We start from the raw sequence: 57,478 nt of genomic DNA, 5'->3' as shown, positions 1-57,478 counted from the left end.
TGGAGAAGGCCGTCGCCGGACGCGACTCCATCCTCGGCGAGCCCGTCGTCCTCGACGACTTCCTGCCGGGCGTACGCGAGTACTACACCGTCGACGGCGACTTCGCGACCGTGCCGATGACCCTCTCGACGATGCTGCTGTACGCCAACACCACCCTGCTGCGCCGGGCCGGCGTCGCCGCCGCGCCCCGCACCTGGCAGGAGACGACCGCCGCATGCGAGGCCGTCGCCCGCCTCGACGACGGACCCGCCCACGCCATCGCCTGGCCCGTCGACGGCAAGTTCCTCCAGCACGCCGTCGCCCAGCAGGGCGCGCTGCTCACCGACGCGGGCAACGGGCGGCACGGCCGGGCGACCCGCCTCGACCTGACCTCCGACGCGGTGAAGGCGTACGTCCGCTGGTGGCGCGACCTGCACCGGGCCGGCCACTACCGCAAGAGCGACGGCCTGGAGGACTGGGCCGGCACCTTCCAGGCCCTCGCCGGCCAGGAGGTGGCCCTGCGCTTCAGCTCCTCCTTCGACGCCAACTACATGGTGAAGGCGGCGGCCGCCGCGGGCTTCGACCTGGAGGTCGGCGTACTGCCCCGCAACGGTGACCTGCCCTGCGCCGGCAACTGGATCGGCGGCGACTCGCTGTGGCTCGCCGACGGCCTCGACGAGGCCGTCCGGGACGGCGCGCTCGCCTTCATGATGTACCTCAACAGCCCGCGCGCCGCCGCCGCCTGGCACCGCGCCAGCGGCTCCGCCCCCGCCACGTACGGCTGCATCGCCCTCCTGGAGGAGGAGGGCTGGTTCGACGAGCACCCGCACCACCGCGCCACCGGCGAACAGCTGGAGCTGCGCGCCGGGCCGCCCGAGGCGCACGGCGCCGTCCTCGGCGCCTTCCACGCCGTCCAGATGGCCTTCATGGAGGCGATGGAGGACGTCCTCGCCCACGACGCCGACATCGACGCCCGCCTCGCCGAAGCCGCCGCCGTGGCACAGGGCCACCTCGACGACTACAACGCGTACGCCCTGGGCACGGGCCCGAAGACCCCCGACTGCCTCACGGTCCGCATCTGACCGCCCGGGCCCCGCGCCGCTACGCCGCCGCCAGCAGGTCCGGCGTGGTGCGCGGGGCCCGCGCCGCGTACAGCGCGTCGACGCAGGCCGAGGCGAGGGCGTCCAGGCTGGACACCGTGGCGTCCGCCGGCAGCAGCGCCGCCGAGTAGGCGAGGGGAAGCTCCGTGCAGGCCGTGACCACCGGCAGGGCCGCCTCGCGCCACAGCGGCCCCAGAGCCGAGGCCAGTACCTGCCCCGCCTCGTCCGTCCGGCCCGCCTTGACGAGCACGGCCGCACGGTGGATCGGCCCCTGGGCGGCGGCCCCCGGCACCACCAGCCGGTAGCCGAGCTCGGCCGCCCGCCGCTGGTACAGGCCGCTGGCCACGGTGCCCGCCGTGGCGGCCAGCCAGCCGCCCTCCGGGCTCCTCGCCATCGCGGCCCGCAGCGTCGCGTCGACGATGTGGACCAGGGGCACCGGGAGCTCGGACCGGAACCGGTCCAGGTACACGTGCGCCGTGTTGCACGGCACGGCCAGCAGGTCCGCGCCCCAGCGCGTCAGCGTGGCCAGGCCCTCGCGGAGCGCGGGCAGCGGCGACGGGCCGCCCTCCGTCAGCGCCGCGGACCGGTCGGGGACCGACGGGTCCGACAGCATCACGATCCGCGGATGGTGCTGGTCGTCGGCCGCCGGCACCCGCGCGGCCAGCAGCCGCAGGAACTCCGCGGTCGCCGCCGGCCCCATCCCGCCGAGGACGCCGAGCGTCCGGACCGGGACCGGCGCGGCAGCCGTCACGGCGACGTCGTGAGCCGACGGGCCACCCGCTCCGGTATCGCGGCGGCCAGCAGCCGCCCGCGCACACCGGGCGGGCACCACCAGTCCAGATGGAGCACCCCCGCGCGCACCACGCCGTGCACGCTCACGCCGTCCCGGCCGGTGTCGGGCAGCACGGTGAAGTCCGCCTCGTCGGCCGCCACCCGCGTGAACGGCGAACCGTCCGGAAGCAGCGCGTCCAGGTCTCCGAAGTGCTGGTAGCGGATCAGCGGCGCGTCGCCCGAGGCGGGCGCCTGCGCCAGGGTCCAGCGGCCGATGCCCGCCGGGCCGTCCCCGGCGGTGTGGTCGAGGACCTCGACGTCCGGCGCGTCACCCAGGTCGGTGAGGACCGCCGCCAGCACCCCGGCCACCCGGGTCGCGCTCGCCGGAGCGCCGCAGGCCACGGTCAGCCGCACCGGATCCCCCCCGTCCTTCGACGCGGGCGCGGCCGGTGCGACCGGGCCGGGCGCGACGGCCGCGGCCCGCTCCAGGAAGGAGTCCGCCACGGCGAGTTCCGCCTCGCCGCCGCCCGCCCACAGGGCGGACAGGTCGCGCAGCAGCACCCGCCAGGAACGGGTGTCGGCGACCAGCTCGTGGACGACCAGCAGCAGCCGGGCCGGCAGCTCGCCCCGGTCGACCAGCGCGACCTGCAGCAGCGGCCCGCCGGCGAGGTCGAGCCGGGAACGCAGCCGGTCCACGGCGGTGGCCACCAGCTCCGCCTCGGCGGCCGCGTCCCGTCCGGACACGTCCAGGCGCAGCACCGGGACGGCGCCCGCAGGACCGCCGTCGTACTGCTCCCACGTCTCGCCGCGCCGTACGAACCGCAGCCGCAGCGCCTCGTGGTGCAGCAGCAGCCGCAGCGTCGCCCGGCGCGTCAGGGCGCTGTCCGCCGGTTCCGGGGTCTGCAGGAGCAGCACCCTGGCTTGGCGGTCCGGCGCCTCCGTCCCGCGCCCGAGCGCCTCGCGCTGGGCGGGCGTCAGCGGTGCCCGCCGCGCGGCCGGGCCGGCCGGGGACGGGGCCGGGGGAGAGGTCCGCTCGGCCACCGGCGCCCCGGCCGGAGGCCGGGCGACGCCCTCCTCCGGCAGCGGGTAGCCGATCTGCAGCAGCATCTTGCGCACCCGCGGCGTCGCCGCCGGCGGGCGCAGCTCCTCGTCCGCCTCCGCCCGGTCCAGATGGCCCAGGCGCACCTCCCAGCGGGTGGGGGCCTCGTAGTTGTGGAAGCCCCGCTCACGGGAGTGCACCAGCACCCCCGCGTCGTTGATCATGCAGTTGGAGCTGCAGAACCCGGTGTCGCCGGGCTGCGCCCACAGGTCGGAGCGCTCCCGCAGCAGCGCGCGGATGCCGTCCTTGGTGACGTCGCTGTAGCGGTAGAAGTCGACGACCTCCACCGAGTCGACCACCTCCGCGGAGACGGCCCCGCCCGACTGGTGGTAGACCTGCCGGCCCTCCCGCAGCCGCGGCTCGATCTCGGCCGGGTCGAAGATGCCCTGGCGGTGGAACCAGGTCAGCCGCTCGTCCATGATCTGACCGCGCGACAGACCGGTGACGATGGTCGGGATGTCCAGGTCGTGGGCGTGCTGGGTGCTCAGGTCGAGCAGCGAGCGGAAGCAGCCGTTGCACACGCTCTTGTGCTGCTGGAGGCTGCGCAGGAACACCGCGTTCTGGTCGGCGTGGGTGGCGGTGACGTGCTCGATCCCCAGCTCGGAGGTGATCGTCTCCACGTTCCGCAGCGCGGTCTTGGAGATGAACCCGTTGTCGAAGGTGAAGGTCCGCACCCGCAGGCCGAGGTCGATCAGCCGGTACAGCACGTAACTGCTGTCCTTGCCGCCGCTGTAGAGCAGCAGGCAGTCGTAGGCGGAGCCGCGGGCCTCCGCCCGGCCCCGGACGAGCTCGACGAACCGGTCGACGTCCCCGAACCAGGCGTCGATCTCGGTGCCGTGCTCCGCGTACCGGGTGCACAGGTCGCAGACCCCGTCGGAGTCGAAGACGAGGCCGGGGTAGCGGCTGCTGATGCCGCAGCGGACGCAGGCCCGCTCGGCGGCCGGGAGACCGGCGGCGGCGGTGGTCGGCTGGGCGAGGTGCGTGGTCATCGGCGGTCCCTAGATGGCGAAGAGGTCGTCGAGCGGGGCGTCGGCCGCGAGCAGCTCCTGCTCGACCGCGGCGGCCAGGGTCGCGACGGTCGGCGACAGGAGGAAGTCCCGCAGCGGCACCGCGACCTGGAAGGCGCTGTTCACCCGGCCGAGCAGCTCGACGACGAGCAGCGACGTGCCGCCCGACGCGAAGAAGTCGTCGTCCCGGCCTACGCCGGTCACGGGCAGCGTCGCCAGCCACAGCTCGGCGACGGTCCGCTCGGTCGCGGTGCGCGGCGGCTCGCCGTCCGCGCCCCCGGCGGCGCGCCGGACGGGCGCGGGCAGGGCCTTGCGGTCGGTCTTGCCGCTGAGCGTGCGGGGCAGTTCGGCCAGCGGCACGAACAGGGCCGGCACCGCGCCGTCCGGCAGCCGCTCGCGCAGGTGGGCGCGGAGCCGCTGCTCGAATCCCTCGGGCAGGGTCTCCCCGGCCGGTTCGCGCAGCTCCAGGTAGGCGCACAGGTAGGCGGCGCCGTCCTCGTCGCCGGTGACCACGGCCGCGTCGGCGACGTCCGGGTGCGCGCGCAGCACGCTCTCGACGCCCTCCAGCTCGACCCGTACGCCACCGATCTTGACCTGGTGGTCCTTGCGGCCCAGGAACTCCAGGCTGCCGTCGTCCAGCAGGCGGCCGAAGTCGCCGGTGCGGTAGACGAGGTCCGCCGGGTCGCCGGTGACCGGGTGGGGCACGAAGACCCGCGCGGTCTCCTCGGGACGCCGGTGGTAGCCGAGCGTGCGGTCGGGGGTGCGCAGGTGGATCTCGCCGACCGCGCCGGGCTCCGCGAGCCCGCCCCGCTCGTCGACGAGCAGCACCTCGGCGCCCGGAACAGCCCGGCCCACGGGGATCGACGGGCGGTCCAGGTCGGCGCGGGTGACCTCGTGGAAGGTCTTGGTCATCGTCGTCTCCGACGGCCCGTACAGGTTCAGCAGCCGGATCCGGTCGCCGTAGTGCCCGAACAGCCGCTCGGCGTCCGCCGGCGCGAGCCGCTCCCCGGAGAGCGCCACCCAGCGCAGCGCGGAGAGCGTGTGGTCCCCGGAGATCGCGGCCGAGACCAGGCCCCGGAACAGCGAGGGCACGGTGTGGATCAGGGCGACGCGCTCCTCGTCCGCCCAGCGGGCCAGCGCCGCGGGGTCGAGCAGCGTCTCCCTCGGCGGAACGACGAGGGTGCCGCCGCAGGTCAGCGGGAGGAACAGGTCGCGCAGCACGGCGTCGAAGGAGGGCGAGACCAGCTGGCCGACGCGCAGCCCCGGTCCGGCGCCGAGCAGCTCGCTCTCCCACCGGATGTACGGGGCGATCGAGCCGAGCCGGCCGACGATGCCCTTGGGCCGGCCCGTGGTGCCCGACGTGAAGAAGACGTACGCCGGGTCGTCCGCGCCCGCCCGGTGCGCCTCGACCGCCCCGGCTTCGCCGGAGGGACCGACCGCGACGGTACGGGCGGCGGGTGCCGCCTCGGCGAGCGCCTGGAGCGCCACCGGGTCGGCCGGGTCGCCGACCACGGCCCAGCGCGGGTCGAGGTCGAGCAGCATCGCGCGCAGCCGGGCCGGCGCCGCGGCCAGGTCGACCGGCACGAACACCCCGCCCATGCGCAGGACGCCGAGGACGGCGGCGGCCAGATCGCGGCGGTCCCCGACCAGGACGGGCACGAAGTCGCCGGCGCCCGCGCCCGCGGCCCGCAGCTCCGCGGCCACGTGCGCGGCGCGCGCGTCCAGTTCGGAGTAGCTGAGGCGGCCGTCGGCCGTCTCGACGGCCACGTGGTCCGGGAAGCGCTCGATCGCCCTCCCCACCAGGTCGTGGATGGCCTCGAACGTCATCGTGATTCCTTTCTCTGTCCCGGAAGGTCCCGTCCGGCCGACGTCCGGCCCGTCACGGGTGGTCCGGCAGGGAGAAGGTGTCCAGGAGGATGCCGAAGGTCAGAACGGTGAGCAGCAGGTCGTCGCCGTAGTGCGGATGGATCTCGAAACCGTCGCGGGTGTAGCGGGCACGGAGCCGCTCCACCGCCGCCGGGTCGAAGTAGCCCTGCCGCCTGATCCGCGCGGGCGAGAGCATGTCGTTGATCCACTCGACGCCGGCGCGCAGCAGCGCCGGGCTGCCGGGCGCGCGGAAGCCGAACTTCTCGCGGTCCACGATCTCCGGCGGCACCAGGCCCTGGGCGGCCTGCTTCACCACGTACTTCTCGCCGCCCCGCGGATGCACCTTGAGGTGGGCCGGAACCCGGGTGGCGAACTCCACCACCGCGCGGTCCAGGAACGGATAGCGGGCCTCCACGGAGTGGGCCATCGCCATCCGGTCGCCGTGGTCGGAGAGCAGGTGGTCGGAGAGCCGCAGCCGGAAGTCCAGGTACGAGCGCTGCGCCAGCGGATCGCGGCCGGCCAGCCGGTCGTGGTCCACGGGCGCCTCGCGCAGGCAGTCCACCTCGGCGAACGCCTCGCGCACCGACGCCGAGTACAGGGCGAGCTTGGCCTCGCGCCAGGCGTGGTACGGGCGCTCGTAGAACAGCCCGGCGTCCCCCCACAGCCGGCGCCGGACGTCGTCCTCCAGCGCGTCGGCGAGCGGGTCGCCCGAGCGGGCGGCGCCGCGGCCGAGCCGGTCGAAGCGGTAGCCGACGTAGCCGCCGAAGAGTTCGTCGGCGCCCTCACCGGTGAGGACCACCGTGGTGCCGGCCTCGCGGACCTGCCGGGCCAGCGCGAGGGAGCAGGTGTTGTAGGTCTCCTTCACCGGCGTCTCGGCGTGCAGCACCATCCGTTCCAGCCCCCCGACGATGTCGTCGGTGGTGAACGGGATCTCGTGGTGGCGCGAGCCGGCCTTCTGCGCCATGAGGCGCTGGTAGCCGGACTCGTCGATGTCGGCCTCGGGGAAGGTGACGGAGAACGAGTCGGCGGGCGGCGCGAGTTCGCCGACGAGCCCGGCGATCAGCGAGGAGTCGAGCCCCCCGCTGAGGTAGAAGCCGACCGGCACGTCGGCGCTCAGCCGCAGCCGCACCGACTCGGTCAGCAGCTCCCGCAGCCGCTCGGGGTAGTAGGCGTCCGGGTGCTCCTGGGGCTCGCCGGCCGGCGGCAGGTCGAGGTCCCAGTACCGCACTTCGCGCACGTCGCCGTCCTCGACGAGGAGGTAGTGACCGGGACGCACGGCGCTGACGCCCTGGAACAGGGTGCGGGGGCTGACCAGGCCGGGAAAGGTCAGGACCTGGTCGAGGCCGGTGAGGTCCACCGCCCGGCCGACGCCCGGATGGGCCAGGACGGCCTTGGCCTCGGAGCCGAAGACGAACTGGTCGGGCGTCGTCGCGTAGTGCAGGGGCAGGATGCCGACGTGGTCGCGGGCGAGGAACAGACGGCGCCGCGCGCGGTCGTACAGCGCGAAGGCGAACTGGCCGTTGAGCCGGTGCAGCAGCGCCGTGCCCTCCTCCTCGTAGAGGTGGACGAGGACCTCGACGTCGCAGTCGGACGCGAAGCGGTGGCCCTTGGCGACGAGTTCGGCGCGCAGTTCGCGGTGGTTGAAGATCTCGCCGTTGCACACCATGACGACGGAGCCGTCCTCGCTGGACATCGGCTGCGCACCGCCGGCGAGGTCGTTGATGCTCAGGCGCCGGAAGCCGAGACCGACCCCCTCCCGGAGGTACGTGCCGACCGAGTCGGGTCCCCGGTGCAGCAGGGTCGCCGTCATACGGTCCAGCACCCGGGCGTCGACCCCCGCGCCGCCCTGCAGGACCATGGCACCTGCGATGCCGCACATGTGACGGATCCTCCTTCGTCGGGCCTGGGCGCCCCACGAAACCAGCGGCCGGGCCGGGGCCACAAGCGAATCCGGGCCACGCCCGGTCCTTGAGCAATCTGGAAGAACGCCAGGCCACGGGGGAAGCGCACGGGGGGAGAAGACATCCCGAGCGGCCCTCGGCCACGCTGGTGGCGGCCCCTCGGCGGCCCGGCCCGAGGCCTCGGGCGGCCGCCCCTTCCACGGAGGAGAGACGTGACCGAGCCGGACAGCCCCGCCTTCGCGGCGGCCACCATCACCGCGGACGACCCCCGCTACCCGAGCATGGTGCTCGGCACCAACCACCGGTTCGTCGGAAAGCCGGACTACGTGCGGGTGGTGACCACGACCGAGCAGGTGGTGGCCGCGGTGGCCGAGGCCGTGGCGGCCGGCAAGCGGATCTCCGTCCGCAGCGGCGGGCACGGCTTCGAGAACCTCGCCACCGACGGCGTCGAGATCCTCCTCGACATGTCCGAGATGACCGAGGTCCGGTACGACGCCGGGCGGCGCGCCTTCGCCATCGACGCGGGCGCGACCCTCGGCCATGTCTACCGCGTGCTGTTCAAGGGCTGGGGCGTGACGATCCCGGCCGGCGAGTGCCCCGAGGTGGGGGTCGGCGGGCACATCGTCGGCGGCGGCTACGGGCCGCTCTCCCGCAGCCTCGGCGCCGTCGTCGACTACCTGTACGCGGTGGAGGTCGTCGTCGTCGACGAGGACGGCACCGCCCGCGCGATCGTCGCGACCCGCGAGGAGGACGACCCGCACCGCGAGCTGTGGTGGGCGCACACGGGCGGCGGCGGCGGCACCTTCGGCGTCGTGACCCGCTACTGGATGAGGGCGCCCGGCGCCCGCTCCGAGGACCCGGGCGAGCTGCTGCCGAAGGCGCCCGGCGCCTGGCGCAGCGGCATGGCGGTGTGGTCCTGGGAGTCGATGACCCCGGAGGCGTTCGCCACCCTCCAGGCGAACTTCGGCTCCTGGTTCGAGCGCAACAGCGACCCCGACTCGCCGTACGCGGCGCTGGCCGGCTACTTCCACGGCACCCACCGCTCCGGCTTCGGGCTGACCGTCGGCGCCCACATGGACGACGCCACCCCGGACGCCGAGAAGCTGATGACCTCGTTCTTCGAGGAGGTCATGGCGGGCGTGGACGCCGAGCCGATGTTCGTCTCCCAGCAGGTCAGGCCCTGGCTGTACATGTCGTCGTACCCGGGCTGGGGCGACCCGGGCGACCCCTTCACCCGGCGCATCAAGATCAAGGCCGCCTATCTGCGCAAGGGCTACGCCAAGGAGCAGACGGACGCGCTGTACCGCCATCTGACGACGGGCGAGACGAGCCCCGTGCAGCTCATCCTCATCGGCTACGGCGGCAGGGTGAACGCCGTCGCCCCGGACGCCACCGCCGCCGCCCAGCGCGACTCGGTCCTCAAGGCCGCCTACATGGCCGTGTGGGCCTCCCCGGAGGAGGACGACACCAACATCCGGCTGGTGCGCGAGATGTACCGCGACGTGTACGCGCGGACCGGCGGCGTACCCGTACCGGACGACGCCAACGACGGCAGCTACGTCAACTACGCGGACACCGACCTCGCCGACCCCGAGTGGAACACCTCCGGGGTGCCGTGGCACACCCTGTACTTCAAGGACAACTACCCGCGGCTCCAGCGGGCGAAGAAGACCTACGACCCGCGTGACGTCTTCCGCCACGCGCTCTCCGTCCGACTGCCCGACTGACGGCCCGCCGCACGCGCCGGTGCCCGGCCCCCGCCGACGAGCGGGGCCGGGCACCGGTGTGCGTACGGGGTACGGGCCGGGGACCGTCGCCCCGACCCGTACGGGAGACCTCAGGCGTCCGCGACGGCGGGCAGGACGTGCTCGCCGATCAGCTCGATGCGGCCCACCTGGTCCTTGCCCTCCAGGATGCCGATCACCCGGGTGACGCCGGCCTGGGCGATCTGGCGCAGCGTCCCCGCCAGCTCGTCGGCGGCGGCCTCGTCCGCGGGCGTGAACGGCATGATGCAGGTCTTCTCGATCGAGTGGAAGTCGCGGCCCTCGTCCTCGCAGTGACGGCGCAGCACCTCCAGCTTGTCGCCCAGGTCCGGGCCCGGGTACAGGTTGCAGGCGTCCGCGTACCGGGCGACCAGACGCAGCGTCTTCTTCTCGCCGCCGCCTCCGATCACGATCCGCGGCCGGGTCAGGTTCTGCGGCACGTTCAGCGGCCGGTCCAGCCGGTAGTGGCGGCCCGTGATCGGCTTCTCGTCGCCGCGCTCCCCGTCCCACATGCTCCGGCAGATCCGGACGGCCTCCTCCAGCCGCTCGAACCGCTCGGCCAGCGGCGGGAAGTCGATGCCGAGACCGCGCGCCTCCTCCTCGTACCAGCCGGCGCCGATGCCGAGGTCGGTGCGGCCGCCGGACAGCACGTTCAGCGTCGTCACCGTCTTCGCCAGCAGGCCCGGGGAACGGAAGTGGACCCCGGCGACCATCGGCATCAGCCGGATGCGGCGGGTGTGCGCGGCGATCGTGGCCAGCGTGGTGAAACACTCCAGCATCGGCTGCTCGGGGCCGCCCATGTGGGGGCCCTGCCAGACGTGGTCCGCGACCCCGATGACGTCGAATCCGGCGTCGTCGGCGGTGCGGGCCATCGTCGCGAGCGTGTCCGCCATGCGCTCCGCTCCGCCGTCCCAGGCGTAGTCCGCGAATGCGAGGCCGAGTTTCAAGACAGTCTCCCAACAGGCTCGATGACGTGGGTGGGGTGTGTACCCGCGGCGGGGCCGTCGGGCGCGGCTACCGCAGAATAGGTCGGACGGGGCGGCCGGCTCTTCTTCGAACGTGCGGGGTTCGCACCCCCGGAAAGGCACGAACGGCCTGGTGGAAGAGGGCAACCACCGAGATGCGGGCCGCGTCGCCGCGCGATCAGCCTGAGGGAATGGACCGTATTGAGTCGGCGGACGCGACGCCGCCCGCCCCGCCCAGTCACATCAGCGGCAGCCACCCCCTGCCGCTGCTCGACGAGACCATCGGCCGGAACCTGCGGCGGGCCGTCGCCTCCTTCGGCGACCGGGACGCCCTGGTGGACCGGACGGGCAGCGGCCGGCGCTGGAGCTACGCCGAGCTCGACGCCCGTACCGACGCGCTCGCCGCCGGCCTGCTGGACCTGGGCGTCGAGCCCGGCGACCGGATCGGGCTGTGGTCGCCCAACAGCGCCGAATGGGTGCTCACCCAGTACGCGGCGGCGAAGATCGGGGCGATCCTGGTCAACATCAACCCGGCGTACCGCTCCTACGAGCTGGAATACGTCCTCGGCCACGCCGGGGTGAGCGTCCTCGTCGCCGCCCGGACCCTGCGCACCACCGACTCCGCCGGCATGATCGCCGAGGTCGCACCGCGCTGCCCGGAGCTGCGGCACACCGTCATCATCGGAGGCGAGCAGTGGGACGGCCTGCTCGCCGGGCCCGACTCGCGGACGGCGCGCCGCCTCGCCGAGATCGACGCGGCGCTGCACCCCGACGACGCCATCAACATCCAGTACACGTCGGGGACGACCGGCCTGCCCAAGGGCGCGACGCTGACCCACCGCAACATCCTCAACAACGGTTTCTTCACCGGTGAGCTGCTGGAGTACACCGAGGAGGACCGGGTCTGCCTGCCGGTTCCCTTCTACCACTGCTTCGGCATGGTGATGGGCACGATCGCGGCCTTCAGCCACGGGGCGTGCGTGGTGATCCCCGGCTCGTTCTTCGAAGCGGCGGCGACCCTCCAGGCGGTCGAGGCGGAACGCTGCACCTCGCTGTACGGCGTCCCGACGATGTTCATCGCCGAGCTCAACCACCCGGACTTCGACGCCTACGACCTCGGGTCGCTGCGCACCGGCATCATGTCCGGCACCCCCTGCCCGGTCGAGGTGATGCGGCAGGTCGTCGACCGGATGCACATGTCCCGGGTGACGATCTGCTACGGGATGACGGAGACCTCGCCGGTGGCCTGCCAGACCCGCCCCGACGACTCCCTCGAACGGCGGGTGTCGACCGTCGGCACGGCCGGCCCGCACGTCGAGATCAAGATCGTCGACCCCGAGACCGGGCAGACCGTGCCCCGCGGCCGCCAGGGCGAGTTCTGCACCCGCGGCTACTCCGTGATGCGGGGCTACTGGCGGCAGCCCGACAAGACGGCCGAGTCGATCGACGCGGACGGCTGGATGCACACCGGGGACCTCGCCGTCATGGACGGGGACGGCTACGTGAGCATCACCGGCCGGATCAAGGACATGGTCATCCGGGGCGGCGAGAACATCTACCCGCGCGAGATCGAGGAGTTCCTCCACACCCACCCCGACATCCTCGACGCCCAGGTGGTCGGCGTGCCCGACCCGTACTACGGCGAGGAGCTCGTCGCCTGGATCCGGCTGCGCGAGGGTGCCCCGCCGATCGACGCCCCCGTGCTCTGGGCGTACTGCTCCGGGCGGCTCGCCCACTTCAAGATCCCGCGCTACGTGGCCGTCGTCGACTCCTTCCCGATGACCGCGAGCGGCAAGGTCCGCAAGGTCGAACTGCGGGAACAGGGGGCCCTGATGCTCGCCGAACGGCTCGGCCAGGCGGCCTGACACCTGCGGGCGCGGGAAAGGGGGAGGGGGGCCCCCCCCCGGGGGGGCCCCCCCCCCCCCACCCCCCGCCCCCCCCCCCCCCCCGCGGCCGGGGGGGGAAAGCCGCCGGGGGGACCCGACCCCCGGGGGCCCCCCAGCCCCCCCCCGGGGCGGCCCGGGGCGCCCCCCCCCGGGGGGGGGGGTTTGGGGGGGGGGCCCACCCCCGGGGGGGGGCCCCCCCCCCCCTCCCCCCCGCGCCCCCCCCGGAAGCCGGCGCCGGTGCTCAGAAAGCGACGGGAAGTCCCAGACCGCGGGCGACCAGCATCCGCTGGACCTCGCTCGTGCCCTCGCCGACCTCGAGCACCTTGGCGTCGCGGTAGAAACGGGCCACCGGATAGTCGTTGAGACAGCCGTAGCCGCCGAAGATCTGCGTGGCGTCCCGGGCGTTGTCCATCGCCGCGTTCGCGGCGATCAGCTTCGCCATCGACGCCTCCTTCCCGAACGGCTCGCCCCGCAGCATCTTCGTCACCGCCTGGTAGTAGGCGAGCCGGGCGCTGTGGGCCCGCACCTCCATGTCGGCGATCTTGAACTGGACGGCCTGGTTGGCGCCGATGCTCCGGCCGAACGCCATCCGCTCCTTGGCGTGGCGCACGGACTCGTCCACACAGCCCTGCGCGATGCCCGTGCCCACCGCGGAGATCGCGATCCGGCTCTCGTCGAGCACCGAAAGGAACTGGGCGAGACCGCGGCCCTCCTGCCCGAGCAGGTTCCCGGCCGGCACCCGCACGTCGGTGAAGGACAGCTCGTGGGTGTCCGAGGAGTTCCAGCCCGCCTTGGAGTACAGCGGCGCCACCTCGAAACCGGGGGTGCCCGAGGGCACCACGACGGTCGAGGCCTCCTGGCGGCCGTCGGAGCGCACCCCGGTCACGGCCGTGACCGTGACCAGCCGGGTGATGTCCGTACCGGAGTTGGTGATGAAGGACTTCGCCCCGTTGATCACCCACTCGTCGCCGTCGCGCACGGCGGTCGTGGTGAGCGAGGCGACGTCGGTCCCGCCCCCCGGCTCGGTCAGCCCGAACGCGCTGAGCGCCTCACCCGCGCAGAGCTGCGGCATCCAGCTCTCCTTCTGCTCGGGCGTGCCGAACCGGTAGAGCGGCATGGCACCCAGCGAGACACCCGCGGACAGGGTGATCGCGACCGAGGTGTCGACCCGCGCGAGCTCCTCCAGCGCCAGGCACAGCGCCAGGAAGTCGCGGCCCTGGCCGCCGTACTCCTTCGCGAACGGCAGCCCGAACAGCCCCATGCGGCCCATCTCGGCGACCAGGTCGTAGGGGAACGCGTCCCGCTTGTACAGGTCGCCGATCGCCGGGGCCACGGCGGTGCGCGCGAAGTCCTCCACGGTCTTGCGCAGGACCTCGTACTCCTCGTCGAGCCGGAAGCCGATCACTTCAATCTCCTCGTGTGGTGGCGGGCCGGGCGGGCCGGGAAGGGGGCGGCGCCGGTCAGGCGGGGACGGAGCCGACGAGACCGCCGTCGACGACGAACTCCTGACCGGTGATGTACGCCGCGCGCGGCGACAGCAGGAACAGCACCGTCTCGGCGATGTCCTGCGGGGTGCCGAGGGAGCCGAGGGCGACCTGGCCGCGGAAGAACTCGCGGACCTCCTCGACCGGGGCGACGGCGTCGAACATCTCGGTGCGGATGTGGCCCGGGGTGACCGCGTTGACCCGGATGCCGAGGCCCGCCAGGTCCGGGGCGAGGGTCTGCGGCAGGTTCAGCACGGCCGCCTTGCTGGCCGCGTAGACCGAGCCCGCGCCCATGCCGCGGTGCACCAGCCACGAGGCGTTGAGCACCACCGAGGAGCCCTCGGCGAGCAGCGGCAGCGCCTTCTGCACGGTGAAGAAGGAGCCCTTGAAGTTGGCGCCGACGACCTGGTCGAAGTCCTCCTCGGTCACGTCCGCGGTGCGGGCGTTGAGGCCGATGCCGGCGTTGGCGAAGACGCCGTGCAGGACGCCGAAGCGGGCGCGGACCTGCTCGTAGGCCGCCTCCAGCTCGGCCGGGCGGGACACGTCGACGGTCACGGAGAGCACCCGGTCGCCGCCGTCCAGCTCCTTGACGGCCTTTTCGAGGCGGGCGGCGTCGCGGCCGGCGATCACCACGTTCGCGCCCTCGTCGAGCAGGCGGCGGGCGGTGGCGAAGCCGATGCCGCTGCCACCACCGGTGATGAAGTACGTCTTGTTGGCGAAGTCAGTCATACGGCCAGCGTCGGGGCGCCGCGCACCGCCGCGCATCTCCTCGATTGCGCAGCGCCCCGCCCGGCGGCCGGGCCGCCAGCGGCTCGTGGCAACCGCCCGAACGACAGCAACCTCGAAGATGCCGCACGCCCCTCCCACCGGGGAGGCTGGGCAGGTGGACCCACGCCTGCGCCTCCTGTCGTCGCCGTGGGGTGCACCGACCACGCAGACAGAGCACAGTCAGAAGGAGATCCCCCCCATGGCTCAGTTCGCGGTTTTCATCTACGAGGCGGAGATCCCCGGCGGCTGGGAGAACGCTCCGAAGGAGCTCCTCGCGGCTCACGAGGCGTTCCCCGGCAAGGTCGAGGAGCTCGGCGGCAAGATCCTCAACGGTCTCGCCCTGCAGCCGGCCGGCACCGCCAAGAACGTCCGCAAGGGCGAGATCAACGACGGCCCGTTCGCCGAGGCCCGCGAGTCCCTCGGCGGCGCGTTCGTGCTGGAGGCCGAGAGCCTGGAGCAGGCCCTGGAGATCGCCAAGTTCGTCCCGGTCCACGACGGCGGCGTCGAGATCCGCCCGCTGTTCGACGCGCCGGAGGCCTGATCCGTGGCCGACACCACCGAGCTGACGGCGATCACCGTCACCCGCGTTCTCGACGCGCCGCGCGCGGAGGTCTACCGCGCGTGGACCGAGCCGGAGCGCTTCGCCCAGTGGTGGGGGCCGCGCGGCTTCACCACCGACCCCTCCACGGTCGCCCTCGACGTGCGGGTCGGCGGCACCTGGAACGCCACCATGGCGGCCGAGGGCATCGGTGAGTTCCCGTTCACGGGCGTCTACCGCGAGGTCGTGGCGGACGAGCGCCTGGTGTTCACGCTCGTCGACCCGAACGACGAGAACGTCGCCGACCGCGCCGAGCGCGGTGAGGCCGAGGAGCTGACCACGGTCACCTTCGAGGACCACGACGGCGGCACGAAGCTCAGCTTCCAGCAGGTCGGCCGGCTCGACACGGAGAAGGCCCCGGAGGTCGAGGCGGGCTGGAACAGCTTCCTCGACTCCCTCGCCGACCACCTGGCCGGCGCCTGAACCGACCGCACGAGAAGGGAGCGGTACGGGTCCCCCGACCCGTACCGCTCCCTTCCGTCGTCCCCGCCCCCCGCCGTCCGCGCCCCGGCGGCAACACCGCAACCCGCAAGCGGCAACACCGCAACGTGCAAGATGCAGCCGTGACCGGCCGCCGGGAGGCTGGCCCCCGTCTCTTCGCTGATCAGGGGGTCGGGCCGGTGGCCATCACCACAACCAGGTCTCCCGAGGCCGTCAGCAGCACCCGCAGCACCCAGCGCCGGTTCTTCCCGGAGCTCGAGGGCATGCGTGGGCTCGCGGCCATGGGAGTGCTCTGCACACACGTCGCGTTCAGTTCCGGCATGGTCGGATTCATGGACAAGGAACCCAACGGGTTCCTCGGCGTCATGCTCCAGCAGCTCCACGTGAGTCTGCCCATCTTCTTCGTGCTCTCCGGCATGCTGCTCTACCGGCCGTTCGCGCTCGCGACCATCGCCGGGACCCGCAAGCCCGAGATCAAGCCCTACTTCTGGCGCCGCGCCCTGCGCACCCTGCCCGCGTACTGGGTGCTGGTCGCCGTCACCATGCTCACCCTCAACCGCGAGGCCGTGCACAGCGTGTGGCAGGTCCTCCGCCCCGTGCTGCTGCTGCAGGTCTACCAGATCGACTCCCGCCTCGTCGGCGAGGGCCTGGAGCAGACCTGGACCCTCGCCACCGAGGTCGCCTTCTACGCCGCGCTGCCGCTGCTGGCCTGGGCCCTCGACAGGTTCGCCCGCAAGGCCGCCGACCCGGGCGTGCGCGTCCGCCGCATCCTGTGGGGCCTGAGCCCGCTCGTCGTCATCGGCTTCGTCTACGCGGCGTACACCTTCCTGCCCTCCCTCGGCCTCTACCCCATCCAGAACGAGTGGCCGCCGAAGTGGCTCGGGTTCATCGCCGTCGGCATGGGCCTCGCCGCGCTCTCCGCGGGCGCCGACGTCGCCCCCGACCGCGTCCCCGCCTTCTACCGGTTCGTGCAGAACAAGCCGGTGTGGTGCTGGGTCCTCGCGGCCGGCGTCTACCTCCTGGCCTGCGTCCGCCCGATCGGCGAGCCCGGCCACGCCGACTACCCGTCGATGGCCGGCGGCATGACCGAGCAGTTCCTCTACACGCTCTTCGGTCTGCTGCTCGTCGCCCCGGTCACCGTGCCGAACCCCTCCCGCGCCATCGTCGCGGCCATGAGCAACCCGGTGATGCGCTTCCTCGGCCGCATCTCCTACGGCCTGTACCTGTGGCACATCGCCATCATCTACTTCTGGCGCGGCGACCTCATGCCGAGGGGCAGCTTCCCCGAGCTGTTCGCCGTCACCCTGGGCGGCTCGATCGTCCTCGCCACCGCCAGCTTCTACCTCGTCGAGAGCCCCGCCATGAAGCTGCGCGAGCGCCTCGGCAAGGCCTCGGCCAAGCCCAGCGTCGAGACGATCACCAAGTGAGCTGGCTCCGCACCCTGCGGACCGCTCCTCCGGGAGCGGTCCGCCTCGTGTGCCTGCCGCACGTCGGCGGCTCCGCCCACGCCTTCCACCCGCTGGCCCAGGCCCTCGGCCCGGGCATCGAGGTGCTGGCCGCGCAGTACCCCGGCCGCCACGACCGGCTGGCCGAACCGCCCCTGCGCAACCTCGCCCTGACGGCCGGACACATCGCGGCCGAACTCGCCCCGTTCCGGGACGCCCCGCTGGCCCTGCTCGGCCACAGCCTCGGCGCCCTCGTCGCCTACGAGACCGCCGCCCGCCTCCAGGCCACCGGCCCCGCCCCGGTCCACCTCTTCGCCTCGGCCGCGCTCGCGCCCTCGGCGCCCCGCGACTTCGGCGTCCACCTCCGCGAAGACGACGCCCTCGTCGCCGAACTCGACCGGATCAGCGGCACCACCCACCGCTCGGACGGCGAGGAGATGCTGCTGCGCCTGCTGCTGCCGGCGATCCGCGCCGACTTCCAGGCCTTCGAGACCTACCGCGACCCGGGCCACCGGCTGTCGTGCCCCGTGACCGCCGTCGTCGGCGACGCCGACCCGGTCGCCACCCCCGACACGGCCGACGCCTGGGCGGCGACCACCACCGGTCGCTTCGTCCGACGGGTGCTGCCCGGCGGCCACTTCTACCTCACCGAGCCCGCGAACACGACGGCGCTCGCGCACGCGGTGTCCGGGCAGCTCACGGGCGCCGAACGGCCGCCCCAGAACCCGGCGCCCGCCCGAATCCGAGAAAGGACCCGCACATGAGCCACCCGTCGACGTCCCCGGTCCTCACCGATCTCCTCGACGCCTTCCGCCACGCCGAGGACGAGGACCTGCAGGAGGGCTTCGGCCGCCTGGCCGCCGCCCTGTGGTCCGCCGACGGCCCGGTGGACGGCGCCGCGGAGCGCACCGGCGCCCTGGTGGCGGCGCTCGACGCCGCCGACGCCCGGCGCACCGGCCACCTCGTCGTCCTCCTCGGCCTGCTCGCCGAGACCGAGTACCAGGACCACCCGGCCGGCGACGGCCCCGTCCGCACCGCGGTCCGCCGAGGCCTCGACCGCTACCTGGAGCTGCTCGCCGACAGCGGCGCCGGCACGCCCCTGACCCTCGCCCTCGTGTACCTGCTCGCCCACTTCCCGGAGGAGCGCGAGCGCATCCTCGCCGCGGCGGCCACCGAGGAACTCGCCCTCGACGAGCACGACCTGACCCGCCTCGAGCGCGCCCTGCGCCCCCTCGACCCCGAGGCCCCCGACCTCGGCCGCTGCTGGCCCTCGCCCGCCGCCTGGAACCTCAACGACGACGAGCGCGGCTTCGACACCGAGTGGATCAAGGCCCTCACGCCCGAGCAGATCGCCGCCAACTGGAACAACGACACCCGCACCGTCCTCGCCTACGCCGGCATGCGGGCCTACTGGGCGGTCCGGCACGGCTCCGTCAACGAGACCTCCTACCCGGCCCCCGAAGCCGCCGGGAACACCGTCGGCGAACTGGGCCCCGACGCCTTCGCCCGCCACGCCGACGCCCTGCGCTGCCCCTCGTGCGACGGGCAGCTCGGCTACGACGGCGCCGTCCGCTGCGCCTCCTGCGCCACCACCTACCCGCTCGCCCAGGGCCTGCTCGACCTCTCCCGCGGCGCGACCGGCTCGCAGGCCTCCGAGGAGGACGACACCGCCGACCTCCTCCAGAAGCTCGCCGCCATGCCGAGCATGGGCGTCTACTACGAGACCGTGCTGCGCCCCGCCTTCCTGCGGATCGCCGGCCTCAACTGGGACGACGCCGTCACCCCGGCCGACGAGGACACCTACCTCCGCGACCACACCCGGCCCGTCGACGGCCCCGTCCTCGACCTGTGCGCCGGCGCCGGACGCTGGACCGCCGTCCTGGAGCAGGCCGTCGGCACCGAGCGACTGATCGCCCAGGACCTCGGCCTGCCCATGCTCACCGCCCTGCGCCGGGCCCTGCCCGAGGTGCCGGCCGTCATCGCCAGCGCGCTCACCCTGCCGTACGCCGACGCCAGCATCGGCGCCGTCAACTGCTGGAACGCGCTCCAGGCCTTCCCCGAGCAGGCCGACATCGCCATCTCCGAGATCGGCCGCGTCCTCAAGCCGGGCGGCACCTTCACCCTGCTCACCTTCCGCTGGGCGGACGACCCGGTCGACCGCTACTTCCAGGGGGCGCACTTCTTCCCCAGCCGCCCCGCCGGAATGCTCCTGTTCGACCTGGACGAGGTCCGCGGCTGGCTCACCGCGGCCGGCCTGACGGTCCGTGAGCAGTCCGGCACCGGCTCGTTCGTCTTCATCACCGCCGAACGCACCGCCTAGGCCCCACCGACCCGGGCGCCGGGCCCGCACACCCCGGCCGCGGCCGGCCCGTCCCTCCCGACGGGCCGGCCGCCCCACTTCCCGACCCACGCCGGAGGAACCACCCATGACCACGGTCGACGAGCACCCCGTGACCCTCGCGCGGCCCGGCGAGGCGGCCTACGAAGCGGCCACCCGGGTGTTCAACCTGTTCGCCCCCGTCGCTCCCGCCGCCGCCGTCACCGCCCGCACCGTCGAGGAGATCCGCACCGCGATCGCCCGCGCCCGCGCCGAGGGCCTGGGCGTACGGGTCCACGCGACCGGCCACGCCGCCGCGACCGCCCGCCCCATGGACGAGGCGCTCCTCATCCGTACCGAACTCGACGAGCCCGTCACCGTCGATCCGCACCGCCGCACCGCCCGGATACCCGCCGGCACCCGCTGGGGCGCCGTCGTCGCCGAGGCCGCCCGCCACGGGCTCGCCGCCCCGCACGGCTCCTCGCCGACCGTCGGCGCCGTCGGCTACCTGCTGGGCGGCGGACTGAGCATGTACGCCCGCCACACCGGCCTCGCCGTCAACAGCGTCCGCGCCGTCGAACTCGTCACCGCGGACGGCGAGCTCCGCCGCGTCGCCGCCGACGAGGACTCCGAACTGTTCTGGGCACTGCGCGCCGGCGGCGGCGGCCTCGGCGTCGTCACCGCCGTCGAGGTGGCCCTCTTCCCCGTGGCCGGCGTGGTCACCGGAGCGGCCTTCTGGTCCGCCGCGCACGCCGCCGAACTGCTGCCGGTCTGGCGGGCGTGGACCGAGCGGGCCCCCCGGGAGGCCACCACCTCGATCCGGGTGATGAACCTGCCGAAGCTCCCCGAGGTCCCCGAGGTCCTCAGCGCCGGCCCCGTGCTGTGCCTCGACGGCGTCGTCGTCGCGACCGGCGCGGACGACCTCGAAACCGCCCGCCGGCAGGCCGAGGACCTGCTCGCCCCGCTGCGGGCCGTCGCCGAACCGCTGATGGACACCTGGCACGAGGCGGGCCCGACGGCCGTGCCCGAGACCCACATGGACCCGCCGGAGCCCGTACCCGTCCTCGGCGACCACCTGCTGCTCGGCGAGATCGGCGACGACGGCGTCGCCGCCTTCCTGCGCGCCACCGTCGACCGGCCGCACTCCGCCCTCACCGTCGCCGAACTGCGCCAGCTCGGCGGCGCCCTCGCCGAGGCCCCCGAAGGCTCCGGCGCCCTCGGCCACCTCGACGCGCGCTTCGCCTACTCCGGCGCGGGCGTCCCCGGCTTCGGCGGCACGGAGGAGGAGATCCTCGCCCACTGCGCCGAGGTCCGCGCCGCCCTGGGCCCCTGGGACACCGGCCGCACCACGCCCACGTTCGTCGCGAGCCTCACCCAGCCCCAGGGCCACCTGACGCCCGAGGCCGTCCTCGCCGCCGACCGGGTCCGCGCCCGCGTCGACCCCGACGGCCTGTTCCGCGGCGACGTCGCCCCCGGCTGCTCGGCCCTCTGACGGCACGGCGGACACGACGAAGGGGGCCGGCGGGTGTCACACCCGCCGGCCCCCTTTCCGCCCCGTACGCCCCTACGAACGGCGGCCGGCGTACGCGGGGTTCTGGCCGCGCCGCGCGGTGCGCTCGATCCACCAGTGCACGAGCAGCAGGTTGCCGACCCAGCCGACCCAGCGGGCCGCCTCGGAGATGTACGTGACGTCGATGGTGACCGGCAGGCTGAACAGGGTCATGCCGATGACGAAGCCCCACACCGTCTGGCCCCACACGATCGCGAAGCTGTACAGCATCCAACGGCGGTGTTCGGCGTAGCGGCCCTGGCGGGCCCGCACCCAGCCGACGACCGAGGTGACCGCCCACAGGATCCCCGACATCAGCACGGCCACGCTGCCGGGCTTGAAGGCCACGGGGAACATCGCGAGCGCCAGCAGCGACGCCGGCAGCGCCCCGCCGAACACGTACAGGTGACCGCTCCAGCGGTGCACCGCCGGGTGGTTGCGGCGCAGCCACGGCCACAGCTGGAGGACCAGCGTCACCAGCGTCACCGCGCCGGTCATCACATGGGCGACGAGGATCGTGTAGTGCAGCGGGAACTGCAGCGGGATGTCCGTCTTCGTCGGGTCGAAGGTGAGGTACGGCGGGAGCTGGTAGAGCAGGTAGGCGGCCGCGGCGACGGCCAGCGGGACGATGTAGTTGCGTCCGAACCAGCCGCGGCGGGCCGGCGCGGGGCGGTCCGGCCGCCCGGACGGCCGGGAGTCGCGGGCCGGCGACAGCGGTCTTTCGACGCTCTGGGTCTGAGTCACGGTGCGCAGCTTCCGTTCTGGGGAGGGGGGGAAGGACGACGGAGCGGTTCAGCGGAGGGAGAGCACGGTGCCCGTCTCGGCGGGCAGCTCGCCGTCGATCAGGAACCGGTAGACGCGGACCAGGGCCTCGGGGCCGGACGCCCGGGTGACCGTGAGCCACTGCGGCGCGTCCGCGACGAAGGCGTCCTCGGCCCGCTGGTAGCGGGCCCGGTACGACTCCTCGCCCTCCTTCTCGATGAGCCGCTGCTCCTCGGAGGGAGTGAAGAAGATCCACGGCTCGGGATCGGTCAGCCCCTCGGGAGGCTCGATCTCGGCGCCGGGGTGGGTGTAGCCGACGAGCAGCGCGTCCTTCAGGGCGGGGCCGAACCGCTCGTACACGGCGAACAGGCGGTCGGCCTGCCCCGTGAAGTCGACGAGGACGACGGACCCGGGAACCTCGGCCGTGCCGAGCTCGTCGTAGCCGATGACCGTGTCGTAGTGGCCGAGGCCCCGGACGAAGCCGAGGTGGCCGGGGGCCGTCACGCCGACCGTGGTGATGCCCTCGTGGTCGGCCAGCAGGGCGGCGAGCCCCGCGGCGGTCTTGCTGGAGGCACTGGTGACGAGAACGGTGGCCGAGGGGTGCTCGCGGATCAGGAACTCGGCCAGGTTGAACGAGGCCGGGTACAGCGGCTTGAGCAGCAGCCGGTGGTCGTCGAGCGCGTCGCCCTCCCCGGCCCGCAGGTACGCGCGGTACCAGGGGTGCAGGAAGTCCCGCTCGGGCGCGATGTCGTCGAAGCCCCGCTCCGTCGGCTCCGCGGTGAGGGTGACGTGCGTGGACATCGGCAGGAAGCCGAAGTAACGGGTGCCGACCTCGACGCCGGGGTGGGCCGACTCCTCGACCCGGGCCCAGCCCCAGGTCGGGACCCGGCCGTGGCCCTCCGGGCCGGCGAAGGCGTCGAAGAACGGGAGCTCGGACTCCCCGAGCCGGGCGTAGGTGGCGGTGATCGCCGTCAGCGCGAACTTCTCCGCGGCCAGCCGCACCTCGCCCGGACGCAACGGGGCGAGGGACGCCCTCCGTACCTCGACCGCCGTGAGATCGTCCCGCTCGACCAGTAGATCCCAGGTGTCCGGATCAGGCACGTCCGCCTCCCATGTTCATCGCCGCGGCGGCCCCGGTTCGGCCCGCCCGGGCCATGGTCGGGGCGGCACCGGAGGGGCTGCATCTCCTGGCGTGCGGTCATGGCGCGAAAACCCCTGGACCGGCGTCTCGCCGTGAGCGAGGCAACCTCGAAGATGCCCATGGAGAAAGGGACTTGGCAAAGTCGTGGGGAACTGAATCCGGCCAGAACCCACGGGAGAGCGAGCCCCATGACAGACCGAACGACGAGATCCGGGACCGCTGCCGCCAGGGCCTCCCGGCTCCCCGCGCTGACCGGAATGCGGTTCATCGCCGCCGCCCTGGTCTTCTTCTTCCACGCCAACTTCGAGGGCTTCTTCGCCGACGCCGGCAGCGCCTCGGTCATGAAGTCGCTCTCCTACCAGGGCGGCTGGACCGGAGTCGGCTTCTTCTTCATCCTGAGCGGCTTCGTCCTCGCCTGGTCCGCGCGGGCCGACGACACCACGGGGTCCTTCCTCCGCCGCCGGTTCTTCAAGATCTACCCGCTGCACCTGCTGACCTTCGTGGTCGCCGCCGTGCTCCTCGTCACCGTCGCCGGCATGCCCTTCGACGGCGGCAACGCGCTGCTCCAGCTGTTCCTGCTGCAGTCCTGGTCCCCGGACATCTTCGTCCGCAGCAGCTTCAACGGTGTCGCCTGGTCGCTCTCCTGCGAGCTGCTGTTCTACGCACTCTTCCCGCTGCTGTGGCGCCTGGTGCGCCGCATCCGCCCGGAGCGCCTGTGGGCCGCGGCCGGTGCCGTCACGGCCGCCGTGTTCGCCGTGCCGCTGTTCGCCCCGCTGCTGTCGGACCAGTCGCTGATCCCGGTGGTGAACATCAAGTCCTCCGAGATGTGGCTCACCTACCAGTTCCCGGCGACCCGCGTCCTCGACTTCGTCTTCGGCATGATCCTGGCGCGCGTGGTCGCCGAGGGCCGCCGCCTGCCGCTCAACTTCGGCGGCGCGCTGCTGCTCACCCTCGCCGCGTACGTCGTCGCCCCGTTCTTCCCGGCCTCGTACCACCTGACGGCGATCATGCTGGTGCCGCTCGGCCTGCTCATCGCCGCCGCCGCCCAGGGCGACACGCGCGGCAAGCGCAACTGGTTCTCCGGCCGCGCCATGGTCTGGCTCGGCGAGGTGTCCTTCGCCATGTACATCAGCCACCAGCTCGTCCTCGGCTACGGCCACATGATCTTCGGTGGCTACACCGTGCTGTGGGGCACCTGGCAGGCGATCGGCCTGATCGCTCTGTTCCTCACCACCACGCTGCTGGTGGCCTGGCTGCTGTTCACGTTCGTCGAGCGCCCGGTGATGCGCCGCTTCGGCACCTCCCGCGCCCACCGCGCCGCCCAGGCGGCCGCCCGCGCCGCACAGCCCGTCGCGGCCTCCCGCCCGGCCCCGTCGGCCGCCCCGGCCGAGGAGCCGCAGCTCTCCCTCCGCTAGGGCGGGAAGCGGCCGGCGGGCGGGCGGCGAGCCGGAACCACGGCACGCCGCACCGCCCGCCGCCGGATGCGCCTCAGCCCACCGACGCGGGTTCGGGACGGCTCTCCGAAGCGCCTTCCGCAGGGGTCTCCTCCGCGGAGGGCGCGGTGTCCGGTGCGCCGAGCGGCGGCACGTGGCGCAGGACGCGGGCGACGAGCACGGCCACCCCGGCGAGAACGACGGCGGTGAGTCCGACGACCGTGTGCAGGCCGTCGGTGAACGCCCGCGCCGCCGAGTCCAGCAGCCGGGCCGCGAGCTCCTCGGGCAGGGCGCGGCTCGCGGACACGGCGCCCGCGATGCCCTCCCGGGCACGGTCCGCCGCCGCGGCCGACAGACCGGCGGGAAGGCCGTCCGAGACGCCGTACCGGTAGACGGCGGTGCCGAGGGTGCCGACGACGGCGATGCCCAGGCCGTAGCCGAACTCGTTGCCGGTCTGCGAGAGCGAGGCGGCGGCGCCCGCCTTCTCCGGCGGGACGGACCCGACCACCAGGTTCGTGCCGAGCGACACGAGCGGCCCGCCGCCGAGCCCGTTCAGCGTCCAGCCCGCCACCAGCCATGCGGCGCCGCCGTCCGGGCCCGACCGGAGCATCAGGAGGAAACCGCAGACCACCAGGGCGAGGCCGCCCGCGATGAGATAGGCGGGGCGGACCCTGCGGGCCAGCACGGGGGAGACGGTGATGCCCGCGATCGACCCGGCCATGCCGGGCAGCAGCCCCAGGCCCGCGGCGAGCGGCGACATGCCCTCCACCGCCTGGAAGTACTGGGTGAGGAACAGCATCGCCGTGCCCGTCAGCATGCTGTAGAAGAGCATGCCCACCAGCGCCGTGCGGAACGGGGCGGCCCCGAACAGGCGCAGGTCGAGCAGCGGGTCGGCGAGGGACCGCTGGCGGCGGACGAACAGCACGCCGAGGGCGAGGCCGGCCAGGAGGGCGGCGGCGGGCAGCGGGTGCAGGCCCTGGCGGGCGGTCTCCTTCAGGCCGTAGATGAACGGCAGCACGGCGGCCAGGGACAGGGCCACGCTCGGCAGGTCGAGGCGGCCGGCCTGCGGTGCCTTGTACTCCGGCAGCAGCACCGGACCGAGGGCGAGCAGCAGCACCATCACCGGCGCGCCGATGAGGAAGACCGAACCCCACCAGAAGTGGTCGAGGAGCGCACCGCCCACGATCGGTCCGACGATCGCCCCCACCGAGAAGCAGCCCGCCCACACCCCGATGGCCATTCCCATCTGCTTGGGGTCGCGGAACATGTTGCTGATCAGGGCGAGCGTGCTCGGGGCGAGGGTGGCGCCGGCGATGCCGAGCAGGGCCCGGGCGGCGATCAGCATTCCGGGTGTGGTGGCGAAGGCGGCCAGCAGGCTGGCGAGTCCGAAGACGGTGGCGCCGATCAGCAGGAGCTTGCGGCGGCCGATGCGGTCGCCGAGGGTGCCCATGGTGACGAGGAAGCCACCGACCATGAACCCGTACATGTCCATGATCCACAGCTGCTGGGTGCTGCTCGCGCCCAGGTCCGAACTGAGCTGCGGCAGGGCCAGCAGCATCGCGAACACGTCGAAGGACACCAGCAGGGTGGGCAGCGCGAGGATCGCGAGTCCCATCCACTCCCGGCGCCCCGCGCGGGGGACGGTCTCTGACGTCACGGTCTGTTCCTCTCGGAAGACGGGGGAAGGCTCGTACGGGTACGGGAAAAACGAGGGAGGCCGTGGCGTCCGGCCACGGCCTCCCTGCTGTGTCGTCGCCGGTGGGGGTCAGCCCGCGGCGGCGACGGGCGTCTTCTGCTCGGCGGCCTGCTCCGCGCCCGGCTCGGCCGACGGGGAGTCCGCCCCGCCCTCCTCCTGCCCGCCGCCCTGCGGGGCGCCGAACGGAGGAACGTGCCGCAGCAGGGTGAGGACGGTGAGGGCGATGATGCTCATCAGGACGATGCCCGTCACGCCGACGGCGTTGACCCCGTCGGTGAACGCGCCGCGCGCGGCGGACAGCAGCGCGTCCCCCGCGTCGCCGGACAGGCGCCCGGCCTCCGACACCGCGCCCGCGAGGCTTTCCTTGACCGCGCCGACGGCACCGGCCGGCAGACCGGACGGCACCGCGCCGGCGATCTCGTCGCGGTAGACGGCCATGCCGAGGGAGCCGACCACGGCGATGCCGAGGCCCGCCCCGAACTCGTTGCTGGTCTGCGAGAGCGACGCCGCCGAACCGGCCTTCTCCGGCGGGGCGGAGCCGACGACCAGGTTGGTGCCGAGCGCCACCAGCGGGCCGCCGCCCAGGCTCGCCAGGGCGAAACCGGCGATCAGCAGGGCCGGGCTGGAGTCCGCGTCCGCCAGGAAGTACAGCAGGTAGCCGACGAGCGACAGCACCAGACCACCCGCGATGAGGTACGCGGGCCGCACGGTGCGCGCCAGAGCGGGCGCGAAGGACATGCCCGCGATGGACACCACCAGACCCGGCACCAGCGCAAGACCGGCCTGCAGCGGCGTCAGCTCGGCGACCAGCTGGAAGAACTGACCGAGGAACAGCAGGCTCGCGCCGCCCGTCATGCTGAACGCCAGCAGGCTGACGAGGGCGCCGCTGAGCGCCTTGCTGGAGAACAGACCGAGGTCGAGCAGCGGGTCGGCGAGGGACCGCTGGCGACGCAGGAAGACGTAGCCGAGGACGAGACCGGCGACGAGGGCGGCGACGGGCAGCGGGGCCAGGCCCTGGCGGGCGGTCTCCTTCAGGCCGTAGATGAACGGCAGTACGGCGGCCAGGGAGAGGACCACGCTCGGCAGGTCGATCCGCCCGGCCTGCGGCGCCTTGTACTCCGGCAGCAGCACCGGGCCGAGGGCGAGCAGCAGCACCATCACCGGTACGCCGATCAGGAAGACCGAACCCCACCAGAAGTGGTTGAGCAGGGCGCCACCGGCGATGGGGCCGACGATCGCGCCGATGGAGAAGCTGCCGGCCCAGATGCCGATCGCGGAACCCATCTGCTTGGGGTCGCGGAACATGTTGCTGATCAGGGCGAGCGTGCTCGGGGCGAGGGTGGCGCCGGCGATGCCGAGCAGGGCCCGGGCGGCGATCAGCATGCCGGGTGTGGTGGCGAAGGCGGCCAGCAGGCTGGCGAGTCCGAAGACGGTGGCGCCGATCAGCAGGAGCTTGCGGCGGCCGATGCGGTCGCCGAGGGTGCCCATGGTGACGAGGAAGCCACCGACCATGAACCCGTACATGTCCATGATCCACAGCTGCTGGGTGCTGCTCGCGCCCAGGTCCGAACTGAGCTGCGGCAGGGCCAGCAGCAGTACGAACATGTCGAAGGAGACGAGCGTGGCCGGGAGGGCGAGGATCGCGAGTCCCATCCACTCCCGGCGCCCCGCGCGGGGGGCGGCTTCTGAAGTCACGATCCGGTCCTTTCGTCTTCGGGCTGCCGTCGCCCGTTCGTCGTGCACATCGTGGGGAAACCGAAAGGAGGTCAGCTCGCCTGGTCGGCCGGAGGGATGTTGCTGTTCACGCGGAACACGTTGGTCGGGTCGTACGTGCGCTTGACGGCCCGCAGCCGCTCCCAGGTGGCCTCCGGGTACGCCTCGTGGATCCGGGCCTCGGCGTCGTCGGCGAGGAAGTTGACGTACACGCCCGGCACGCCCTTCTGCAGCGCCACGGTCAGCTCGTCGGCCCAGCGGGTGTGCAGCTCAGCCTCGGCCGGGTCGGTGTACATGGCGGCGACGTTCACCAGGATCCGGCGGTCGCGGTGCGCGAACGCGGTGGCGTCCGCGGGCACGCGGGCCATCGCACCGCCGAGCACACGGATCTGCACGGCCGGCATGGCCGCCGAGGAGGCCGCCACCCGCTCCAGGACCAGCTTGGCGTCGTCGAGACCGAACGTGTCGGTGAGCAGGCTGCGGGCGGCGGCGACCGGGTGGAAGCCCTCCTCCTCCGGCGGGTAGACCCCCGGGTAGGGCATCGCCTGCATCATGTCCGCGATCGGCGTCGCGAGGCCACGGAACGGCGCCAGCGCCTTCTCGGCCTCCTCGCCCTCGCCCGCGTACACCAGGATCGCCAGGACGATCGGCGTGCCGTGCAGCTCCTCGGGGACGAACGGCATCGGCGGCGACGGCATCACGTTCGCGATGGTGGACAGCTCCTCCGGGGCGGCCTCCGCCGCCTCGACGAAGCCGGCGACGACCTCCGGCGTGGCCGGCAGCAGCAGCAGACCACCGGTGACGGTCGGCAGCTCGTGCAGCCGGAACTTCAGCCGGGTGACCACGCCGAAGTTGCCGCCGCCACCGCGGATCGCCCAGAACAGCTCGGGCTCGTTGTCGGCGTCGACCCGGCGCAGCACACCGTCGGCGGTGACGATCTCGGCGGCCAGCAGGTCGTCGATGGTGAGCCCGTACTTGCGGACCAGGTAGCCGATGCCGCCGCCGACGGTGATGCCGCCGAGGCCGACGCTGCCCGTGTCGCCGAAGCCGGTGACCAGACCGTGCTCGGCGGCCGCCAGGGTGTACTCGCCGGCGTTCAGACCGGCACCCGCCCACGCCGTCCGCGCCTCGACGTCGATCTCCAGACCGCGCAGCGAGGAGGTGTCGAGGACCAGACCGTCGCTGAGACAGAAGAAGCTGTGCCCGCCGCCCTTGACGGTCAGCGCCAGGCCGTTGTCCCGGGCGAAGACGACCACCCGCGCGACGTCGTCGGCGTCCGCCGGCCGCACGATCGCGGCCGGACGCTGGTCCATCCCGCCCAGGTAGACGGTGCGCGCCTGCTCGTAGTCGGCGTCACCGGGCGCGAGGACCTGGCCGCTGACCAGCGCGCGCACCTGCGCCACCGGGACGGCGTCCGGCTCGATGACCGTGGGGGTGTCCACCATGAAAGGTCTCCTCGTGTCGTGCTGCGCCACGGCGGGTCGCACACGTCGGGCCGGAGCGGGCCGCAGGCGTTCCTCGCGTGGTCAGGGATGTCCACGGGCATCCTTGCGCGCCCCTGTTCGAGGCCGCATCTTCCAGATTGCTGTCTGCCCGTTCGAACGACGGCCCGCCGGGCGGGGACCGCCCGGGACGGCCTCAGCGCGGTCTGCGGGCGCAGACCACCGCGTAGCCGATCTGGTCCTTGCGCGGTGCGAAGAAACCGCGGTGCAGCCGGGAGAACTCCGCGATGTCCGCCTCGCCGAACTTGCCGGCGACCTCCTCGCGGCGCTCCATCGCGGCCCGCAGGTACTTGCCCTTCATCCCGAACACCCGGGGGCCGCAGCTGGTGTACTCCTCCACCTCGAACCCCGCCGCGCGCACGTGCTCCAGCCACTCGCGCAGGGTCGGCAGCACGGGCAGCTTCAGCGTGCTCATGAACTGCTCCACTCGCTCCGGTTCGCTGCCCGGGTTCTCCAGGCTGAAGTCGGAGAACGCGATCCGCCCGCCCGGCCGGAGCACCCGGAACAGCTCCCCGAGCACCGTCGGCAGGTCGGGCGCGTTCTGCAGCGACTCCAGGGCCAGCACCGCGTCGAAGGTGCCGTCCTCGAACGGCAGCCGCATGTAGTCGCCGTACCGGAAGTCGGCCGTGCCGGTCAGACCCGCCGCCTCCGCCCGGCGGCGCGCGGTGTCGAGCTCGTAGTCGCTCACCGTCACGCCCGTCACCCGCACACCGTGGCGGCGGGCCAGGTACAGGGAGGCCTCGCCGGATCCGCAGCCGGCGTCCAGCACGTGCTCCCCTGCCCGCAGCCCCAGGACGTCGGTCACCTTGCGGGTGATCCGGTGGACGGCCTCCGGCAGCGGGGCGTCGTCGTCGCGGTCGTACCAGTACCACATGTGCAACTGGCCGCCGCGGAGCTCGTCGCCGATGGGCGCCCGCTCGTCGTAGTGCTTCCCGATGTCCGTCGGGTTCGCCGTCGTCTCGGCCATGGCCCGTCCTCTCCCTCGCGGCGCCACACGGCCTTCGAGCGGCACGGCGGCCCATCCTCGGGCCCGCTCGCCCGGTCCCGCATCTCCACGCGTGCTGGTGTGCCGAAGTCGTCGTGAGCAGGGCACACCGCACGATCGAAGAAGTGGCCCGGGGGCGCCCGGTGCCACGATCGGACCGGATTCCCGGACCCGTGAGGGACCCGGGCGCGCCGACGAACCGACGAGGGGACGAGATGCTCAACCGACGCGTGCTGCTGGGGGCCGGCGGCGTGGTGGCGACCGCCGCAGCCCTGGCCTGGCCCATACGGATGGCGACCCGGCCGGAGGTGTCGACCGCCGCCGGCGGACAGGCCCACAGCGGGTCCGAGCACATCCTGCGCATGGGCAAGGCGGCGATGGCCTCGCCCCGCCAGGCCGCCGAGCCGTTCACCGTGCGCATGCCCGTGCCGCAGGTCGCCCGTCCGGTCCGCCGCACCTCCGACACCGACGTCTACGAACTCGACCTGCGCCCCGCGCAGGTGGAGATCCTGCCCGGCACCACGACCCCGGCCCTCACCTACGGCGGGACCTTCGTCGGCCCCACCATCAAGGCCAAGGAGAACCGGAAGGTCCAGGTCACCTACGTCAACCGGCTGGACAAGCCGGCCAACGTGCACCTGCACGGAGGCCACGTCCCGCCGCAGAGCGACGGCTACCCCATGGACCTCATCGGCGTCGGGTCCGCGCACACGGTCGAGTACCCCAACGGGCAGGCGGGCGCCACGCTCTGGTACCACGACCACACGCACCACCAGGAGGCCGAGCACGTCTACCGCGGCATGCACGGCTTCTACCTGATCGAGGGAGCCGACGAGCGCGCCCTCGGCCTGCCCACCGGCAGCCGCGACGTGCCGATCATGCTGCGCGACGCCCACTTCGACGCCGCCGGAGGCCTCATCCTCGACGTCGAGCACCCCGAAGCCCGCTCCACGCTCCTCGCCAACGGACGGCCGCTGCCCTACTTCCCGGTCGACGCCGCGAAGTACCGCCTGCGGCTGCTCAACTCCTCCATCCACAAGATCTTCCAGCTCGACCTCGGCGGCGTGGAGATGCTCCAGATCGCCTCCGACGGCGGCCTGCTTCCGGAGCCCGTCCCCCGTACCTCCCTCACCCTCGCCCCGGCCGAACGCGTCGAGATCGTCGTCGACTTCTCCCGCCGGCCCCTCGGCAGCAAGCTGGTCCTGTCCGACACCAACGGCCCCGTCATGCGGTTCGACATCACCCGCCGCGTCCTCGACACCGCCCGGGTCCCCGACACGCTCCGCCCGACGGCCGCGCTGCCCACCCCGACGACCACCCGCCGCATCAAGCTCGGCGTCGCCCCCTCCAAGATGGCCTACGCCATCAACGACCTGACCTGGGACGAGAACCGCGTCGACGCCCGGATCCCCAACGGCACCAGCGAGATCTGGGAGATCTACAACGCCGACACCGTCGACTCCGAGTTCGGCGGCATCGACCACACCTTCCATCTGCACCTCGTGCAGTTCCGGGTCCTCGACCGCGACGGCAAGCCCCCGCTGCCCGGCGAGTCGGGATGGAAGGACACCGTGCTCGTCCGCCCGGGCGAGCGCATCCGCCTCCAGGCCACCTTCAGGGGCTGGCCGGGCCGGTACGTCTACCACTGCCACATGCAGGAGCACAACGTCGCCGGAATGATGGCCCAGCTCGAGATCGTCCCCTAGCCGGCCAGGCCAACCAGACGAGAGGCGCAACGATGACGACGAGGACGCTGGTACGAGCCGTGCTGCGGGGCTCGCTGCGCGACATCCACCATGTGAAGGCCGTCCCCCGGAGCCGTGCCGGGGGCCTGGCGGCCGCCGTGTACGAGCGGTCCGAGCGGGAGTTCGGGGTGATCGCGCCACCGCTGGCGCTGCACTCCGCCTCCCCCGGGCCGCTCGCGGCGAGCTGGCTGCTGCTGCGCGAGTCCCTGCTGGTCGACGGGCGCGTCGACCGGGCGGTCAAGGAGGCCGTCGCGACCGAGGTGTCCCGCGCGAACTCCTGCTCGTACTGCGTCGACGTCCACCAGGCCACCGTCGAGACCCTGCCGCCCGCCGCGCCCGGCACCCCCGGCGAGCGGGCCGCCGCCTGGCTCGCCGCCACCCCGGCCGACCGCGGCCCGGCACCCTTCACCGCCGACGAGGCGCCCGAACTCCTCGGGGTGGTGCTCACCTTCCACTACCTCAACCGCATGGTCGGCGTCTTCCTCGACGACTCGCCCGTGCCCGAGCGGGCCCCCGCCGGCCTGCGCGGCCCGATCCTGCGCACCGTCGCCCGCGCCATGCGCCCGGTCGACGGGCCCCTCACGCCCGGAGCCTGCCTCGACCTGCTCCCGGCCGCCCCCCTGCCGCCGGAGCTGTCCTGGGCGTCCCCCAACCCGGCCGTCGCCCAGGCCCTGGCCCGCGCCCACGCCGCCGTCGACGCCGCCGCCCACTGGGTGCCCGCACCGGTCCGCGACCTGCTGGCCGACCACCTGGACGGCTGGGACGGCACCCCGCCCGGCATCAGCCGCAGCTGGCTGTACCCCGCGGTCCTCGACCTCCCGGCCGCCCAGCACCCCGCGGCCCGCCTCGCCCTGCTCACCGCCGTCGCCCCGCACCAGGTCGGCCCCGACGACATCACGGCCTTCCGCGCCCACCACCCCGGCGACCGGCACCTCGTCGAACTCACCTCCTGGGCCTCCCTGACGGCGGCGACCGCCCTGACGGCCCGCCTGGCGGCGGCGCACCTCGTCTGAGGCGCCGGGAGCGCACGGCGAGGGGGAGGGCCCACCCGCACCGGGTGGGCCCTCCCCCTCGCCGTGCTCCCGCCACGAAGCGGAGCCCGGCACGTCAGCCGATGCGCAGCCCCGCCCAGAACCATTCCTCGGCCACCCGGATCCGGGCCTCGGTCTCGGCCCGGTCGGCACCGGTGATCACGAACGCGGCGAGGAAGTCCCCGGAGTGCGAGGCGTCCTGGACGGTGTCGCCGACCTCCGCGTACGTCGTGTACTTCACGACCCCGGGCGGCAGCGCCGACGGGTCCGGCAGCGACCGCAGCACGCCGGGACGCTTGGTGAAGAGCAGCTGGCCCGCGAGCCGGTCGGGGTCCCTGCGCTCCCCGGCGTCGGCGGGAAGGCCGAGCTGCCGGCGGACCGGGTACTCCATCGGGTCGAAGCCGAACAGCGCCCGCTGCACGTCCCGCACCCCCGCCCCGCCGGCCCGGGAGGCGGCCTCGCACAGGACGAGCTCGTCGTCGTCGGTGTGGAACACCTCGATGTGGAAGGCGAAGTGCTCGGGCCCCCCGAACGCCTCCAGGATCCGCTCGCCGAAGTCGACGAGCCGCCGTGCCAGCGGGTCGGCGGTGTCGAGCGCGATGTCGACCCGGCCCTTGCGGTCCCGGAAGTCGGCCAGCGCGTACTGGTACTGGGAGGGCCACAGGGTCGCGATCCGGCCGTCCAGGACGTTGCCGTCGATGTGGCACATCGAGCCCGTGACGAACGCCTCGGCCAGCCACTGCGGCTCCCCGTCCGGGGAGGACAGCTCCGCCTCCCGCGCCCACGCGTCGAGCTCCTCGCGGGTGCGCAGCACGGACACGCCCAGGGACAGCACCCCCTTGCGGGGCTTGACCACGACCGGCAGCCCGTGGCGCTCCGCGAAGCGGTCGAGGTCCTCGCGCCCCCGCAGCAGCACGTGCTCGGCGACGGGGATCCCGGCGGCCTTCGCGACCTGCTTCATCTCCCACTTGTCGCGGTACACCCGGGCGGACCCGGGCCGCTGCCCCGGCAGGTCGTAGCGCTCGCGGAGCTCGGCCGCCCGCTCGATGTCGAACTCCTGGCAGGCGACGACGTCGGTGACGCCGAACTCCTCGACGAGGGCCGCGGCCCGCTCGGCCACGTGCGGGCCCGTGTCGTAGTCCGTCAGCACCTCGGCGTGCAGATAGGGCGCCCCGGTGGGCAGCTCCTCGCCGAACAGCGCGAGCTGCTCGGCCGAGCCCAGCAGGACGATCTTCTCGCCCCGGTCGGCCAGCCACCGCTCGTAGGGGTTGGCGCGCAGCGAGCCGCGGTGCAGCACGAGCGTGGTCATGCGGAGGTCCCTTCGTTCCAGATGCTGACGTAGCGCTCCCCGGTGTCCGGCAGGATCGTCACGATCGTCCTGCCCGCGTACGCGGGATCCCGGGCGAGCAGCGTCGCGCCGTACACCGCGGCGCCCGAGGACAGGCCGGCGAAGAGGGCCTGCTCACGGGTGAGCGCGCGGGCCGTGTCGAGCGCCGCCTCGTCGGAGCAGGTGATCACCCGGTCGATGAGCGCGACGTCCGTGGTGGGGGAGACGAAACCGCCGTTCAGGCCGGGGATGCGGTGGGTCCCGGCGTAGCCGCGGGAGAGGACCGGCGAGCCCTCCGGCTCGACCGCCACGACCTCCAGGGCCGGGTTGCGCTCCTTGAGGAAGCGGCCCGCGCCGGTCAGGGTGCCGCCGGTGCCGACCCCGGCGACGAGGACGTCGACCCGGCCGCCCGTGTCCGCCCAGATCTCGGGTCCGGTGGTCTCGTAGTGGGCCTGGACGTTGTCGGGGTTCTCGTGCTGGCACACATACCACGAACCGGGCGTGGCGGCCTGGATCTCCTCGGCCTTGGCGATGGCGCCGGCGAACCGTTCGGCGCTGGGCGTCTGCACGATCTCCGCGCCGAGCGCGGTCAGCAGACCGATCCGCTCGGGCGTCGCGCTGTCGGGCAGGACGACCACGCAGCGGTAGCCGCGCAGGGCGCACAGCGCCGCGAGGGCGATGCCGGTGTTGCCGGAGGTGGACTCCACCACGGTTCCGCCGGGGACGAGTTCACCGCGCCGCTCGGCGCCGCGGAGCATGGCCAGGGCGGCCCGGTCCTTGCTGCTGGCGAAGGGGTTGGCGGCCTCGATCTTGGCGAGGACCTCGGTCCCGGGCGCGCCGTCCGCGAGGGCGAGGCGGACCAGGGGGGTGTTGCCGATGAGTTCTTCCAGGCCGGCGGCGACGCGCCGCCGGGCGGGTGCGGTGAGGAGGTCGGTGGTCACCAGAGGACTCCAGGGGTCGGGAAGAGGGAGGGGAAGGCGGGGGAGCGGGTCACCAGGAACCCGCCGAGGCGAGCACCCGCACGGCGTCGGGCGCGGGCGGGGGGACGGGCGCCGGATCGGCACCGGGCGCGGCGTCGGGCACCGGCCGCAGCGCGGGCGCGGGCCGGACGACGGAACGCGCCGCGTACACCCGGGCCCCGGGCGGCAGGTCCTCGGTGACGGTGGCCATGGCGCCGATCAGGGCGCGGTCGCCGATGGTGACCGGCCCGAGGACGGTCGCGTTCGCGCCGAGGATCACGCCGTCGCCGACGACCGGATGCCGCCGGGCACCGGGCGGGCGGTGGTTGTCGGTCCACCAGCCCACCGCCCCCAGCGTCACCTGCTGGTAGATCGTCACGTCGTCGCCGACGACGGCGGTCTGGCCGATCACCACGGACGCGCCGTGGTCGATGAAGACGCGGCGGCCCAGCACCGTGCCGGGATGGATCTCGACGCCGGTACGGCGGCGGGCGACCCGGGCCACGGTCCGCGCGGCCAGGCGCAGCCGCCGGCGGTACAGCCGGTGCGCCACGCGGTGCGCCCACACGGCGGAGAGACCGGTGTGGCCGAGGGCCTCCCAGCGGCCGCCGAGGGACGGGTCGCGGGCGACGACGACGTCCAGGTCCTCGATCAGGGTGCGCAGCAGACCGGGCTGTCCGGGCATGCCGTCGGCTCCTTTCCGCGGGGCCATGGGTCAGGCGGCCAGGGCCGGCGTGTCCGCGGCCACCGGCTCGACGTCGATACGGATCTCCTCGCGCACCAGGCGCTCGCACAGCTCCACCGCGCTGTCGGTGTCGGCGGCCGTGGCGACGACGCTGCCGAGGCGGTCCCAGTTGTCGTTCAGCGGACGCACGGTGTCGCCCGGACGGACGGAGACCTGGGCGGCCAGCACGTCCGGCCGGGCCCGCACCTCCTCCACCCCCGACACCGCGGTGACGGTGCCCGGCTCGCGCAGCACGGCGCGCATCACGGCCGCCCCCTTCGGGGCCGGTGCCCCGGCGAGCGGCTCGGTGAGCCCGAGCGGCCAGGCGGCCCCGTAGGCGATCATGTCGACGCCGTACGCCGCCTCGACGAGCTCCACGATGTTGTCCCCGCCCAGCCGGTTGTGGGACTCGATGACGACCGGACCGCGCGAGGAGAGCTTGATCTCGGTGTGGCTGGGACCGTCCGTGACGCCCATGGCGGTCAGGAACTCCTCGACCGCGCCGGTCAGCCGCTCCCGGTCGGGGCCGGACAGCCGGGCGGGCACGGCGTGCCCGAGCTCGACGAAGTGCTCCTCCGCGGTCAGCTTCTCGGTGACGGCGACGACGACGTGGCGGCCGGCGAAGCTCAGGGCCTCGACGCTGAACTCCGGTCCGTCGATGTAGGACTCCATCAGGAAGCCGTCGACGGTGAACATGGTCGAGCCGCGGTCGGTCCGGCCGCCGTCCAGCTCCTGGACGCGCGCCCACACCCGGTCCAGGTCCTCCGGGCCCTCGGCGCGCAGCAGGCCGAAGCCGGCGGTCGTGGAGACGGGCTTGAGGATGAACGGGAAGCCGGCCCGCTCGCCGAAGGCGTCGAGCGAGGCCCGGTCCTCCACCAGGGCGGCGTGGGGCACCGGGAGGCCCCGCTCGGCGAGATGGCGGCGCATCAGCCACTTGTCGCGCATGCGGCGGCTCACCTCGTAGCGGTGGCCGTCGGTCAGCCCGAACAGGTCGCCCAGCCGGCTCGCCGGGTTCAGACCGGGCTCGGTGAGCGAGACCACGGCGTCCACGCCGTAGACCGCGCGGGCGGCCTCGGCGAACGGCCGCACGACGTCCCAGTCGGTGTAGTCGACGACGAGCAGCACGTCGGCGGCGCGCGTCTGGTACTCGGTGACCTTGTCGGGGTGCTGGATCAGGACGACCTTGACGCCGAGCGCGGTGAAGCGCTCCACATGGGCGTCGACGCCGCCGATCAGCAGGACGGTCTTGGCGTTGCTCACGAGAGGGATCCCTTCGGGGCGGCGAGCACGGCCTCGCGGACGTCCACGCGCAGCAGTCCGCGGACGCGGGCGACGCGCTCGGCGGCCTCGGCGGGGGACTGGGCGTCGACGACCGCGTAGCCGTGGCGGGTGAACGAGCTGGTGGTGGGCGGCAGTTCGTCCCCGGGGGAGAAGGGGAAGTGCACCGCCTGGACGTAGGGCAGCGCGCGGACGGCGTCGAGGCCCTCGACGGACTCCAGCCGGCCGGCGGGGAAGAAGAAGAAACCGACGGACGCGGTGTGCCGGGGGGCCGGCGGCTCGACCGGCTCCCCGGCGAGGGTGCGGAAGATCGCCGCCTCGATGTCGTAGTCGGAGGCGGTCTCGATGAGCAGCGGGATCCGGTCCCCGCCCAGCCGGGTCTGGGACTCGACGATGCGCGGGCCGCGCGGCGTGAGGATGACCTCGGTGTGCGCGGGGCCGAAGCGGTAGCCGGCCAGGTCGAGCAGCCCGGTCACCACCGCGTGGATCGCGGTCCGCTCGTCCTGCCCGAGCGGGGCCGGGTGGACGTGCGCGGTCTCGACGAAGAAGGGGGCGCCGGTGGTGTGCTTGGCCGTGATGCCGATGACGTGGTGCACACCGTCGGCGGAGAGGGTCTCCACGCTGAACTCGGGGCCCTGGAGGTACTCCTCCACCAGGTACGGTCCCGCGAGACCGCCCTCCGTGACGCGGTCCGTCCACTCCTCCAGGTCCGCCGCGTCGCGGATCAGGGCGACGCCGCGGCTGCCGGAGGCCCGGGCGGGCTTGACGACGACGGGCAGCGGCAGCCGGTCCAGGGCGGCCGTGACCTCCTCGACGGTCCCGGCGGACTCCGCGCGGACGACCGAGAGCCCGTGCTCGGCGAGGAGCGCGCGCATCGCGGCCTTGTCGTTGAGGACGGTGACGGCGGAGGCCGGGTTCGGGGAGACGCCGAGCGCCTCGGCCTCGGCGACGGCCGGGGGCATCGACTCCTCGGCACCCAGGTGCAGGACCGTGCCGATGTCGTGGGCGCGCACCGTCTCCGCGATGAGCGCCCGCAGGCCGGCCTCGTCGGAGAAGTCGGTCAGCAGCAGCTCCTGGGCGCGCTCGGCGACCTCGTCGAGGTACTCCCGCTCGCGCAGCGCCGGGTCCCAGATCGCCCAGACCTCGAAGCCCGCCTCGGCGGCCTTGCGGACGAACTGGCTGTAGGGCATCACCATCAGCAGCCGTCCGGCTGCGCCTGTGGAGGTCATGAGGGGCTCCGTTCTGGTACCGATCGGCCTGGACGGGCGGGTGAAAGGTCCGTGGGCGGCGGCGACTTCACGAAGAAGGGCCGACGGGGCGCCGACGGCTTTCGGCACGGTGGCGGGTCGGTATGGTTGCGTCAGATGTCGGGGGCGGGACTCGGTCGGGAGTGCCGCCCGTGTCCGGTGGGTCTCCGGTCGGCGTCCGTACGGGGAGCGGGCGTCGGTCGGTCAGTCCGTGTCGGTCCTGAGGAAGCGGGTGACGACGCGTGCGCCCTGAACGCGGAGCACGTGTCCGAGCACCTCGTGATCGTTCAGGTCGCCCGAGTCCAGGGTGACCAGCGCCCGGGTGGCGCCCAGACCGCGCAGTTCGGCCAGGACGGCGGTGAGCAGGGCGAGGCCGATGCCGAGCCCGCGGAAGGCGGGTGCGACACCGAGATCCAGGACGCGGCCCTCTCCGGCGTCGGTCCGGGCCAGCGCGTAGCCGACCGGACGGCCGGACACCTCCAGCAGCAGCGCCACGCCACCGGACTCGCGCAGCCGCCGCAGCCCCGCGCGGAAGGCGGCCGGCTCCTCGGCCTTGGGGCCCTTCGACAGGCTGCGCAGGTGCAGGGCGTGCAGGACGTCCGCGTCCTCCGCTCCGGCCCGCCGGACGACTCCGCCGTCGGGAAGCAGGGGCGGCAGCAGCGGGACCGTCAGATCGATGTCGTACCGCCCCAGGGAGGCACTGCGGACGAACCCCGCCTCCTTCAGGACGGACGGGACCACCGAGTCGCCGTGCAGCACACCGCCGACGGTGACGGCGTACGGCCTGCCGCGCTCGACGGCGAGCTCGTCGGCGCGGTCGAGCATCAGGCACAGCAGGGTGCGTGCCGCGCTCTCGCCGTGCCGGCCCGGAAGAGTGGTCAGCGCGGCGTCCAGGAGGTCGCCGCAGGGGGTCAGCGCCGCCCAGGCGAGCACCTCGTCGCCGGGGCCGGTCAGGCACCAGCTGTTCTCCGCGTAGGCGGGACGGCTGGTCTCCAGAAGGATGTCCTCCCGGGTGCAGGTGGCCACTCCCGTGATGTTCTCCTCGTAGGAGCGCACCAGCCGGACCAGGCTGTCCAGCGGGAGGTCGGCCGGTCGTCGGATGGCGAGTTGTCCGTGCGGGGTCATGTGTCGTGCCCCCCTTTCCTGGGGGAGTCGGCTCCGGCGGTCGGGCCGGAGCGGTTCTCGTGCCGGTGCCGGGTCGGCGGCGTCGGCTGTGGCCGGGTTCGGACGAGCGCGGGCAGGTCCTCCCCGCGCAGCGCCGGAACCGGAACCAGAAATCCGGAATCCAGAACGACCGCGGAAGGGAATGCGCCGAAACAGAATTCGCTTCTCTTCGCGGCGCTGCTCCTCTCTCTCACCGGCCGTCTGGATTCCGGCGCCGGTACGGGGGATGTCCCGGCGTAGTCCTGGATGCTACTGGCCGCCGATCCGGCGTCGTTCTCCGAGAATGCGCAGTGGAATCGAGCGGTTCGGAAGAGAGCACGGACCGAGATGCGCGACGGCTTCGGCGCAGGAGACGCTGACCCCCCGCGCCCGACGTACACGGGCAGGTGCAAGGGGGTACGCACATGCGCAGCGGTGTCATCGGAGCAGGACCGGAGACGGCGTTCCCCGACAGTTCCACGGACTGGCCGGCACCCCTTCCCGGACCGTTCCCCGGGGCTGCGGACGCCCTCGTTCCAGGGATTGTCGACGTGCTCCAGCGACACCGGCACGAATTGCATTCCGTACTCACCCGCGTCGCCACCGCGCAGGCCGCCACCGACGAACACTTCCGTTCCCTGCGCGCCCTCTCCGGAGCCCCCTGGGAACTGCTGCGGAACAGCCCGCGCCGACTCGGCCGGCTCGCGACCTTCCTGCCGTCCAACAACCTGCTGTACTCCTACGTCCTGTTCGGGGTGATCCCGTCGCTCTACAGCGACGAGGTCCGCATCCGGCCGTCGGCCCGGGTCGCGCCCGCCGCCATGGCCGTGCACGAGATCCTCGGGCCGCACCTGCGCGAGCTGGGCGGCGGACGGATCGTCATGGCCCCCGCCTCCCAGCGCGACTTCCTCGCCGACTGCGCCCGCTCCGACGCCGTCGTCTTCACCGGCCGGCCGGACAACGGCGAAGAGGTCGCCGCCCGCCTGCCCGGCGACACCCTGCTGCTCACCTTCGGATCCGGGCCCAACCCGGTGGTGGTCGGCCCCGAGGCCGAACCCGACGCCGTCTGCCGCACCGTGCTCGACGCCCGGCTGTACAACTCGGGCCAGGACTGCCTGTGCCCCGACATCGTCTTCGTCCACCGCTCGCTCGTCCGCGAGATCGTGCCCCGGCTCGCCGACTCCCTCGCCGGGATCCGCGTCGGCGACCGCCGCGACCCCGCCACGCGGGTCGCGCCGCTCGTCTACCCCGACGCGGTGGAGGAAGCGGCCGGATTCCTCTCGGCACACCGCGAGTCCCTCGTCCACGGCGGCCGGGTGGACGTGGCGCGACGCGTCGTCGAGCCCACCTCGCTCCACCTGCCGTGGCAGGACGCCTTCCACCCCCCGGAGTTCTTCTCCCCGGTCGTCCTCACCATGGAGTACGACGACCCCCGGCAGCTCGTCCGCTGGCTGCGCTCCGCCGAGGAGACCGCCCGCGGCATGTACGTCTCGGTCTTCGGCGAACCGGCCCTCGCCGGCACGACGCGCATCGGGACCAGCGTGGTCTGCGAGGAACGCATCACGTTCGACGTGGAGGACGGCAACCGGCCGTTCGGCGGCTACGGGCCACGGGCGGGCAGCGTGCGCCGCGGCGGCACCGCCGCCGGCCGCCCCCTGCTGCTGTCCGCCGAGGCCGGTGCACGGGCACGGCCGTGAAGGCCGCCCCCGGCCCGGTCGCCTCCCGCCACGGCGCCGTCCCGCGCGCGTCCGCCCCTTCCTGTCCCCACGATCCCGTCAAGGAGCACCAGTCGTGAGCGTGACCACCGAGAACCATCCCTGGCACGTCGCCGCCGGGACCCTCGCGGACGCCGGATGCGACGTCGTCATCGGGCTGCCCTCCGACGAGCCCGGTCTGATGGACGCGGCGGAGACCGTGCCCGGCCTGCGCGTCATCGGCGTACGGGACCAGCGGGCGGGAGCATGCGCGGCGATCGGGCACGCCGCCGTCTCCGGGCGGCCCGCCGTCCTCGCCGTCAACTCCGGACCGAGCTTCGCCAACGCCCTCACCGGCCTCCTGGAGGCCTCCTCGCTGGGCGCCCCGGTCGTCGTCGTCACCACCCGCGTCCCCGCCCTCGGCATCGGCCGGGGCGGCTTCCAGCACACCGACCAGGCGGCCATGGCCGCGCCGCTGACCAAGTGGAACTTCCTCGTGGAGGACCCGCGCCAGCTGACCTGGGCGCTGCGCCGCGCCGTCCACCTCGCGGTCAACGGCGCCCCCGGCGTGGTGCTCGTGGAGATCGCCGACGAGGTGCTGCGGGCCCCCGCCCCCGAACCGCGGCCCGCCCCACCGGTGCGGCGGCTGAGGTTCGCCGCCGACGCCAAGGAGGTGCGCCGGGCCGCCGCACTGCTCGCGTCGGCCCGGCTGCCGGTGGTCGTCGCGGGCGGCGGCTGCAAGCCCGCGGGCGCCGGACCCGCCGTCCGGCGCCTGGCGGAACTCCTCGGCGCCCCCGTCTTCACCACCGCCGCCGGCCGGGGCGTCCTCGACGAGGAGCACCCGCTGGCCTGCGGCCTGGTCGGCCTCTACACCACGCCCCCGGCGGACCGCCTGCTCGCCGACGCCGACGTGGTGCTCGCGATCGGCTCCCGCCTGGAGGAGACCGCCCGCATGGGATGGGAGGGCCTGGAGGACAAGACCCTCGTGCACGTCGACGTCGACCCGGCCGTCTTCCTCACCGTCCTGGAACCCGAGGTCGCACTGCTCGGCGACGCCGCCGTGGTGGCCGGCCAGCTCGCCGACGCCCTGGAGGCCGCCCCTCCGGCGGGCACCGGGGCCGCCGCGACCCGCAGGGCCGCCGTCACCGCCGTACGCGAGGAGATGCGCGCCCGCCACACCGCCGCCGCGGCGGACGGCCCGGAGCTGACCGTGTCCGAGGCGCTGCGGCTGCTCCAGGAATCGGTGAGCCGCGACGCCACCCTCGTCCAGGAGAACGGCCTGCACGACATGTGGGGCTACCACCACCCCGTGGTGTCCGTCGGCGACCGGGCCCGGGTGATCACCCCCGGCGAGCAGACCATGGTGGGCTTCGGCCTCCCGGCGGCCGTGGGCGCCGGGCTCGCCGACCGGTCCCGGCGCACCGTCCTCGTCTGCGGCGACGGCGCGTTCGAGATGGGCCTCGCCGCACTGCCCACCGCCGCCGAGCTCGACCTCGGCCTGACCGTCCTGGTCCTCGACAACCGCGGCTACGGCTGGCCCCGCTTCGTACGCGCCGAGGAACGGGCACCCGACACCCTCACCCGCTTCACCACGCCCTCGCACACCGACGCGGCCGTCCGCGCGCTCGGCGGGCACACCGTGCGGTGCACCACCGCCGCCGAACTCGCCGCGGCCCTCGACGCGGCGGCCGAGGCCCACGCCGAGGGCCGCACCACCGTCATCACGGTGCCGGTCCGCGACACCGACGTCCCCGTGGGCGTGCGCCGCGTCTTCGACACCGCCCCGCACGCCGAGGCCGCCGCATGAGCCCCCGGCAGCCGCTGCTGACGGTCGACGGCGAACACGTCCCGCCCGCCCGGCTGGCCCGGCTCGTCACCCGCACCGCCGGGGAACTCGCCGCGGCGGGCGCCGGACCCGGACGCGCCGCCGCCCTCGCCTCCGACCACCCGCTGACCGCCGTCGTCGCCGCGCTCGCCGCCGAGGCCGCCGACGCGCCCCTGCTGCTCGACGGCGCGACCCCCGCACGCCACATCGCCCCGGCGGCCGTCGTCCGCTCCACCGGCTCCGGAGAGCCCCTCGTCACCGCGGCCGCGCGGCCGCTCGGCGTCCCCGAGGAGACCGCCGCCGTCTTCTGGACCTCGGGCAGCTCCGGCGACCCCAAGGCCGTCGCCGTGTCCGCCGCCGCCCTCGCCCACCAGGCCCGCGCCACCGCCGCCCGGATGCGGGTCACGGCCGACGACCGGCTGCTGCTCCCGCTGCCGCTGCGCCACGCCTACGGCTACAGCGTGCTGCGGGTGTGGCGGACCACCGGCGCCCACCTGTACGCCGAGTCGGGCTTCCACCTGCGCGGTGTCCTGACCCGGCTCGCGGCAGAGCGCATCACCTCCCTCGACGGCGTGCCGAGCATGTACCGGATGCTCACCGCCGAGGCCGCCAAGGACCCCGACACCGCCCTGCTCCTCGCCGGCCTGCGGATCCGCGGCTGCGGCGGCGACGTCCTCACCCCCGCCCTGTACGACGACTTCCTCGCCGCCACCGGCACGCCCCTGCACGACGGCTACGGGCTCAGCGAGGCAGGACCCAACGTCGCCCTGAACGCCCCCGACGACCTGCGCCGCGGCACCGTCGGACGCCTCCTGGACGGCGTGCGCGCCCGCCCGGCCGGGCCGGGCCAGGAGATCCAGATCGCGAGCCCGAGCCTGATGCTCGGCTACCTCGACCCGGTCACCGGCGGCCTCGACCGCGCGGCGTTCACCGCCGACGGCTGGCTGCGCACCGGTGACACCGGCGCGGTCACCGCCGACGGCTGGCTCACCGTCGGCGGCCGGGTCAAGGAGGTCCTCGTCGTCCACGGCGAGACCGTCGCCCCCACGGTCGTGGAAGACGCCGTACGGGCCGCGGACGGAGTCGTCGACGCCGCGGTCGTCGGCGTCCGCCGCGGCGACCGCGGCGACACCGTCTGGGCCTTCGTGGAGAGCTCCGACGACGACCGGGCCGCCGTCGCAGGCCGCGTCGCCGAGGCCTGTCGCCGCCTTCCCCCGCACGCCCGCCCCCGCACCGTCCAGGTCCTCGCCTCCCTCCCCCGGACGAGAAGCGGCAAGTACGACCGGGTCCGTCTCCGGGCCTGGGCCTCCGACCCGACGGCGGTGGCGGCATGACGACACGTGGGGAACCGCGCACGCCCCTCGCGCCGAGGGCGGCCTCCAAGGCCTGGATGGCCCTGGCCGCGTCCGCCGTACTCGCGGCGCCCGCCGCCGTGGTCGCGTCGGCGGCGTGGGTCGCGGCGGCCGTGCCCGCCGGACCGGCCGCGCCCGCCGCGGACGCCCGCACGGGCGACTCCGCCGGATGGGCCCCGTCACAGGCCTGACGGACGGCGCCCGCAAAACGACCGCCCACCGGGGGACGACGTCCCCCGGTGGGCGGCGGCACCGCACCCCGTTCCCCCCTCAGGAGGTCTCGGCCCCCTGAAGGGCGGGCGCGGCCAGGACCTCGGCGACCGTCTCCGGCTCGAAGTTGACGGCGCTGGACCAGCCGCCGATGGCCAGCCGGAACCACACCGAACTGGTGATCACACCGTCACGGTGCTGGTCCTCCACCACCTCGTCACCCAGTGACCACCCCTCGGCCCGGTACGCGACGGACGCGTCCGGCAGCAGCAGACGGATCACCGGACTGTCCAGGGACGGGCCGGACCGGACGTTGGCGTCACGCCACACGGGCCCGAGCCCGACGGGCAGGACATGGAATTCAGCGGACGGGGTCATATGAACCACTCCTTGCCACCGCGCGTCCACGCGCGGTGTGTTCGAGACTGTCTTGCTGCGATGACGGAATCCGTGCCGGACGGATCAGGCGACGGCACCCAGGGCATGCGCCATGGCGCTGTCGCGGGCGCCGCCCAGCCACACCACCTGGGTCACCATCTCGATCAGCCGCGCCGCGTCGGGCCCGGGCTCGTCGGCGACGGACGGCTGCGGCGGCACCTGGGAGACGGCGGCGCCCACGGGCGTCGGCCAGCCCCGCAGCGCGTGGCCTATGGTGCGCAGCGTGGTCAGCGTCGAGACCGCGCCCTGCGTGCCCGCGCCGACCGCGACCGTGCCGATGGCGCGCCCCTCCAGGTACGGCACCGGCCCGCCGATGTCGTTGACGTAGTCGAGGGCGTTCTTCAGCAGCCCCGAGACGGTGGCGTGGTACGTCGGCGACACGAGGATCACGCCGTCGGCGGCGCGCAGTTCGCCGAGGAAGCCGGCCACGGCCGCATGCGACCCGGCCAGTCCGGGCCGGTACGCGGGGAAGTCGATCTCCGCGCCGGTGAAGACGCGAGCGGACGCACCCTGCTCGGCGCACCGCTGGGCACACCATTCGGCCACCTGGTCGCAGGTGGACCCCAGGCGCAGTGAGCCGCTGATCAGGACGATGTGCGGTGCCATGGTGGTGGCCTCCTTCTTGGTACGGACGGTGGTCATCAGGGTGGGCGCGGCGCCCCGTTCCGGACGGCGGGACCGCGTCCCGGGACGCCAGCCGAGGACGTCGACGACGTCGGCGTCCTTGCGCCCGGCGGACCGGATGTGGGCGTTGCGCTGCTCCTCGCCCTCTTCGTCGGCCCCCTGGTCGAGCGAGCCCTGACGGCGCGAGGCGAGGACCACGGCCGCGGCCCGGTCGACGCGCTCGCGGGCGTAGGCGGCGAGCGCGTCGGGCACCTCGGCCGCCGAGGCGAGCGCGTCGGCGAGCACGGCGGCGTCCTCCAACGCGATGTTGGCGCCCTGGCCGAGGGCCGGGACCATCGGGTGCGCCGCGTCGCCGAGGAGCGCCACCCGCCCGTCCACCCAGCGCGGGGTCGGCTCGCGGTCGTGGATGTCGGTGACGACGACGTCCTCCGGATCCGCGTCGCGCACCAGATCGACGACGGGCCGGTGCCAGCCCTCCATGGCGTCGAGCAGCGCCAGCCGGGCGCCGGCGGCTCCCTTGGCCGGCCACTCCCCGGCCGGTGCGGTGATCTTGGCGGTCCAGTACAGGGTGTTCCCGCCGACGGGGGCGACGAACAGCTGGATGCCGCGCCCGTTGACCACGTACCCGTGCTGCCCGAGGACGGAGCCGGTGGTCCGGCCGCGGACCGAGGTGTAGCCCGCGTACCGCGGCGGCTCGTCGCCCAGCATCCGGGCCCGGACCGCCGAGTGGATGCCGTCGGCGCCGATCAGCGCGTCGCAGTCGACGACGTCCCCGTCCGACAGCGTCACCGCGACGTGCCCGGGGTACCCGGTGTAGTCCGTGACGGCGGTCGCCAGGCGGACGGCCGCCCCGGCCCTGACCGCCTCGTCGAGCAGCAGCCGGTACAGGGCGGAACGCAGGATGGGGATCTGGGGCTCGCCCAGGATGTCGGCGGCGGCGCCGATCGGCTCCTCCGCGAGCACGGTCCCGGACGCGTCCATCAGCACCCGCACCTCGTCGCGCCGGGTGACGTGCCCGACGGCCCGCAGCCGGGCGCCGACGCGCGCGCCCAGGGCGTCGGCCGCCCGCACCCCGTTCGGATAGAGCACGAGGCCGGAGCCGCCGGCGCTGATCCGCTTCGCCCGTTCGACGACGGTGACGTCGAGACCGCGCGCGGCCATGCCCGCGGCGGCCGCGAGCCCGCCGATCCCGCCGCCCGCCACCACGACGGACCGTCTCCTGGCCATGTCATCCCTCCCGGGCGGCGAGCGCCGCCGTCTGTGTGCCGTCCGCGGAAGCCCTGTCCCCGGAGGTTCCGGCCGCGGCCCCCAGCAGACGGCCGTCGTACGTCCCGAAGGTCCCCGAGGCCGCGTCCCACACGGTGCGGCCGGCCCGCAGGGTGCGCTCGACCCGCCCGGTGAAGGTCCAGCCCTCGTACGCCGACCAGCCGCACTTGCTCTCCACGTCGTGCGTCGAGAACATCCACGGCGTGTCGGGCGCGAAGACGACCAGGTCGGCATCGGCGCCCGCCTCGATCCGCCCCTTGCCGGGCAGCCGGAACAGCTCGGCCGGCGCCTGCGACAGGTGCCGCACCAGACGGGTCACCGCGGTGTCCGGATCCTCCTCGGGCCACCTGCGGCGCATCCCGGTCCACACGGCGACGGCCAGCTCCTGCACGCCGGGCAGCCCCGGCGGCGAGTCGGCGACCGAGCGCGTCTTCTCGTCGACGGTGTGCGGCGCGTGGTCACTGCCCAGCGTGGCGAGCTGCCCCTCCGCCAGGGCCCGCCACAGACGGTCCTGGTCGGCCTGCCCCCGGATCGACGGCGACAGCCGCGTGCGGGCGCCCAGACGGGAGGTGTCCTTGTCGGTGAACGACAGGTGGTGGCCGGTGACCTCGAAGGTGACCGGGTATCCGGCGGCCTGCGCCGCGCACACCAGATCGGCCTCCTCGGCGCTCGACAGGTGCAGGATGTGAGCCCGCGTGCCGTACCGCCTCACCAGCTCGATCACCTTGGCGACCGCGACGATGCCGCCGGTGCGGGGGCGCCGCCGTTCGTACTCCAGATAGTGGCCGGGCTCGCCCCACCAGGCGTCGAGGAGCGCGAAAAGACCGTCGTCCTCGGCATGCAGGACGAGCTGCACCCCTCCCTCGGCCGCCGCGGCGAACGCCTTCTCCAGCGCCGCCGGATCGCGGACGACGGTGGGGGCCGTGTGGTGGCCGGCCATGAACACCTTGGCACTGGTCGCCACCGACGGGTCGAGGTCCGCGAGGAGCTCGGGGCGCTCCGGGTCGAGACCGATGTGGAACCGCAGGTCCACCAGCGAACGCCCCTCCACCAGACGGGCCTTGTCGAGCACCGCCTCCGGATCGAGCGTCGGGGGCACCGTGTTCGGCATGTCGAGGACGGTGGTGACACCGCCGCGGACCGCCGCCCGGCTGGCGTGCTCCCAGTCCTCCTTGTACGTCAGACCGGGCGTGCGGAAGTGCACGTGCGAGTCGATGAGCCCGGGCAGCACGTAGTGGTCGCCGGCGTCGAGCCGCTCCGCCGAGGCGGGCGCCGTGTCGGTGTCGGTGACGGCCGTGATCCGCCCGTCGGCGACGAGCACATGGCCCGGGCGCACCCCGTGCGGCGTCACCAGCCTGCGGCCGCTGACCACGAGGTCGGGCGCGGGGGTCAGCCGGTCCACGTCGCCGCCACCAGATCCCGGCACAGGTCGTTGGTCGGCCCCATGAACGCGATGCCGCGCGCGTCGGCGAGCAGCCGCCCGATCGCCGCGCCCTCGCGGTACCCGGCCGAGCCGAGCGTCCGCGCGACGTCGAGGCAGATCTCCTCGGCGGCCACACTCGCGTGGAGCTTGCTGTGCAGCGTGGTCAGGCCCGGATCGGCCGAGGTCCGCGCACCGGCCCCGGCCACGACGGCCCGTGCCGTCTCGACGCGGGTCGCCAGGTCCACCAGCCGGTGCCGCACGCCGGGCAGCTCCAGCAGGCCGTGCCCCCGGGCGTGACGGACCGCCAGGTCGAACGCGGCCTGGGCGATGCCGACGGACACCGCGCCGAGGCTGGCACCCGACTCCCGGACCCCCGCGATGATCGACGCGGCCCCGCCGTCCGGACCGAGCCGGTCCGCGTCCGCGACGACACAGCCGTCCAGGGCGATCAGCCCGGTCGCCGAGCCGCGCATGCCGGCGAGGTCCAGACCGAGATCCGGTACCAGCCCGGGGTTCTCGGCCTCGACCAGGAAGAACGTCTGGCCGTCCGCCCCGTATCCCGTCCCGGTGTCGGCCGGGCGCGCCGTCTGCACCAGGACCAGGTAGAGGTCGGCGACCCCGGCCCCGGTCGTGAACGTCTTGGAGCCGTCCAGCCGCCAGCGGCCGTCCGCGAGACGCTCGCCGCCGCTGGACAGGTTCCGCTTGGCCGCCCCGGCCCCGGTCTCGCTCCACGCGGAGGCGGCGAGCCAGGTGCCGTCGGCCAGCCGCGGCAGCCACCGCTCCCGCTGCTCCTCGGTGCCCCACTCGGCGATCCGGGCGCTCACGGCGAAGTGCTGGAACGCGATGATCGCCACCGAGGGGTTGACCCGGGCGATCTCCTCGACGAGACGGTTGACCGCCACGGCGTCCCCGCCCGCGCCGCCGTGGCGCACCGGAACGGCCGTACCGAGCAGGCCGCTCGCGCGCAGCGCCGCCAGCGCCTCACGGTCCGGCTCCCCGGCGTGATCGGTCTTGTCGGCGGATTCGGACAGCCGGGCGCGCAGCCCGGCCGTCAGCAGCGGCCTCATGCCGCCCCCGACAGAGCCAGACATTGGGCGACCTCCTCGAATTGCAGATGGCTCAGGGGTGCCAGGACGAACGACCCCTGGAAGGTGACGTGCTTGCGCGCGACGGTCGCCCACAGCAGGGAACCCCCGTCCCCGGCACTCCCGGGGACCGTGGTGACCGCGGTGACGGCCGTCCGCCCGCCGGGAGTGGCGATGTCGATCAGGCCGGCATCGGCCCCGTTCTCGCGGGCGATGCTCCAGGGCACGGTGCCGGGGATCCGCACCGCCGTGCCGAGGCAGACGACACCGGTCAGGGCGATCGACGGGTGCCAGCGCGGCACGGTCACGGCGCGGGCCGCGAGCCCGCCGCCCTCGGCGGGCAGCACGGCCGCGATCTTGGGGAAGGCGCCGTCACGGGACCAGCCGAGACGGTCGGCGGCGGCGCCCCGGATCGACTCCAGCCGACCGAGCAGCTCGTCGCCCGCGGCGAACAGGGCGGCCTGGTCGGGCACCCCGAGGGCGCGCGCGTCCACGAACGCGTACGCGTTGGCACTGTTGACGAGCGAGACCTCCACCCGCCCGCCGCCGGCCTCCAGCGTGGTGCGGGGCAGGCCGGCGGGCAGCAGGTCACCGAAGGGAACCGGGGACGCCTGGACGAAGGTGACGGTGAAACCGGCCCCGTCCCGCTCGACCCGGTCGACCTCGCACACCACGCTGTCCCCGTTGTTGAGGACCTGGACACGGATCCGCCCACCCGGCACCAGACGGGGCAGCATCCCCGAACGCGAGGCCGCCACCACCGCCGACAGGATCGAGTGACCGCACGAACCGCGCAGGTCGAACCGGTCCGGAGCACCCGGAAGCGCCTGCACGAAGCGGTAGTCGAGGTCGAACATCGGATGCGTGGACGGTTCGACCAGCGCGATCTTCAGCACATGGGCCCCGCCCGCGTCGGCCAGGTAGCGGCGGGCCTCCGCGAGGTGCGCGAGCAGCGCCTCCTCGTCGCGCGGCAGCCGCGCGGCGTCCAGCACGAACGTCGGACAGGGACTGCCCGACGCGTACGCGAGGTGCCCGATCACGCCGCCACCACCAGCGGCCTCGTCGTGCCCGGCGGAACACCGGCCGCGCCGAGGCGCCGCACGGAACGCCGGAACTGCTCCTCCCACACCTCGTGCACGAGCAGCGCCCACAGGGCCAGCGACGCGGTGTCGTCGGGCCGCTCGGCCTGCGCGGCGAACAGGGCGTCGACGGCCCGCCCGTCCAGCCGCCCGGCGGCCGAGACCCGGCCCGGCGCAAGGAGGTCCCGGGCGTACTCCCACAGCGAGGTCCCGGGCCGCAGCATCGCCGTCACCGGCAGCGTGAACGGCTGCTTGGGCCGGGAAAGGACCCGCTCCGGCAGCAGCCCGGCCGCCGCCGCGTAGAGGGTCCGCTTGACGTGACCGCCCTGGATCCGCTGGTGGTCGGCGAGCGCCCGCCCCAGGGCCACGACCGACCGCTGGCAGAACGGCACCCGGGCCTCCACCGACGAGGCCATGCTCAGGTGGTCGACGCGGCGGAGGTGATAGGCGGGCAGCCGGTAGTCCAGCTCGAACCGGGTGATGCGGTCGAGGACCGTACCGGGGCCGTGGAGCAGATCGTCCCGGGCCGCCGCGGGCAGCGCCGGATCCGTGGCGACATGAGCCCGGTAGGCCTCGGTGTACAGCCCGTTCCGAAGCGCCGCGGGCGCCGCCGACAGGGCGTCCAGATAGCCCTGCGACCAGTCCGCGCCCACGGCGGCCCGCTCCGCCGCGACCCGCATCCGTTCGTATCCGCCGAACACCTCGTCGGCGGCGTCGCCCGTCAGGGCCACCGTGAAGCCGGCGTCACGGACCGCCCGGAACAGGGCGAACGTACTGAGGGCGATCGGGTCGGCGTTCGGCTGACCCAGGTGCCACACCGTGTCCTCGAGGAGCTCGGGGAAGGAGGCCGGGTCGATCTCCACCTGGTGGTGCGTCGCCCCGGCGCGCTCGGCGACCTCGCGGGCGAAGTGCCGTTCGTCGAACGGCCAGGCACCCCGGTAGGCGATGTTGAACGTGTGCACCGGCCCGCGTTCGGCCGCGAGCGCGGTCACCAGACTGGAGTCCAGGCCGCCGGAGGTGATCAGGGCCACCGGAACGTCCGCGACGAGCAGCCGGCCCACCTCGGAGCGCAGCGTGTGCCGGACCCGCCGGGCCGCGGTGAACCCGTCGCGGACCGCGCTGCCGGACACGTCGGCGGGCCGCCGCCGCACGCGCGGGGTGCCGCCGAGCTCGCACACCCAGGTCGTGCCCGGCTCCAGCACCTCCACGTCCTCGTACATGGTCCGCGTACCGAACGGGGTACGGGTCGACAGGTACGCGTCCAGGGCGGACTCCCGCACCCGGTCGCCGATCCCGCCGAACCCGAGCAGCGCCGGCAGCTCGGAGGAGAACCGCAGGGAACGGTCCGCCGCGTCCCACCGGTGGTACAGCGGCTTCATCCCGATGTGGTCGGTGGCGAGGAGCAGCCGGGGCACCTCACCGCGCGTGTCGACGAGCGCCAGCGCGTACATGCCGTCGAGGTGCTCGGTGAACTCCTCGCCGTACTCCAGGTAGAGGGCGGGCAGGACCGAGCCGTCGCAGCGGTCGGGAAGCGAGTGGCCCCGCGCCTCCAGGCGGCGGCGCAGCTCCTCGTGGTTGTAGATCTCCCCGTTGAACACCACCTGCACCGGGCCGCCCCGGCCGTACGGCTGCTCGCCGCCGTCCAGGTCGACGACCGCGAGCCTGTTGTTGCCCAGGCCCCATCCGGGCTCCTGGGTCGTGCCCGTCGCGTCCGGGCCCCCGTGTCGCTGGAGGGCGGCGACGGTCCGCATCTCGTGCGGCGTCGCCACCGCGTTGAAGTAGCCGAAGATCCGGCACATGGCTGCCTGTCTTTCGTGAGGAGGCGACGGATCAGCGGGCCGTCGACAGATAGCGCTCCCCGCTGTCGGGGAAGACGGTGACGACGGTGGCTCCCGCCCGGCGGGGGTCGGAGGCCACGACGCGGCTCGCCCAGGCGGCGGCGCCCGAGGACACGCCGACGGTGAGGCCGGTGGTGCGGGTGATCTCCCGGGCGGTGGCGGCCGCGGCCTCGTCCGGGACCGCGACGACCTCGTCCACGAGGGAGAGGTCGGTGATGTCCGAGACGTAGCCGGCGCCGATGCCGGGAATGCCGTGCGGGCCGGGTTCGCCCCCGGACATCACGGCGCTGCGGGCCGGTTCGACGGCCACCACGTGCAGGTCGGTGCGTTCCTTCAGATAGCGGGCCGTGCCCGTCAGCGTGCCGCCGGTGCCGACCCCGCACACCAGGACGTCGACGCGGCCGCGCGTGGCCTCCCAGATCTCCGGGCCCGTGGTCTCGTAGTGCGCCCGCACGTTGGCCGGGTTGCGGTCCTGGTGCGGGACCCACGAGCCGGGCAGGGCGCGCTGGAGCTCCTCCGCGTACGCCCACGCGGCCATGAGGCCGTCCTGGGCCGGTACGAGGTGCACCTCGGCGCCCAGCTCACGGAGGATCAGACGGCGTTCCTCGGTGGCGTTGTCCGGCATCACGATGACGCACCGGTGGCCGCGGCGGGCGCACAGCGCGGCCAGCGAGATGCCGGTGCTGCCCGAGGAGCACTCGATGACCGTTCCCCCGGTCGGCGGGAGCAGCCCCGCCTCCTCCGCGGCCCGCACCATGAACAGCGCGGCCCGGTCCTTCACGCTGGACAGCGGATTGGCCATCTCCACCTTGGCGAGCAGCCGCACCGAGCCGGGCAGCCCCGGCAGCGGGACCTCCAGCAGCGGCGTGCGCCCCACCAGGTCCTCCAGCGACCGGGCCGGCGGCGCCACGGCGGCGCCCGCGGGCCGGGTGCTCACGTCTGTCGTCACGGTTCCCCTCCTCGTCCGGTGCCCGCTCAGGCCGGGCCGGAGCCCCGGGCCGCCGACAGATGCTCGGCGGCGACCTGCTGCAGGTGGGTGATGTCGCTGGAGACGGTGGCGAAGGTGAACCCCTCGGCGAGCCGCTTCGCGGCGCTCTCCCCGTCCAGGACGTGGATGCCGCAGGCGATGCCGTGCCGGCGGGCGGCCTCCGTGATCCGCACCAGCGCGGCCTCCAGCGCGTCGGCGGCGGCCGGGTCGCCGAACCAGCGGGCGCCGAGCGCGGCCGACAGGTCGGCCGGTCCGACGTACACCGCGTCGAGGCCCTCCGTCGCGCAGATGGCCTCCAGGTCCTCCAGCGCGGCCGCCGTCTCGATCATCACGACGCACGCCACCCGGTCGTCGATCTCGGCGGGCACGGAGCCCACGCGGATCTCGGCCCGGACGGGCCCGCCGAGGCTGCGCGTCCCCGCCGGATGGTGCCGGCAGGCCCGCACCACGGTCCGCGCCTGCTCGGCGCTCTCGACCATCGGGACGACGACGCCGCGCGCTCCGGTGTCCAGCGCGATCCCGATCGCGACCGGGTCCGGCGACGGCACCCGGATGACCCCGGCGGAGCGCCCGCGGGCGTCCACCGCCAGCATCGCCGACTGCCACCCGGGCTGGTGCAGCACGCCGTGCTGACCGTCCACGCCGATGTAGTCGTAGCCGAGCCCGGCGATCCGCTCGGTCCCGGCCGGGTTGTCCAGGGCGATCCAGTAGCCGATCAGGCGCTCACGGCCGCGCAGCCGCGCGGCGAACTCCTCCGGGCCGTGGGACGGAGAGGTCTCCATGCTCACTCGCCCGTCTTCAGCGCGTAGCTCTGCTTGCCGTCGAGGCCCACGGGCACGTCGCCGGTGATGGACACCCGGTGCAGCACCCGCTGGTGCCGCCCGTAGTCGTTGACCGCGTAGTGCTGCGTGCTGCGGTTGTCGAAGATGAGGACGTCACCGGGCCGCCAGGTCCAGCGCGCCGTGTTCTCCGGCCGGCGCACGTACGACTGGAGCACGTCGATGATCGGCCGGGACTCGCGCGGCTCCATGCCCACCAGCCACTGCGCGAACCCGCCGAGGAACAGGCTCGGCTCACCGGACTCCGGGTGCACCCGCACCACGGGGTGGGCGGCCTCGAACCGGCGGGCCAGGAACGCCTCGCGGACCTTGTCCCCCCGGTCGGTCCCCAGCCGCGGCTGCTCCGCGTGGTTGGTGTGCACGGCCCAGAGCCGGTCGGCTATCTCGCGCAGCTCGGCCGGCAGGTCCTTGTAGCCGGCGGCCGCGTTCGCGACCATCGTGTCCCCGCCGTACGGGGGCAGCACCACGCTGCGCAGGGTCGTGCCCAGCGACGGGGCGGTGGTGAAGCTGATGTCGGTGTGCCAGTGGTCGGCACGCTGGTCCTCCCCGTCGACCGGGATGACCTGGGGAGCGCCGTCGACCGTCCGCATCATCGGGTGCGTCTGGGTGAGCGGGCCGAACCGCGCGGCGAAGGCGAGCTGGTGCTCGTCGCTGATGTCCTGGTCCCGGAAGAACAGGACCTTGTGCTCCAGGAACGCCGCGTGGATCTGCCCGAAGACGGAGTCCGACAACTCGGTGGAGAGGTCGACGCCCGTCACCTCCGCGCCGATCTTTCCGCCGATCCTGCGTATGTCGAAGAGGGACACCGGCATTCCTTCCGCACCTGTCAGGAGACCTGTGCTCCCGTGCTGGGCTGGCCGCGCGGGCATCGGGCGCGATACGCCGTCCCGGCACGGGAGTAGAACCCGGCGGTCGGACGGGACCGGCCGGGCAGGACGGCGCCGATCACATCACGGCCGGAAATCGACGGCAACAGGACCAGGAATTGCGATGCGACTTCACCAACTCGCTCCCGGCGCACGGGGAAAAAGATCCGGGAAACCGTCCGACTTGTTCAAGTCGCTCTTCTTCCGAGGCCCCCGCTTGCCTGCCCTCCGGCGTTCCGGGGATTGTCGGACCCACCGCGCTCGCGCCCTTGAACCGTCATCTGCAGAAAAGGACCGCCGACATGCCGGTGATCACCGTCAACTGGTGGCAGGGCAATGACCGAGAAGCCCGCAGAGAACTGGTGGCGGGCATTACCGATGTCGTCACCCGGGTCTCCGGATGCCCGGACGACGCCGTCACCGTCATCGTCCGCGACGTGGCCCCGGACCACTGGGGCAAGGGCGGCCGCCTCGTCGACGAGGCCACCGGCCCGCGGGGCCTGCGATGACCCTGGGCTCCCTGCACCCGAACATCAGGCTGCGGATCGCCGTCGGTTTCGTCCAGCGGCTGCTGTCCGTCATGCTGATGCCGCTCCTCGTCATCCACCTGGCCAACCTGTACGGCCCCGCCGTCGCCGGAGTCCTGACCGTCTGCGTCGCGGCGGCCGGCATCGCCTCCAACTTCCTCGGCGGACACTTCGCCGACGTGTACGGCCGCCGCCCCGTCATGGTCGCCGGCGAGCTCGGCGCCACCCTCACCTTCGGCCTGCTCGCCCTGGCGAACTCGCCCTGGTGGACGTCCGGCGTCGCCACGTTCGCCCTGTTCCTGCTCAACACCTGCTGCTCGCAGCTGGCCACCCCGGCCGCCGACGCGATGATGGTCGACGTCTCCACCCCGGAGAACCGGCCGCTCGTCTACACGATCAACTACTGGTCGATCAACCTCGCCTTCACCGCGGGCGCGCTGCTCGGCGGCTTCCTCTACGAGGGCCACTTCCTCCAGCTGCTGACCGGCGCGGCGGCGCTGTGCCTGCTGACCACGGCGGTGATGTGGCGCTGGATCAGCGAGACCGCCCCGGCCACCGGCAAGGCGGTCGCGACCGGGCCCGCCGCGATGCTGCGCGGCTACCTCGCCGTCGCCCGGGACCGGCTCTTCCTCCGCCAGCTGGTCGCGGCCGCGCTGATCGCGGCCGTCGAGATGCAGATCGGCTACTACATCGCCGTCCGCCTCGCCCGCGAGTTCCCGCGGCAGACGCTCCTGGCGCTGGGCGACCGGACCGTCGACGTCGACGGCGTCGCGATCCTCGGAGTCCTGCGGGCCGTCAACGCGGCCCTGGTCGTCGCCCTCCTCCTCTTCGCCAAGACGCTGCTGACACGCGTGTCCGAGCGGGTCAGGCTGTACGGCGGCATCGCGGTCTTCACCCTCGGCTACATGGTCTGGGCCGTGAGCGACCTGGGCTGGATCCTCATCGCCGCCGCGGTCCTGCTCACCTTCGGCGAGATCGCCAGCGTCCCGGTGCGGCAGGCGCTCCTGGCCGACCTGATCGACGCCGAGGCCCGCACCAAGTACATGGCGGCGTACGCGCTCAACGCCCGGATCGGCCTGCTCGCCGCCGCCCTGTGCGTCACCCTGGGGGCGTTCGTCCCCTCCCTGGCCATGGGGCTGCTGTACGGCACGGCCGGGCTCGCCGCGATCCTCCTCTACCGGTCCCTGCTGGGCGTACGCGCCGTCCGGGAGGCCGAGAAGGTCCGTGTCCCGGTGGCGTGAGGTGACCAAGCAGCGTCGGATCCGCGGCACCTTCCGTGACTCGGCCAAGTCCGCTTGCCGGGCGGGAGCGGCCGCGGATCTGATGCGCCCCATGACGAAACGGCTGTTCACCTCGGAGTCGGTGACCGAGGGCCATCCCGACAAGATCGCCGACCAGATCAGCGACACCATCCTCGACGCGCTGCTTGACAAGGACCCGGCGGCCCGCGTGGCCGTGGAGACCCTGATCACCACCGGTCAGGTCCACGTCGCGGGCGAGGTCACCACGTCCGCGTACGCCCCCATCGCCCAGCTGGTGCGGGACAAGATCCTGGAGATCGGCTACGACTCCTCGATGAAGGGCTTCGACGGCGCCTCCTGCGGCGTGTCGGTGTCCATCGGGTCGCAGTCCCCGGACATCGCCCAGGGCGTCGACACGGCCCACGAGGCGCGCGTGGAAGGCGACGAGGACGAGCTGGCGTCCCAGGGCGCCGGCGACCAGGGCCTGATGTTCGGCTACGCCTCGGACGAGACGCCCGAGCTGATGCCGCTGCCGATCCACCTGGCGCACCGGCTCTC

The 57,478-nt window shown here is 73.8% G+C and carries 47 protein-coding genes (1 of these 47 cut by a window edge); 19 read left to right on the top strand and 28 right to left on the bottom strand.

Translation table 11 applies throughout. The features are described 5' to 3' along the window. On the top strand, positions 1-1,061 hold the 3' portion of the coding sequence (locus ACH4TP_RS37395) for an extracellular solute-binding protein (RefSeq protein ID WP_389238035.1). 286 nt of this gene lie to the left of the window's left edge; 1,061 of the gene's 1,347 nt are visible here — the last part of the coding sequence; its start codon lies beyond the left edge, outside the window; the stop codon is at positions 1,059-1,061. 19 nt (positions 1,062-1,080) lie between these two features. Here ACH4TP_RS37395 and ACH4TP_RS37390 read toward each other — a convergent pair whose 3' ends face one another. From ACH4TP_RS37390 to asnB (ACH4TP_RS37375), 4 genes are read right to left on the bottom strand one after another with little or no spacing between them, the layout of a single operon-like run. Then, complete coding sequence (locus ACH4TP_RS37390) at positions 1,081-1,830, bottom strand: aspartate/glutamate racemase family protein (RefSeq protein ID WP_389238033.1); 750 nt, start codon at positions 1,828-1,830, stop codon at positions 1,081-1,083. Continuing rightward, positions 1,827-3,938 (bottom strand): condensation domain-containing protein, encoded by a 2,112-nt coding sequence (locus ACH4TP_RS37385; RefSeq protein WP_398440350.1) that lies wholly within the window; start codon positions 3,936-3,938, stop codon positions 1,827-1,829. Before ACH4TP_RS37385 ends, ACH4TP_RS37390 begins: the two co-directional genes overlap by 4 nt. 9 nt (positions 3,939-3,947) lie before the next feature. After that, on the bottom strand, positions 3,948-5,783 hold the full coding sequence (locus tag ACH4TP_RS37380) for an amino acid adenylation domain-containing protein (RefSeq protein ID WP_389238029.1): 1,836 nt from the start codon (positions 5,781-5,783) through the stop codon (positions 3,948-3,950). A gap of 52 nt (positions 5,784-5,835) precedes the next feature. Continuing rightward, positions 5,836-7,701: an asparagine synthase (glutamine-hydrolyzing) gene (gene asnB / locus ACH4TP_RS37375; protein WP_398191949.1), complete on the bottom strand. Its 1,866-nt coding sequence runs from the start codon at positions 7,699-7,701 to the stop codon at positions 5,836-5,838. A 234-nt stretch (positions 7,702-7,935) separates the two neighbouring features. Between asnB (ACH4TP_RS37375) and ACH4TP_RS37370 the strand changes: the two genes are divergently transcribed. Further along, positions 7,936-9,450 carry an FAD-binding protein gene (locus ACH4TP_RS37370; protein WP_389238025.1) on the top strand — a complete coding sequence of 505 codons (1,515 nt, stop codon included), beginning with the start codon at positions 7,936-7,938 and terminating at the stop codon, positions 9,448-9,450. 110 nt (positions 9,451-9,560) lie between these two features. Here ACH4TP_RS37370 and ACH4TP_RS37365 read toward each other — a convergent pair whose 3' ends face one another. Next, a complete protein-coding gene (locus ACH4TP_RS37365) occupies positions 9,561-10,433 on the bottom strand; it encodes an LLM class F420-dependent oxidoreductase (RefSeq protein ID WP_398440349.1) in 873 nt (290 codons plus the stop codon). 209 nt (positions 10,434-10,642) lie between these two features. Here ACH4TP_RS37365 and ACH4TP_RS37360 point away from each other — a divergent pair, with 209 nt between their 5' ends. Beyond that, positions 10,643-12,316, top strand: a complete 1,674-nt coding sequence (locus tag ACH4TP_RS37360; protein WP_398440348.1) for an AMP-binding protein — start codon at positions 10,643-10,645, stop codon at positions 12,314-12,316. Between the two features lie 262 nt (positions 12,317-12,578). Here ACH4TP_RS37360 and ACH4TP_RS37355 read toward each other — a convergent pair whose 3' ends face one another. Together ACH4TP_RS37355 and ACH4TP_RS37350 are read right to left on the bottom strand one after the other, a co-directional pair. Further along, a complete protein-coding gene (locus ACH4TP_RS37355) occupies positions 12,579-13,742 on the bottom strand; it encodes an acyl-CoA dehydrogenase family protein (RefSeq protein ID WP_389238530.1) in 1,164 nt (387 codons plus the stop codon). 55 nt (positions 13,743-13,797) lie between these two features. Further along, positions 13,798-14,550 (bottom strand): SDR family NAD(P)-dependent oxidoreductase, encoded by a 753-nt coding sequence (locus ACH4TP_RS37350; protein ID WP_389238528.1) that lies wholly within the window; start codon positions 14,548-14,550, stop codon positions 13,798-13,800. A 238-nt stretch (positions 14,551-14,788) separates the two neighbouring features. On the opposite strand from ACH4TP_RS37350, the gene ACH4TP_RS37345 reads away from it, so the two are divergent. The 6 genes from ACH4TP_RS37345 (at position 14,789) to ACH4TP_RS37320 (ending at position 20,882) form a co-directional block, all read left to right on the top strand. Further along, on the top strand, positions 14,789-15,130 hold the full coding sequence (locus tag ACH4TP_RS37345) for a YciI family protein (protein WP_389238526.1): 342 nt from the start codon (positions 14,789-14,791) through the stop codon (positions 15,128-15,130). Positions 15,131-15,133: 3 nt separating this feature from the next. Further along, entirely contained in the window at positions 15,134-15,610 is a 477-nt protein-coding gene (locus ACH4TP_RS37340) for an SRPBCC domain-containing protein (protein WP_389238524.1), read from the top strand. A 197-nt stretch (positions 15,611-15,807) separates the two neighbouring features. Next, the gene (locus ACH4TP_RS37335; protein WP_398191959.1) at positions 15,808-17,055 is read left to right on the top strand and encodes an acyltransferase family protein; all 1,248 of its coding nucleotides are present in this window, start codon (positions 15,808-15,810) and stop codon (positions 17,053-17,055) included. Then, entirely contained in the window at positions 17,052-17,837 is a 786-nt protein-coding gene (locus ACH4TP_RS37330; protein WP_389238520.1) for a thioesterase II family protein, read from the top strand. Before ACH4TP_RS37335 ends, ACH4TP_RS37330 begins: the two co-directional genes overlap by 4 nt. Then, a complete protein-coding gene (locus ACH4TP_RS37325) occupies positions 17,834-19,393 on the top strand; it encodes a class I SAM-dependent methyltransferase (RefSeq protein WP_398440347.1) in 1,560 nt (519 codons plus the stop codon). Before ACH4TP_RS37330 ends, ACH4TP_RS37325 begins: the two co-directional genes overlap by 4 nt. A gap of 106 nt (positions 19,394-19,499) precedes the next feature. Further along, complete coding sequence (locus ACH4TP_RS37320) at positions 19,500-20,882, top strand: FAD-dependent oxidoreductase (protein WP_398440346.1); 1,383 nt, start codon at positions 19,500-19,502, stop codon at positions 20,880-20,882. 72 nt (positions 20,883-20,954) lie between these two features. On the opposite strand, the gene ACH4TP_RS37315 is transcribed toward ACH4TP_RS37320, so the two are convergent. Beyond that, a complete protein-coding gene (locus ACH4TP_RS37315) occupies positions 20,955-21,683 on the bottom strand; it encodes a DUF2306 domain-containing protein (protein WP_389238514.1) in 729 nt (242 codons plus the stop codon). Positions 21,684-21,731: 48 nt separating this feature from the next. Next, positions 21,732-22,802: a DUF2855 family protein gene (locus ACH4TP_RS37310; RefSeq protein ID WP_389238512.1), complete on the bottom strand. Its 1,071-nt coding sequence runs from the start codon at positions 22,800-22,802 to the stop codon at positions 21,732-21,734. A 228-nt stretch (positions 22,803-23,030) separates the two neighbouring features. Here ACH4TP_RS37310 and ACH4TP_RS37305 point away from each other — a divergent pair, with 228 nt between their 5' ends. Then, positions 23,031-24,257 (top strand): acyltransferase family protein, encoded by a 1,227-nt coding sequence (locus tag ACH4TP_RS37305; protein ID WP_398440345.1) that lies wholly within the window; start codon positions 23,031-23,033, stop codon positions 24,255-24,257. Positions 24,258-24,330: 73 nt separating this feature from the next. Here ACH4TP_RS37305 and ACH4TP_RS37300 read toward each other — a convergent pair whose 3' ends face one another. From ACH4TP_RS37300 to ACH4TP_RS37285, 4 genes are all read right to left on the bottom strand, one after another. After that, positions 24,331-25,890, bottom strand: a complete 1,560-nt coding sequence (locus tag ACH4TP_RS37300) for an MFS transporter (protein WP_398440369.1) — start codon at positions 25,888-25,890, stop codon at positions 24,331-24,333. A 150-nt stretch (positions 25,891-26,040) separates the two neighbouring features. After that, complete coding sequence (locus ACH4TP_RS37295) at positions 26,041-27,624, bottom strand: MFS transporter (RefSeq protein WP_398440368.1); 1,584 nt, start codon at positions 27,622-27,624, stop codon at positions 26,041-26,043. Positions 27,625-27,737: 113 nt separating this feature from the next. Then, positions 27,738-29,129, bottom strand: coding sequence for an FAD-binding oxidoreductase (locus ACH4TP_RS37290; RefSeq protein WP_389238508.1), 1,392 nt, complete (start codon positions 29,127-29,129; stop codon positions 27,738-27,740). Positions 29,130-29,322: 193 nt separating this feature from the next. Next, positions 29,323-30,153, bottom strand: coding sequence for an SAM-dependent methyltransferase (locus ACH4TP_RS37285; RefSeq protein ID WP_389238506.1), 831 nt, complete (start codon positions 30,151-30,153; stop codon positions 29,323-29,325). A 233-nt stretch (positions 30,154-30,386) separates the two neighbouring features. Between ACH4TP_RS37285 and ACH4TP_RS37280 the strand changes: the two genes are divergently transcribed. Both ACH4TP_RS37280 and ACH4TP_RS37275 read left to right on the top strand, forming a co-directional pair. Continuing rightward, positions 30,387-31,877, top strand: a complete 1,491-nt coding sequence (locus ACH4TP_RS37280) for a multicopper oxidase family protein (RefSeq protein WP_389238504.1) — start codon at positions 30,387-30,389, stop codon at positions 31,875-31,877. Positions 31,878-31,909: 32 nt separating this feature from the next. After that, complete coding sequence (locus ACH4TP_RS37275; RefSeq protein ID WP_398440344.1) at positions 31,910-32,929, top strand: carboxymuconolactone decarboxylase family protein; 1,020 nt, start codon at positions 31,910-31,912, stop codon at positions 32,927-32,929. Between the two features lie 94 nt (positions 32,930-33,023). Here the strand turns inward: ACH4TP_RS37275 and ACH4TP_RS37270 are convergent, their stop codons facing one another. The 6 genes from ACH4TP_RS37270 to ACH4TP_RS37245 all read right to left on the bottom strand — a co-directional run bounded on the left by ACH4TP_RS37270 (position 33,024) and on the right by ACH4TP_RS37245 (position 39,607). Beyond that, positions 33,024-34,256, bottom strand: coding sequence for a NikS protein (locus ACH4TP_RS37270; protein ID WP_398191976.1), 1,233 nt, complete (start codon positions 34,254-34,256; stop codon positions 33,024-33,026). Beyond that, positions 34,253-35,215, bottom strand: coding sequence for a PLP-dependent cysteine synthase family protein (locus ACH4TP_RS37265; protein WP_398191978.1), 963 nt, complete (start codon positions 35,213-35,215; stop codon positions 34,253-34,255). Before ACH4TP_RS37265 ends, ACH4TP_RS37270 begins: the two co-directional genes overlap by 4 nt. Positions 35,216-35,264: 49 nt before the next feature. Continuing rightward, positions 35,265-35,918 carry a serine O-acetyltransferase EpsC gene (gene epsC / locus ACH4TP_RS37260; protein ID WP_389238496.1) on the bottom strand — a complete coding sequence of 218 codons (654 nt, stop codon included), beginning with the start codon at positions 35,916-35,918 and terminating at the stop codon, positions 35,265-35,267. Between the two features lie 30 nt (positions 35,919-35,948). Then, on the bottom strand, positions 35,949-37,217 hold the full coding sequence (locus ACH4TP_RS37255; protein ID WP_398440343.1) for an ATP-grasp domain-containing protein: 1,269 nt from the start codon (positions 37,215-37,217) through the stop codon (positions 35,949-35,951). Beyond that, on the bottom strand, positions 37,214-38,464 hold the full coding sequence (locus ACH4TP_RS37250; protein ID WP_389238492.1) for an ATP-grasp domain-containing protein: 1,251 nt from the start codon (positions 38,462-38,464) through the stop codon (positions 37,214-37,216). The genes ACH4TP_RS37255 and ACH4TP_RS37250 overlap by 4 nt, the downstream gene beginning before the upstream one ends. A gap of 222 nt (positions 38,465-38,686) precedes the next feature. After that, positions 38,687-39,607, bottom strand: coding sequence for a GNAT family N-acetyltransferase (locus ACH4TP_RS37245; protein WP_398440342.1), 921 nt, complete (start codon positions 39,605-39,607; stop codon positions 38,687-38,689). A 569-nt stretch (positions 39,608-40,176) separates the two neighbouring features. Between ACH4TP_RS37245 and ACH4TP_RS37240 the strand changes: the two genes are divergently transcribed. From ACH4TP_RS37240 to ACH4TP_RS37225, 4 genes are all read left to right on the top strand, one after another. Continuing rightward, a complete protein-coding gene (locus tag ACH4TP_RS37240) occupies positions 40,177-41,322 on the top strand; it encodes an aldehyde dehydrogenase family protein (protein ID WP_398440341.1) in 1,146 nt (381 codons plus the stop codon). Positions 41,323-41,416: 94 nt separating this feature from the next. Continuing rightward, positions 41,417-43,126 carry a thiamine pyrophosphate-binding protein gene (locus tag ACH4TP_RS37235; RefSeq protein WP_398191983.1) on the top strand — a complete coding sequence of 570 codons (1,710 nt, stop codon included), beginning with the start codon at positions 41,417-41,419 and terminating at the stop codon, positions 43,124-43,126. Further along, complete coding sequence (locus ACH4TP_RS37230) at positions 43,123-44,478, top strand: class I adenylate-forming enzyme family protein (RefSeq protein WP_398440340.1); 1,356 nt, start codon at positions 43,123-43,125, stop codon at positions 44,476-44,478. The genes ACH4TP_RS37235 and ACH4TP_RS37230 overlap by 4 nt, the downstream gene beginning before the upstream one ends. Beyond that, entirely contained in the window at positions 44,475-44,687 is a 213-nt protein-coding gene (locus tag ACH4TP_RS37225; protein ID WP_398440339.1) for a hypothetical protein, read from the top strand. Before ACH4TP_RS37230 ends, ACH4TP_RS37225 begins: the two co-directional genes overlap by 4 nt. A gap of 79 nt (positions 44,688-44,766) precedes the next feature. Here the strand turns inward: ACH4TP_RS37225 and ACH4TP_RS37220 are convergent, their stop codons facing one another. The 9 genes from ACH4TP_RS37220 to ACH4TP_RS37180 all read right to left on the bottom strand — a co-directional run bounded on the left by ACH4TP_RS37220 (position 44,767) and on the right by ACH4TP_RS37180 (position 55,092). After that, positions 44,767-45,084 (bottom strand): hypothetical protein, encoded by a 318-nt coding sequence (locus ACH4TP_RS37220; protein ID WP_389238480.1) that lies wholly within the window; start codon positions 45,082-45,084, stop codon positions 44,767-44,769. Positions 45,085-45,168: 84 nt separating this feature from the next. Continuing rightward, the gene (locus ACH4TP_RS37215) at positions 45,169-46,995 is read right to left on the bottom strand and encodes an NAD(P)H-dependent oxidoreductase (protein ID WP_389238478.1); all 1,827 of its coding nucleotides are present in this window, start codon (positions 46,993-46,995) and stop codon (positions 45,169-45,171) included. A 1-nt stretch (position 46,996) separates the two neighbouring features. After that, complete coding sequence (locus tag ACH4TP_RS37210) at positions 46,997-48,436, bottom strand: dihydroorotase family protein (RefSeq protein WP_398191987.1); 1,440 nt, start codon at positions 48,434-48,436, stop codon at positions 46,997-46,999. Beyond that, positions 48,424-49,524 (bottom strand): acyl-CoA dehydrogenase family protein, encoded by a 1,101-nt coding sequence (locus ACH4TP_RS37205; RefSeq protein WP_389238532.1) that lies wholly within the window; start codon positions 49,522-49,524, stop codon positions 48,424-48,426. Before ACH4TP_RS37205 ends, ACH4TP_RS37210 begins: the two co-directional genes overlap by 13 nt. Further along, positions 49,521-50,582 (bottom strand): PrpF domain-containing protein, encoded by a 1,062-nt coding sequence (locus tag ACH4TP_RS37200; protein ID WP_398440338.1) that lies wholly within the window; start codon positions 50,580-50,582, stop codon positions 49,521-49,523. The genes ACH4TP_RS37205 and ACH4TP_RS37200 overlap by 4 nt, the downstream gene beginning before the upstream one ends. Further along, entirely contained in the window at positions 50,579-52,420 is a 1,842-nt protein-coding gene (gene asnB / locus ACH4TP_RS37195; RefSeq protein ID WP_398191991.1) for an asparagine synthase (glutamine-hydrolyzing), read from the bottom strand. The genes ACH4TP_RS37200 and asnB (ACH4TP_RS37195) overlap by 4 nt, the downstream gene beginning before the upstream one ends. Positions 52,421-52,451: 31 nt before the next feature. Continuing rightward, positions 52,452-53,408: a PLP-dependent cysteine synthase family protein gene (locus ACH4TP_RS37190; RefSeq protein ID WP_389238470.1), complete on the bottom strand. Its 957-nt coding sequence runs from the start codon at positions 53,406-53,408 to the stop codon at positions 52,452-52,454. Positions 53,409-53,434: 26 nt separating this feature from the next. Continuing rightward, the gene (locus tag ACH4TP_RS37185; protein ID WP_389238468.1) at positions 53,435-54,229 is read right to left on the bottom strand and encodes an HpcH/HpaI aldolase/citrate lyase family protein; all 795 of its coding nucleotides are present in this window, start codon (positions 54,227-54,229) and stop codon (positions 53,435-53,437) included. A gap of 2 nt (positions 54,230-54,231) precedes the next feature. Beyond that, the gene (locus ACH4TP_RS37180; RefSeq protein ID WP_389238466.1) at positions 54,232-55,092 is read right to left on the bottom strand and encodes a TauD/TfdA dioxygenase family protein; all 861 of its coding nucleotides are present in this window, start codon (positions 55,090-55,092) and stop codon (positions 54,232-54,234) included. A 362-nt stretch (positions 55,093-55,454) separates the two neighbouring features. On the opposite strand from ACH4TP_RS37180, the gene ACH4TP_RS37175 reads away from it, so the two are divergent. The 3 genes from ACH4TP_RS37175 to ACH4TP_RS37165 form a co-directional block, all read left to right on the top strand. Then, complete coding sequence (locus ACH4TP_RS37175) at positions 55,455-55,661, top strand: 4-oxalocrotonate tautomerase family protein (RefSeq protein WP_389238464.1); 207 nt, start codon at positions 55,455-55,457, stop codon at positions 55,659-55,661. Next, positions 55,658-56,920, top strand: a complete 1,263-nt coding sequence (locus tag ACH4TP_RS37170) for an MFS transporter (protein ID WP_389238462.1) — start codon at positions 55,658-55,660, stop codon at positions 56,918-56,920. Before ACH4TP_RS37175 ends, ACH4TP_RS37170 begins: the two co-directional genes overlap by 4 nt. A 91-nt stretch (positions 56,921-57,011) precedes the next feature. After that, positions 57,012-57,478 (top strand): S-adenosylmethionine synthetase N-terminal domain-containing protein (locus ACH4TP_RS37165; protein ID WP_398440337.1); only part of this gene is annotated, 467 nt, incomplete at its 3' end.

The organism is Streptomyces sp. NPDC021012, assembly GCF_044333355.1.
GTDB lineage: Bacteria > Actinomycetota > Actinomycetes > Streptomycetales > Streptomycetaceae > Streptomyces.
This window is presented reverse-complemented; position numbering and strand designations above follow the sequence as displayed.

Bases quoted from the DNA above. Each gene is read 5' to 3' on its own strand.
- ACH4TP_RS37385 (WP_398440350.1), bottom strand. From the start codon at position 3,938: ATGACCACGCACCTCGCCCAGCCGACCACCGCCGCCGCCGGTCTCCCG.
- ACH4TP_RS37380 (WP_389238029.1), bottom strand. From the start codon at position 5,783: ATGACGTTCGAGGCCATCCACGACCTGGTGGGGAGGGCGATCGAGCGC.
- asnB (WP_398191949.1), bottom strand. From the start codon at position 7,701: ATGTGCGGCATCGCAGGTGCCATGGTCCTGCAGGGCGGCGCGGGGGTC.
- ACH4TP_RS37360 (WP_398440348.1), top strand. From the start codon at position 10,643: ATGGACCGTATTGAGTCGGCGGACGCGACGCCGCCCGCCCCGCCCAGT.
- ACH4TP_RS37350 (WP_389238528.1), bottom strand. From the start codon at position 14,550: ATGACTGACTTCGCCAACAAGACGTACTTCATCACCGGTGGTGGCAGC.
- ACH4TP_RS37345 (WP_389238526.1), top strand. From the start codon at position 14,789: ATGGCTCAGTTCGCGGTTTTCATCTACGAGGCGGAGATCCCCGGCGGC.
- ACH4TP_RS37325 (WP_398440347.1), top strand. From the start codon at position 17,834: ATGAGCCACCCGTCGACGTCCCCGGTCCTCACCGATCTCCTCGACGCC.
- ACH4TP_RS37320 (WP_398440346.1), top strand. From the start codon at position 19,500: ATGACCACGGTCGACGAGCACCCCGTGACCCTCGCGCGGCCCGGCGAG.
- ACH4TP_RS37305 (WP_398440345.1), top strand. From the start codon at position 23,031: ATGACAGACCGAACGACGAGATCCGGGACCGCTGCCGCCAGGGCCTCC.
- ACH4TP_RS37300 (WP_398440369.1), bottom strand. From the start codon at position 25,890: ATGGGACTCGCGATCCTCGCGCTGCCCACCCTGCTGGTGTCCTTCGAC.
- ACH4TP_RS37295 (WP_398440368.1), bottom strand. From the start codon at position 27,624: ATGGGACTCGCGATCCTCGCCCTCCCGGCCACGCTCGTCTCCTTCGAC.
- ACH4TP_RS37290 (WP_389238508.1), bottom strand. From the start codon at position 29,129: ATGGTGGACACCCCCACGGTCATCGAGCCGGACGCCGTCCCGGTGGCG.
- ACH4TP_RS37285 (WP_389238506.1), bottom strand. From the start codon at position 30,153: ATGGCCGAGACGACGGCGAACCCGACGGACATCGGGAAGCACTACGAC.
- ACH4TP_RS37280 (WP_389238504.1), top strand. From the start codon at position 30,387: ATGCTCAACCGACGCGTGCTGCTGGGGGCCGGCGGCGTGGTGGCGACC.
- ACH4TP_RS37275 (WP_398440344.1), top strand. From the start codon at position 31,910: ATGACGACGAGGACGCTGGTACGAGCCGTGCTGCGGGGCTCGCTGCGC.
- ACH4TP_RS37270 (WP_398191976.1), bottom strand. From the start codon at position 34,256: ATGACCACGCTCGTGCTGCACCGCGGCTCGCTGCGCGCCAACCCCTAC.
- epsC (WP_389238496.1), bottom strand. From the start codon at position 35,918: ATGCCCGGACAGCCCGGTCTGCTGCGCACCCTGATCGAGGACCTGGAC.
- ACH4TP_RS37250 (WP_389238492.1), bottom strand. From the start codon at position 38,464: ATGACCTCCACAGGCGCAGCCGGACGGCTGCTGATGGTGATGCCCTAC.
- ACH4TP_RS37245 (WP_398440342.1), bottom strand. From the start codon at position 39,607: ATGACCCCGCACGGACAACTCGCCATCCGACGACCGGCCGACCTCCCG.
- ACH4TP_RS37230 (WP_398440340.1), top strand. From the start codon at position 43,123: ATGAGCCCCCGGCAGCCGCTGCTGACGGTCGACGGCGAACACGTCCCG.
- ACH4TP_RS37225 (WP_398440339.1), top strand. From the start codon at position 44,475: ATGACGACACGTGGGGAACCGCGCACGCCCCTCGCGCCGAGGGCGGCC.
- ACH4TP_RS37220 (WP_389238480.1), bottom strand. From the start codon at position 45,084: ATGACCCCGTCCGCTGAATTCCATGTCCTGCCCGTCGGGCTCGGGCCC.
- ACH4TP_RS37215 (WP_389238478.1), bottom strand. From the start codon at position 46,995: ATGGCCAGGAGACGGTCCGTCGTGGTGGCGGGCGGCGGGATCGGCGGG.
- ACH4TP_RS37205 (WP_389238532.1), bottom strand. From the start codon at position 49,524: ATGAGGCCGCTGCTGACGGCCGGGCTGCGCGCCCGGCTGTCCGAATCC.
- asnB (WP_398191991.1), bottom strand. From the start codon at position 52,420: ATGTGCCGGATCTTCGGCTACTTCAACGCGGTGGCGACGCCGCACGAG.
- ACH4TP_RS37185 (WP_389238468.1), bottom strand. From the start codon at position 54,229: ATGGAGACCTCTCCGTCCCACGGCCCGGAGGAGTTCGCCGCGCGGCTG.
- ACH4TP_RS37175 (WP_389238464.1), top strand. From the start codon at position 55,455: ATGCCGGTGATCACCGTCAACTGGTGGCAGGGCAATGACCGAGAAGCC.
- ACH4TP_RS37170 (WP_389238462.1), top strand. From the start codon at position 55,658: ATGACCCTGGGCTCCCTGCACCCGAACATCAGGCTGCGGATCGCCGTC.